This window comes from Micromonospora sp. NPDC048169, assembly GCF_040652815.1.
Classification (GTDB): Bacteria; Actinomycetota; Actinomycetes; order Mycobacteriales; family Micromonosporaceae; genus Micromonospora.
This window is the reverse complement of record NZ_JBEZMS010000004.1, coordinates 227,022-271,757: the sequence shown is the minus strand read 5'-3', so window position 1 is coordinate 271,757 and position 44,736 is coordinate 227,022. Positions and strand designations below refer to the sequence as shown.

Sequence of the window (44,736 nt, the reverse complement as noted above, 5' to 3'; positions counted from 1 at the left end):
CGCGACTTCGACGCGGTACGCGACGGGCTGGCCCGGTTCGGGCCGCCCGCCGCCGACCGGGACGACGTGGCGGCGGCGTGGGCGGCGCTGGCCGGCTGGGCCGGCGAGCAGGCGCGGGCGCGGCGCGCGGAGCGGGACGGGCTGGCCGACTCGGTGGAGGCGGCGCAGCGGGCCGCGGCCGAGGTGGCCGACGGGATCGCCGCGTTGTTCACCGCGGCCGGGCTGGACGCCCCGCGGGACGCGCCGCGCGACGTGGCGGTGGCGGTGGAGCGGGCCGAGGCGGAGTTGCGCCGCCTGGACGAGCGCCGCGAGCAGGCCGCCGGGCTGCGGGAACAGCGGGCCGGGCACGAGCACGAGGCGCGGGTGGCGCGGGCGCTCGCCTCGCACCTGCGGGCCAACAACTTCGAGCGCTGGCTGCTCACCGAGGCGCTGGACCTGCTCGTGGACGGCGCGTCGGGGATCCTGCGGGAGCTGTCCGGCGGGCAGTACGACCTGGTCCACGACAAGGGCGAGTTCTTCGTGGTCGACCACCACGACGCCGGGCTGCGGCGCGGGGTGCGGACGCTGTCCGGCGGGGAGACGTTCCAGGCGTCGCTGGCGCTCGCGCTGGCGCTGTCCGAGCAGCTCGCCGGCATGTCCACCACCGCCGCGAGCCTGGAGTCGATCGTGCTGGACGAGGGCTTCGGCACGCTCGACGCGGCGACGCTGGACACGGTCGCGGCGACGCTGGAGAACCTGGCCGCCCGGGGCGACCGGATGGTCGGCGTGGTCACCCACGTGCCGGCGCTGGCCGAGCGCATCCCGGTCCGGTTCGAGGTCCGCAAGGACGCGCGGACGGCCCGCGTGGAACGGACCGGCCTGTGACCGGCACGTCCCGGCGGAGCGCCGCGTGACCGGGCCGTCGCCGGCGTTCTACGTCGACGCCTGGGATCCGTCGTACGGCGCGTCGTTCGAGGCGGCGGGCGGGTCCGGGCCGGCCGCGCCGAGCAGCGCCCAGGTCGAGGCCGACGTCGAGCTGCCGGCCACCGACTGGCGGGCGATCGGCCCCCGCGCGGACGTGCGGTCGCCGGACGTGGTGCTGCTCGTCGACGGGGTACGCCGGATCGACGCCAGCGTCTGGACGGCTGAGGAGGACGGCGGCTCGTTCCCCGGCATCGCCGCCTCGTACGCGGCCGGTGTGGTGCGCTGCGACCTGGACCGGGGCGCCGCCGAGCTGGCCGGCGCCCGGGTGGGCCGGGGCCTGTTCACGGCGAGCCCGTCGGCGCAGGACGTGGTCGCCGGGACGGTCCGCTACCCGGTGCACCGGGTCAGCGGCACCGGTGAGCTGAGCAAGCTGCCCGCGGCGGTGCAGGCGCCGCTGACCGCGCTGGAGGTGGCCGTCTCCGACGCGGTACGCACCGACGGCGACCTGCTGGTGGTGGACGGCCCGCTGCGCAGCCGGCGAAACCTGCCGCGCACGCTCGGGTACATCAAGACGCAGCACAGCCAGTATCTCGACGCCCGGCTCACCGCCGTGGTGACCGGGCTGGCGCCGGGTGAGCGCTGCCCGGTGTTCCGGCTGGGCACGGCGTGGGGCGGCTGGTCGTGGTATCTGCGCCTGCCGGTGCGCGCCGGAGCGCCGTGGGCGGGCATCGTGCGGGTGGAGTGCTCGGCCGACCTCACAGTGCCGGAGGCGGTGGCGCTGGCCGACCTGTCGCTGGTGACGCTGCCCCGGTTCGCCTCCACCCCGTACAAGGATCCGCGTGCCCCGCAGAACCTGGTGCCGATCGCCGGGCTGGAACGGCGGCTGCGCGGGATGCTCGGCGACGCGCGTCTGCTGCACCGGGTGCTCACCGGCGCGGCGCGCGGGATGCGGCGCTGATGGGCCGGCGACGCGACGCCGACCGGGTGGTCGCCGACGTCGACACCGGGCGGGCCGAGCTGGTGCCGGACCCCGACCGTCCGGGCTCGTGGACGCTGCTGCTGGACGGCGCGCCGCAGTCGCACGTGGACCTGACCGACCCGGCGCACCTGGAGTTCGAGTACGTCCGGCGGCTGGCCGCCGCACTGGACCTGGTGGCGCCGGCCGGTGCGCCGCTGCGGGTGCTGCATCTGGGCGGCGGCGCGCTGACCCTGCCCCGGTACGTGCGCGCCACCCGGCCGGGCTCGTCGCAGCGGGTGTCCGAGGTGGACGGCGCACTGGTGGAGCTGGTCCGCCGCGAGCTGCCCTGGCCGTCGGATCCGCGCCTGAGGGTCCGGGTGGCCGACGCGCGGGCGACGCTGACGTCGAGCCGGGACGGCGCGTACGACGTGATCGTCGCGGACGTGTTCGCCGGCGCCCGTACCCCCGCGCATCTGACCTCGGTGGAGTACGCCGCCGAGGTGGCCCGGGTGCTCGCGCCCGGCGGCAGCTATCTGGCGAACGTGGCCGACGGCCCGCCGCTGCGGCACGCCCGGGCGCAGGTCGCCACCGTGCGGACCGTGTTGCCCCGGGCCTGCCTGGTCGGCGACGCGGCGGTGCTGCGCGGCCGGCGCTACGGCAACCTGGTGCTGGTGGCGTCCCGGGTGGAGCCGCCGGTGCCGGAGCTGACCCGGCGGGCGGCGGGCGACTGGTTCCCCGGCCGGGTGCTGGCCGGCGCCGAGCTGGACCGGTTCGCCGGGGGCGCGCCGGTGGTCCACGACGCGGACGCCGTCGACTCCACTCCCCCGCCGCCGGGAATTTTCTCGGTCAAACGTTGATCCGATCGGCTGGCCGCTGCGTATCACCGGGCGGCCATGCCCGTGGGGGGCCGGCTGATGTCATTGGACAGCGGAGGTCTGCATGCATGCGGTGGCGGCCGGCTGGCACGGCGAGGTGGCGCGGCCCGAGTGGATGTTCGCCCGGGCACAACCACACTCGCGCGCCTCGCGTTCGGGCCGGGGGGTCGACGCCCGGTCCGCCGATCGCCAGAATGACCCGGTGCCGCCGCGACCCGCCCCCGGACGCCACCAGGCGACCTCGGCCGAGGCCAGCCACTCCGACCAGCTGATCCGCCTGCTGTACGCCGAGCACGCCGGCCCGCTGCTGATGTTCGTGATGCGGCTGACCGGCGGGGACCGGCAGCGCGCCGAGGACATCGTGCAGGAGACGCTGCTGCGGGCGTGGCGCAACGCGCACCGCCTCGGCGTGCAGGGCCAGGGCTCGCTGCGTCCGTGGCTGGTCACTGTGGCCCGGCGGATCGCCATCGACGAGCACCGCAGCGAGCAGGCCCGCCCGCCCGAGACGTACGACCGGGATCTGACCATGTTCGCCGAGTCGGACAGCACCGACCGGGTGCTGCGCACGATGACCGTCGCGGACGCGCTGCGTACGCTGAGCCAGTCGCACCGGGAGATCCTGGTGGCGACGTACTTCCGGGGGCGCACCGTGCCGGAGGCGGCCGAGGAGCTGGGGCTTCCGCTCGGCACCGCCAAGTCGCGGGTCTACTACGCGCTGCGCGCGCTGCGCACGGCTCTGCAGGAGAGGGGGGTGACCGAATGAGCCGGGCCGATCACATGGACGTCGCCGCGTACGCGCTCGGCGTGCTGGATCCGCAGGACACAGAGCGCTTCGAGGAGCATCTGGCCACCTGCTGGGCCTGCGCGGCGGAACTGGAGACGATGGTCCCGGTGGTGGGGCTGCTCTCCGGCATCGACGGCGAGGCGATGGCCGCGCTGGAGCAGACGCACACCGATCCGGCGCTGCTGGACCGGACGCTGATGGCGGTGCGGCGGGACCGCCGTCGTACCCGGGTGCGGCAGTTGCTGGCGACCGCGGCGGCAGTGGTGGTGTTCGGCGGCGCGAGCGCGGCGGCGGCCGGGATGCTGGGCGACGATCCGGCGCCGCCGCAGGCGGTGCCGACGCAGGCCGCGCCGACTGTGGCGTCCAGCGGCGAGCCGGGCAACCCGAACGACCCGGGCGTCGGCGGGCCACAGGACATCGAGGGCGACAAGCACAACGCGACCGATCCGGCGACCGGCGTGCAGACCACCATGTGGCTGGCCCGCAAGGAGTACGGCACGCAGATCGCGGTGCAGCTGAGCCGCCTGCCGGGGCCGCGCACGTGCCGGCTGGTGGTGGTCCGCAAGAACGCCACCAGCGAGGTGATCAGCACCTGGTCGGTGCCGGTCGGCGGCTACGGGACGAACCAGAACCAGCTTCCGCTGGAGCTGAACGCGTCCACCTCGGCCCCGGTGCGCGACATCGACAAGCTCCAGGTGCAGTCGGTCGACGCGAACGGGGTGGCCAGTCCGCTGGTGACTGTGGACGACATCTGATCGAACGCTGAGCGGCGCCGGGTGGCTGAGCCACCCGGCGCCGTCGCGTCGTGCCCGGCCGGCGGACCCCCTCGTGCTGACGCACGCGCGGCGACGCCTGTCGGTTCAATCGGTCCACTGTGAAATGTGCCACCCGTACGGGTTCAACCTTGACAGCGCAGCGCCCGTACTACTCGGCGAACTGCCAAGAACGAGGAGGGCACGTGGCACACCACATGCGGACGACCGTCATCGTCGCGAGCGCGATGGTCGCACTTACGGCCTGCGCCCCAGCAGGCTACAACGGGGCGAACTCGGGCGCGGCCGAGCCGGTCGCCGTGGCCGCGGCCGAACCCACAGCGGCGGCCGAACCGGAGGCGTCGGCGGCTCCCGAGGAGGAGCCGGTCGCGGACAAGGCGCCCCCGTCCAACGTGAAGATCACCGACGAGTTGGTCGGCAAGAAGCTGCCCCGGATGGGCCGCGTCGTCACCGACCAGGACGGCTGGGTGCTGTACCGGTTCGACAAGGACTCCGACGACCCGCCGCAGTCCAACTGCGTGGACAAGTGCGCCGAGGTCTGGCCGCCGTCGCTCACCGACGGCAACCCGAAGCTGCGGGGCGTCTCCGACGACAAGGTCGGCACCATCACCCGCCAGGACGGCACCCGGCAGCTCACCATCGGCGGCTGGCCGGTCTACCGCTACATCGGCGACAAGAAGCCGGGCCAGTGGAAGGGCCAGGGCGTCGGCGGCACCTGGTTCGTGGTCGACCCGAACGGCAAGAAGAACCTGACCTGCCTGCCGACCGGCACGCCCAAGCCGGTCGCGCCGCCCGCGGCGGGCAGCTCGAACAGCTCCGGCGGCGGCTCGGACTACTCGTACTGAGCCGCCAGGACACGGTGACCGGTCGCCGCCGGGGAGGGCGCGGCCGGTCACCGTCGCGGACCCGGGAGGCGGGGCGTACCGGCATCGGCCCGCCTCCCGGCACGCGGGGCGTGCCCGGCGTCACGGCCGGGTCGCGTGGCAGAGTGGCCGGGTGACCTCGCCCGACGCCCGCCGTACGCTGCGCCCGCCGGCCGGCTACCGGCTGGCCGCGTCGGTGCGGGCGCTCACGTTCAGCCCGTACGACCCGTGCGCGCGGATCGCCGCCGGCACGTTCTGGTGGGCCACCCGCACCCCGGACGGCCCGGCCACGCTGGCGCTGCGCCCGGAGGCCGGCGAGCTGACCGCCGAGGGGTACGGCCCGGGCGCCGGCTGGGTCGTCGAGCGGGCCGACCGGATCGCCGGGCTGTGCGACGACCTGACCGGGTTCGCCGCGCTCGCCGCCGTGCACCCGCTGGTGGCCCGCCTCGCCCACACGCACCACGGGCTGCGGATGCCGGCCACCGGGCAGATCTTCCCCCGGCTGCTGCGGGCGGTCTTCGAGCAGAAGGTCACCGGCAAGGAGGCGTACCGGGCGTACGCCGCGACGGTGCGGCACTTCCGGGAGCCCGCGCCCGGCCCGCTGCAACCACTGCTGCTGCCGCCGGAGCCGGGCGCGGTGGCGGCCACGCCGTACTGGGTGTTCCACCCGTTCGGGGTGGAACAGCGGCGCGCCGACACGCTACGCCGCGCGGCTGCCGTCGCGGACCGGCTGGAACGCTGCGCCGACTCGGCGGAGGCGACCCGGCGGCTCACCGCGATCCCCGGGATCGGGCCGTGGACCGCCGCCGAGGTGGTGCGGATCGCGTACGGGGACCCGGACGCGGTGAGCGTCGGCGACTACCACGTGCCGAACACAGTGGCGTGGGCGCTGGCCGGTGAGCCGCGCGGCGACGACGCCCGGATGCTGGCGCTGCTGGAGCCGTTCCGGGGGCACCGGGGCCGGGTGTGCGTGCTGCTGGAGGCGGCGGGCGTCCAGGCACCGAAGTACGGCCCGCGCGCCCCGATCCGCTCCTTCGCCCGCTACTGACCGTCTCAGCTCCGCCGGCACAGCCGCCGCAGCGTCCGCCCCAGCCACCAGGCGTACAACCGCTGGAATCCCAGCACGACGGGCCCGCCGGCCCGCACGTACCAGTGGGCGGGGCGGCTGAACGCGGTCACCTCGAACCAGACGCCGTCAGCGCCCCGGGTCACCAGGAACGCCTCCTCGCCGACCTCCGGGTGCCCGGGCAGCGTGCCGTAGCCGAACCCGGCCCGGTCCGGCTCGTCCACCGTCCAGACCACCTCGGTCGGGCCCCACAGCCGCACCGGGCCGACACCGACGCCCGGCGTGACCCGCACCCCGGGGGCGGCGCGCGGCGCGTCCGCGCGCATCACCACGCCGGCCGCGCGGTGCAGCCGCCAGCCCAGCACGGCGTCCGCCGCCAGCGGGAATCCGCCGTCCGGCAGCCGGACCCGGTGGCGCAGGTGGTGGTAGCCGGCCGGCAGGCCGCCGTCGCGGGTCGCGCCCACCTCCGGGTACGTCAGCTCCGGCACGCCGGTCACCCCCTCGCTCGTGGAGAACACCCCGCCAGGGTACGGCCGCCCCGGCGGGCTGTGGTGAGCTGAGCCGGTGACCGACGTGACCATCGCCCCCGCCGGCCTCGCCGACGCCGGGGAGATCCTCACCGTGCAGCGTGCCGCGTACCTGGTGGAGGCGCAGCGCTACCGCGACGTCTTCCTGCCCCCGCTGACCGAGACGCTGGACGAGGTGCGGGCCGCGCTCACCGGCCCGGACGTGGTGCTCGCCGCCCGGTGCGGCACCCGCCTGGTCGGCTCGGTACGCGCCCGCGTCGACGGCGGCACCGCACACGTCGGCCGCCTCTCGGTCGCGCCCGACCAGCAGGGCCGGGGCGTCGGCGGGCGGCTGCTGGACGCCGTCGAGCACGCCTGCGCCGGCCGGGTGACCCGGTTCGCGCTGTTCACCGGCGCGGACAGCGCGGCGAACCTGTCCCTGTACGCGGGCCGTGGCTACCGGGTGGTGGCGCACCGGCCGGACGAGAACGGCAACCGCCTCGCCGTGCTGGAGAAGACGGTCAGTCCTGCTCGCAGCGGCGTCTGAGGCCGTCCGCCTCCTGGCGCAGGTAGCGGCGCATGGTCGAGCCGCCGAGCAGCCCGACGAGCCAGGCCAGCGGACCGGTCTGTACAAGCACCAGCTCGGCCCGGGTCCGCCCGTCCTCCAGCGGTATCAGCCGGTGCTCACCACGGGTGCGCACGCCGGGACTCGCCGACTCCCACGCGAACGAGTACGGCGGATAGATCTCCACGACCCGCCACACCGCCGGGCGCAGTCGTGGCTGCTCCAGCCGGGCTGTCGAGCCGAGGATCAGCGGACCGGGCTCCAGCCGGCGCGCGGCGGTGACCGAGGGCGTCCACTCCGGCCAGCGCTCGACGTCGCTCTGCACGTCCCAGACCCGCTCGACGTCGGCGGCGATCTCGACGGACTCGGCGAACCGCATGGGCTTTCCCTTCCCCGTGGACGGTCCCCTCAGCCTATGCCCGAGCCCCACCCCGCGCCGCCCTGCTCCGGGCGACCCCGGCCGACGGGGAGCGGGTGGGGGTCAGGCGGCCTCGTGGGGGTCAGGCGGCCTCGTGGAGGTCGGCCAGGGTGACCGGGGCGTACCGCGTCAGCAGGCGTTCCAGCTCGGTGACCGAGCCGACCTCGCCCAGGACATTGACGCCGCCGCCGCGTTCGGGCGGGTAGCGGTGCGCCAGCCGGTAGCGGTAGCGGCCACGGATCAACTCGACGCTGACCCGCCAGCGCCCGCAGCATCCGCAACTCCACTCCGGCACGCCGCGACGGTAGCTCTGACCTGCGGTTTCACCATTCGGGCGGCGGTGACGAACACGGCCGGGACGGGACACGCCGCCCGACGACCGGCGGTGATCTGCCTCACCACTGTCGGTGGGGTCTGGTTGACTGGTCGCCGTGGACCTGCCGATCAACCCTCCGGTCGAGCCGATGCTGGCGAAGAGCGTGGCCGAGCTGCCCACCGACCACGGCCTCACCTACGAGCCGAAGTGGGACGGCTTCCGCTGCATCGTGTTCCGCGACGGCGACGAGGTCGAGCTGGCGAGCCGGGGCGGCAAGTCGATGACGCGCTACTTCCCCGAGGTGGTCGAGCAGGCCCGCCGGCAGCTCCCGCCCCGGTGCGCGGTCGACGGCGAGCTGATCGTGATCCGGCGGGACGGGCCGGGCGGGCAGCCGCGGCTCGACTTCGAGCTGCTGGCCCAGCGCATCCATCCGGCCGCCTCCCGGGTGAAGCTGCTGGCCGAGACGACCCCGGCCGACTTCGTCGCGTTCGACCTGCTGGCGATCGACGACGAGCTGCTCACCGAGCAGCCCTACCCCCGCCGCCGGGAGCGGCTGGAGCAGGCGCTGTCCGGGGTGCGCCCACCGGTGCACGTGACCCAGGTGACCACCGACCCGGAGACGGCCCGCCGCTGGTTCGACGTGTTCGAGGGCGCCGGGCTGGACGGGCTGATCGTCAAGCCGGCCGACCTGCCGTACGAGCCGGGCAAGCGGCTCATGTTCAAGGTCAAGCACGCGCGCACCATGGACGCGGTGGTGGCCGGTTTCCGCTGGCACAAGTCCGGGCCGGTGGTCGGCTCGCTGCTTCTCGGTCTCTACGACGACGACGGCGTGCTGCACCACATCGGCGTCAGCTCCTCGTTCACCATGGCCCGCCGCAAGGAGCTGCTCGACGAGCTGGAGCCCTGCCGCGACGTCGGCGACGAGCACCCGTGGGTGCACGGCGACCACGAGCGGGGCCAGCGGATCCCGGGCGGGGTCAGCCGGTGGACCGGCGGCAAGAACCTGGAGTGGGAGCCGCTGCGCCCGGCGCTGGTGGTCGAGGTGGCGTACGACGCGATGGAGGGCGACCGGCTGCGGCACACCGCCCGCTTCCTGCGGTGGCGCCCCGACCGCGATCCCCGCTCCTGCGACTACGGCCAGCTCGACCGCCCGATCCGCTACGACGTCGACGAGGTGCTGCGCGGCGATCCGGCGGCGACGGTCGGTGACGCCCGCGGCCGGGCGTAGCCTGACCGTCGACACGATCATGGAAGGCGCCGACGTGACACGCTTCCCCGACCGGACCCGCCGGTTCCGGCCCGTCCTGGCCGCGTTCGTCGCGGCGGTGGTGCTCACCGCCGGATGCACGCTGCCGGCGTTCGCTCCGCGCGCCGAGAGCGAGGGCGAGGCCGCCCCGCCGGGGGCCGCCGCGAACTGGCGGGCCTGCCCGGAGGTGCCCGACGAGCTGGTCGGCCGGGGCGCGACGGACATGCGCTACGAGTGTGCCCGGATCGCCGTGCCGCGCAACTGGGGCACCGGGGCCACCACCGGCGCGACCGCCGGGCCGGGCGCGGGCGAGACGTTCGAGATCGCGCTGATCCGGGCACGCTCGACCAAGCAACGCGACCGGATCGGGTCGCTTGTGGTCAACCCCGGCGGTCCCGGGGCCTCCGGTGTCGACACCGCCGTCTACCTCTCCTTCGGTCCGGCGTTCGGCGGCCTGCCGACGGCGATCACGGACCGGTTCGACATCGTCGGCTTCGACCCGCGTGGTGTGGCCCGGTCCAGCCCGGTCAAGTGCATCTCCGACGCCGACCTCGATGCGAGCTTCGGCTACGACCCCGACCCGCGGAGCCAGTCGTCGTTCGACGGCTTCGTCGACCTCAACCGGCGCATCGGCCAGCGGTGCGGCGCGAAGTACGGCGACCAGCTCCCGCTCTACGGCACCGAGCAGGCCGCGCGGGACATGGACGCGGTCCGCGCGGCGGTCGGCGACGACAAACTGACCTACCTGGGCTACTCCTACGGCACGCTGCTCGGCGCCACCTACGCGCAGCTCTACCCGCAGCGCGTGCGCGCCCTGGTGCTCGACGGCGCGGTCGACCCGCAGCAGAAGCTGATCGCCGGGTCGGAGAGCCAGGCGAAGGGCTTCGAGCGGGCGTTCGACAACTTCACCAAGTGGTGCGCGACGAACGCCGGCGGCTGCCCGATCGCCCCGGACGCCCGGGGCGCGATCACCGCCGAGATCGACAAGGCGAGGACCTCTCCGGTACGCGGTCAGGGCGGCCGGGAGGCCACCGCCGGCTGGATCTTCTACGCGGTGATCTCCTCCCTCTACACCGAGCAGGGCTGGCAGGAGCTGGCCCGGGCGATCGACGACCTGCAGGGCGGCGACCCGGACGGCGTGTTCAAGCTGGCCGACTCGTACGCGGGCCGCGAGCCCGACGGGCACTACTCCAACCTGTTCGACGCCAACCTGGCGGTCAACTGCGCGGACGAGACCGAGAAGCCGACCCTCGATCAGGTCCGCCAGTTGCAGTCGCAGTGGCGGCAGAAATACCCGCTGTTCGGCGCCGCCCTGGCGATGGGCATGCTGGGCTGCGTGGAGTGGCCCGGCGAACGGGACCCGTACCCGACCGGCCGGGCGAACGGCGCCCCGCCGATCCTCGTGGTCGGCACCACAGGCGACCCGGCGACGCCGTACGAGCAGACGCCCGCGCTCGCGTCGATGCTCGGTGTGGGACGGGTGCTCACCTGGGAGGGCGAGGGGCACACCGCCTACCCGCAGACCTCGTGCGTGACGGCTGCCGTCGACGCGTACCTGATCTCGCTCACCGTCCCCCGGGAGGGGCTGCGCTGCCCCGCCCGGTGACGGCGCGGCCGGCGGCGTGAGCGAGCCGGCGGCCACGGGCGTGATCAGCCGGCGGCCGGGGGCGTCCAGCCCTGCGGGATGTGCCCGACGCGCACGCGCTGGGGGTGGTCGCCGACCGGCACGCTGGCGACCTTCTGCCCGGTTGCGAAGTTGATCGCGGTGACCTGGTCCGCGCCGGATTCGGAGATCACGCAGTCCCGGCCGTCCCCGCTGACGGTGGCCCAGTACGGCTTGCTCGCGGGCACCAGCGGGCCCTCGCGCAGCGTGGCCCGGTCGAGCACCGTGGCGTAGTCGTCCATGGTGCCGGCGACGCAGATCCGGGTGCCGTCGGGGCTCATCGACAGGCCGTGGTGCCGGGAGTCGTTTACCCAGGTGGTGCGGTCCTCGCTGGTGGCCGGGTTCTTCGGCAGCGTGGCGACGCGGGTGACCCGGTCGGTGGCCACGTCGTACTCGACCACGCCGTTGAAGAAGGACACCTGGAAGTAGAGCCGGCTGCCGTCCGGGGTGAACACGGCGGGACGGACCGCGTCGGAGAGGTCCTTGCGGCCGGCGGCGTCCAACCGGTCGCGCATGTCGATCACCTTGACCACCTGGTACGTGCTGGTGTCGGCGACGGTGATCCGGCGGTCGCCCTTTGTCCAGTCGAGCCACGGCGCGTCCAGGTCGGTGTTGACCTCCCCGATGGACATGTTCCACAGCCGGGTGCCGCCGTCGGTGTAGATGTTCTCGTGCGGCTTGTCACCGGCGCCGAACGAGCCCAGTTGCGCGCCGGTGCGGATGTCGAGGACGTGCACCGTGTTGGAGGTGGAGGCGGAGACCGCGACGCGGGTGCCGTCGGGTGAGACGGCCATGTGGTCGGCGCGGTAGCCGGAGACCGGGAACCGCCAGCGCAGCGCGCCGGTGGCCAGGTCGATCGAGACGACGTCGGCGAAGCTGGGCCGGGACACCACGAGCGCGGTGCCGTCCGGTGTGGTGTACATGTCGTCGATGAGCTGGTCGTGGCCCTCTCCGGGGCCCTGCCGGATGCCGAGGAAGAACGCCAGCTTGACCGGGTTGAGGTAGATCTCGCGCAGTCGGGCGGCGCGGTCCGGGATCACGTTGATCCGGCCGAGCCTGGCGTAGTCGCCGCGGGACCTGATGACGTCGGCGGTGCCGTCCCAGTTGTTGCCGACGAACATCACCTCCTGGAGCGTGACCGCGGCGGCGGCCGGCGCGGGCACCGTCACCAGGGGCGCCGGTGCGATCAGGGCGAGCGCGGCCAGCACGGCCAGGCCGGCGCGGCGGCGGGTACGGGACGGGTGCTGTGGCACGGGGGTCATGGACGCCTCCTGGCAGCCGGTACGGCATCGACGTTTCTCAGTGGCGCGAGCGGTGTTACCTTGCGGTAACAACCAGGAGAGCAACCGGCCGCCCGCCGGGGCTAGGGATCCGACGCCAACGTCCGCGCGGCCCGGTTGTGCCGCGTCGACAACGGAGGGCGGCGGGGTGCCGATGACCCGGACCGGACAGGCCCCGACGTTCGGGGCCTTGCTGCGCGACCTGTCCGCCGATCCGGCCGCCGTCGACGAGGTGGCGCGGGCGGCCCGCGCCGACTCCCCCGAGGTGGCCCGGCTTCCCGCCGAGGAGGTACGCCGCCAGGTCGTGCTGCTGCTGACAAGCGGCCTGGGCGCGCTGGAACGCCGCGAGGACCCGGCCGGACGCGACTTCACCGAGGCCCGTCGGCTGGGCGCGGAACGGGCCGCGCAGGGCGTCTCGGTGGCCGGCCTGCTGAGCGGCGTGCAGGCCGGGCGGGACCGGGCGGTGGAGCTGGTGGTCCGGCACGGGCGGGCCGCCGGCATCCCGGACGAGGTGCTGCTGGAAGGGCTGCTCACCATCGGCCGGTACGCCGCGGCCGTGGAGCGGGCCGTGGTCGACGGGCACCGCGGCGCGGAGCGGGAACTGGTACGCACCGGCGCGGCGGCCCGGACACACCTGCTGCGGCGGCTGCTGCGCGACGGACCGGCGGGACTGTCCACGGCCGAGCTGACCCGGTTCGGGCTGCGGCCGGACGGGCGCTACCACTGCCTGGTCGCCGCGCCACCCGACCCGGTCCGGGCGTACACGCTGCACCGGCAGCTCACCACGCGGGGCGGCCTGCTCGGCACGGTCGAGGACCGGCTGGCCGGGTTGCTGCCGCGACCGCCCGACGCCGTACCGGCCGACGTGCTGACACTTGTGGCGCCCGCGCAACCGCTGGCGCGGGCCCCCGACATGTACGCGCTCTGCCTGGCGGCGCTGGCCACGGCGACCGACCGCCGGCTGCGCGGGCTGCGTCAGGTCACCGACCTGGCCGGGGAGACCGCGCTCGCCGCCCAGCCGCTGCTCGCCGAGCTGCTGCGGGCGAGCCTGCTCGGCGCGCTCGACCCGGCCGACGACTTCCACCGGGAGCTGGCAGTCACCGCGCTCGCCTGGCTGCACCACGGCCAGCGGCTCGACCAGACCGCCGCCGAGCTGCACGTCCACCCGAACACGGTGCGCTACCGGCTGCGGCGGCTGCGGGAGCTGACCGGCGGGCCACCGGTCGAGGAGGGGGCCCGGTGCACAGTGCCGGAGACCGTGCACTGGTGGTGGGCGCTGCGGAGCTGGCTGGACGTCGGCTGACGCCGCCCGGGCCGTACCGGGGCGCGGCGCTGTGCCAGGCTGGCCCGGTGACCGAGGTGATCTTCCGGGAGGCGGTCCGCGCCGACCTGCCCGCCGTGCTCGCGCTGCTCGCCGATGACGTGCTGGGCCGCACCCGCGACCTGCCCGAGGTGGACGAGGCGTACGAGCGGGCCTTCGCCGACCTCGACGCCGACCCGCGTAACCACCTGATCGTCGCCGACGACGGCGGGGAGCTGGTGGGCTGCTTCCAGCTCACGTACATCCCGGGGCTGGGCCGGCACGGCGCGCAGCGGTGCCTGATCGAGTCGGTGCGGGTCCGCTCCGACCGGCGCGGCCGTGGGCTGGGCCGGACGATGATGCGCTGGGCGATCGACCGGGCCCGGGAGCACGGCTGCGCGCTGGTGCAGCTCACCACCGACAAGCAGCGCGCCGACGCGCACCGGTTCTATCGTGACCTGGGCTTCGTGGCCAGCCACGAGGGCATGAAGCTGGCGCTCTGATCCGGCACCGGGCCGCCACCCGAAGGCGAGCGGCCCGGCACCCCGGGTCAGTCCTCCGGCACCAGCCGGCCGTCGCGCAGCGTGAGCGTACGGTCGGCCAGCTCGATCAGCGCCGGGTCGTGCGTGGCCACGAGCGCGGTCATGCCCCGGGCGTGCACCACCGCCCGGAGCAGGTCCATGATCGACCGGCCGGTCTCGGAGTCGAGCTGACCGGTCGGCTCGTCGGCGATCAGCAGGTCCGGCTCGTTCGCCAGCGCCCGCGCCACCGCCACCCGCTGCTGCTGCCCGCCGGACAGCTCGTACGGGCGCTGCGCGGCGTGCCCGCCCAGCCCGACCAGTTCCAGCAGGACCGCCACCCGCTGCTCCCGTTCGGCCGCCGGCACCTTCGCCAGCCGCAGCGGCACCCCGACGTTCTCCGCGGCGGACAGGATCGGCACCAGCCCGAACGTCTGGAACACGAACCCGACGGTGCCCCGGCGCAACGCCAGCAGTTCCCGCTCGCCGGCCCCCGTGACGTCGTGCCCGGCCACCCGGATCCGCCCGGCGTCCGGCCGGTCCAGGCCGCCGACGAGGTTCAGCAGCGTGGTCTTGCCGGCGCCGGAGCGGCCCCGGACGGCGACCAGCTCGCCGCGTCCCGCCGTGAACGAGACGTCCCGCACGGCGTGCACGGCGTGTTCCCCCTTGCCGAAGGTGCGGCTCACCCCCTCGACCCGGACCACGTCCTCGACGGCGCTCACCGGCGCCGCCGGCAGCACCTCGGTCTGGTCGGTCATCACTCACTCTCCTCGGCGTGCGCCCGGTCGCCGGGGCGCACCTCGACGTGGTCGGGTTCCAGGTTGAGCCGAACCCGGTCGCGCAGGGACAGCGCCTCCACGAACTGCGCGGGCAGCTGCATCCGGCCGGTGCGGTCCAGCACCGCGTACTCCTCGCTGACCATCTCGGTGCCGCCGTCGGCGGTGACGCGCGCGGTCCGGCGTACCTCGGAGGCGGTCCGGCCGTCGCGGATCGCGACGGTACGGCGGACCTGGCCGGCCACGGCGTGGTCGTGGGTGACCACCACGATGGTGACGCCGAGTTCGGCGTTTATGGTGCGCAGCGCGGCGAAGACCTCCGCGCCGGTGGCCTCGTCCAGCTCGCCGGTCGGCTCGTCGGCGAACAGGATCTCCGGGTCGTTCGCCACCGCCACGGCGACCGCGCAGCGCTGCTGCTCGCCGCCGCTCATCTGGCCCGGCCGCCGGTCCGCGCAGTAGCCGACGCCCACCATCTCCAGCAGCTCACGGGCCCGCTCCCGCCGTTTGCGCCGCCCGCCGGCCCGCCCGGCCAGCTTCATCGGCAGCTCGACGTTCTCCAGCGCGGTCAGGTACGGCAGCAGGTTGCGGCCGGTCTGCTGCCAGATGAACCCGACCACGTCCCGCCGGTACGCCAGCCTCCGCTTGTTCGACAGCGACAGCAGGTCGTAGTCGGCGACCCGGGCGATGCCGGCGGTCGGGGTGTCCAGGCCGGACAGGATGTTCAGCAGCGTCGACTTGCCGGAGCCGGAGGCGCCGACGATCGCGACCAGTTCACCCCTGTCGATCACCAGGTCGAGGCCCTGGAGGGCGAAGACCTCGACGCCCTCGGTCTTGAAGATGCGCACCAAACCGTCGCAGACGATGTGCCCGCGCAGCCGGTCCCGCCCGCCGGCCCGTTCGGCGGCACGCTCGGCGGCACGCTGTTGCAGGGACGCCAGATCCGGTACGGACGCCTCGGCGGTCGCGGTCATCTCAGCTCTCCTCTCCGAGCCGCAGCACCTCACCGAGGCGCAACCGGCGGTTGTTCACGGCTTCCACGGCGATCGCGAAGCCGAGGGCCAGCATGGCCAGCACCGACACCCCGGCCACCAGGCCGGGTTCGAAACCCGGGCGCACGTCCACGCCGCCGGTGAAGGCGGGCAGTCCGAGCACCGGTGTGAGCAGCAGCGGCAGCAACGCGCCGACCACCGCTCCGGTGAGCACCGACACCAGCACCAGCGGGGTCAGCTCCACCATGAGCAGTCCGCGCCACTGCCGGCGGGACAGGCCCATGGTGCGCAGCCGGGACAGCACCTGCCCGCGCGAGCGGGCACCGGCGAGCACCGCGAGCGCGAGCCCGAGCAGCCCCAGCACGGCGCCGCCCCCGGCCCCGAGGGCGAAGCCGAACACCAGCAGGCCGTTCACGCCGGTGCCGCCGAGGTCGGCGCGGACCGTCGACCGGGTGGTCACCTCCGGCGCGCGGGCCTGGTCCCCGGCGTCGACGCCGCCGATGCGCAGGTAGCGTCGCTGTCCCTCGCCCGCGACCCGGTCCACCTCGGCCGGGTCCACGCCGGAGCCGGCGAGCACGAAACCGGTCGGCGCGAGCTGGTGCGGGGCGTCGGCCGGCAACGCCGGCCACGGCAGCACCACGAACCGGCGTACGCCCTCGCCCACGAGCGCGAACCCGTCGACAGTGGCGGCGGTGCGCACCGGCAGCCGGTTGCCCTGCACGTCCAGCCAGGCGGGTCGCTCGCCGCGGGCGTCGGCGAGCCCGGCGTCGGCCAGGTCCCCGGCCACCGCCGGGGACACCAGCGCCGGCAGCGGCGTGCTCCCGTCGGCGCGGGCCCGCACCGGGTCGGGCACGTCCACCGGTACGCCGGCCTGCCGCGCCACCTCGGCGAACCGCTCCCCGTCCACGAGCACCACGCGCAGCTCGGTGACCGGGGCGGGACGCCCGGCCTGGTCGGCGTAGGGGCGTTCGGCCGGGATGGTCAGCACCGGCGCGACAGCGCGTACCCCGGGCAGCGCGGCCAGTTCCCCGGCCGTGTCCGGCGTGAAGCGCTCCCCGCGTACCAGCAGGTCACCGGGCACGGCCTGGGCGGCGGCGGTGTCCCGGCCGGTCTCGATGCCGGTCGCCACCACGCCGCAGAACGCGGCGGTGGCGACGGCCAGCACCACCACGACCAGCGGCCCGGTGGTCGCGGCCCGGCCCGCGCGGGCGGTGCCGAGGAAGGCGACGCTGCCGCGCGCCCGGGCGGCGACGCGGCTGGCCAGCCGTAACGGCCAGGGGTACGCGCGCAGCGCCAGCAGCGCCGCCGCGATCGCCAGCAGCACCGGTACGGACACCAGCAGCGGGTCCACCGACCCGGCGGTGAGCCCACGGCGGCGCAGCAGGAACGCGCCGAGCACGGCGAGCCCGAGCACCGCCACCTCGACGGTGAGCCGGACGGCGGGCGACCGGCCGCCCAGGTCGGCGCGGCCACCGGCCCGGCGGCCCACGGCGAGCGCGGCGAGCGGCGGCAGCAGCGTGGCCAGGAGCCCGGCGATCACCACCCAGTACCACGACGCCCCGGCGCCGGGCAGCAGCCCGCCGAGCAGCCAGCCGATCCCGGCGGCGGCCGGCAGCACCAGCAGCGATTCGGCCAGGCCGCGGCGCAGCACCGCGCCGGTCGAGCCGCCGCGCGCCCGGATCAGGTGGAACTCGGCGCGGCGGCGGCGCGCGGCCAGCCGGGCGGCGAGCAGCGTCAGCCCGGCCAGCGTGGCGAGCAGCCCGGCGGCGATGACAGCGAGCAGGGTACGCGCGGCGGCCAGCGAGTCGGCGAAGCGCCGCAGCGGGATGTCCACGCCCTGGCTGAGCGTCACGGTGACCTCGGTGGGCAGGGCGCGGTTCAGCCCGTCGACCCCGGCGATCAGCTCGTCGAGGCGGCCCGGTTCGAGCCGTTCCGGGGCGATCCGGTAGCGCCAGCCGAAGCTCACCGGCCAGCCGGTCGCGGCGGCCTCGTCGACGCCGCCGTCGGCGGTGTAGGCGACGCCCACGAACGGTTTGCCGTCGCCTTCCGGCGGCGTGAGCTTCAGCATCGACGGCAGCGTGTCCCAGACGCCGTCGGCCGGGTCGTTCGGCCGCCACACGCCGACCAGCTGGACCGGGAGGGACTTCAGCACGTTGCCGTCCGGATCGAGGATCAGGAGCAGGAACCGGTCGCCGGTCGTCACGCCGAGCGTGCCGGCGATCGTCTCGGCGAGCGTCACCTCGACGGTACGGGCCGGGGCGACGGGACGTTCCGGCCACCGCCCGTCGACAAGGGTGGCCGCCTCCTTGATCCCGGTGCCGGCGCGCAGATGCACGTCGATCAGTCCCTTGTCGGCGCTGAGCGTCGGGCCGCGCAGCCGTCCGGGCACGGTCTGCGCCGCGAACCAGCGCTCGCCGATCGTGTCGCGTACCTCGGCGGGCATCTTCTCCTCGATCGCCGCGAGCTGGCTTCCCCGGCTGGCGACGACGGGCTGGGCCGAGGCCGGCACAGCGTCCGGCGCGGTGCTGTACGTGAGGTCCCGGCGGGCCACCGGCTGACCGGCCACGTACTCGGTGAGCCCCTGCCCGGTCAGCCGGTCGGCGACCCGGGGCACCCCGGTGATCAGCAGGGCGGTCACCAGGGTCAGGACGGCGAGCAGCAGGAACTGCCCCCCGTACGCGCGAACCCGGCGCGCGGCACCAGGAAGGCTCATCGTTCTCCTCCGATCCGGAGCTGCGCGGCGGCGACCCGCTGGCGGATGCCGGTGGTGATGAGGGCGGCGAAGGCGAGCGCGGCGAGCAGCAGCCCGGCGGCCGTCGTCCCGATCGGCACCCAGGGCACTGTGAAGGCCGCCTCGGGCACCGGCCGGCCGGCGGCCGGGGTGAGGATCACCAGCGGCACCATGGTGGCCGCGACGAGGGCGCCGACGAGCAGCCCGACGCCGACGCCGATCGCGGCCAGGAACGTCTGTTCGGCGAGGTACGCGCGCGCCAGCAGCCGCGTGTTCGCGCCGAGCGTGTTGAACACGGCGAACTCGGTGAGCCGCCGCCGGGTGGTGGCCCAGACGTCGACAGCCAGGCCGACCAGGGCGAGCAGCACCGAGCCGAGCGCGGCGGCCAGCAGGCCGGTGCGCGCACCCTGCCAGTACGGATCCTCGGCGGCCTCCGCGGCCACCGCCCGCCGGTCCAGCAGCACCGTGCCGCCGGTCGCGGCGAGCGCGTCAGCGGCGGCGGCGTGCCCGCCGGGCGTGGTGCCCAGCCACCACTCGGCCACCGGCCGGACGCCGCCGCTGCGCTCCAGGAGCTGGGTGGTGGCGGCCGGCAGGTCCAGCAGCACGCCCTCGCCGCCGGTGCCCGGGATCGCGGCGACCTGGCCGACCACAGTGACCTCCAGCGTCACCTCGGCGACCGACAGCTTGACGGTGTCGCCGGTCTTGACGCTCATCGCGGCGGCCACGCCCGGCGTGACGAGCACCGGCACCGGACGGTCCGGCGCCTGCGGCACCAGCGCGAACCGGGACGAGGGCACCCGGGCGAACTGCAACAGCCCGGCCGGCACGTCGAAGCCCTGCGTCCCGTCGATCCGGGTCGGGCTCGCCTCGGCGGTGCCGCGCGGCCCGGCGCCCGGGTCGATCACCCGCCACGGCCCCTCCACCGGCAGTGGCAGGGCCGCCCCGGCGGCGTCGGTGAGCCGCAGCTCGTCCAGGAGCAGCCGGTACGAGCTGCCGGTGGCGTCGCCGCCGTCGGCCTCGAAGCCGGCCAGGCGCAGCGGGGCGCCGCCGCTGTCGGGCAGCGGCACGGAGAAACGTACCGGCTTCCCGTCGCCGCCGGCCTCGGCCAGCCGCACCCGCCAGGTGGCCCCGGCGTCGGTGACGAACAGCGCGGTCACCACCACCCGGGGCCTGTCGAACATGCTCTCGACCGGGGTGCGCACGGTGCCGGCGAATGTCTTCGCCCCGGCCGGCAGGACGCCGCCGACCGGCGCGGTCCGGCCGGCGGCGAGCCGGTCCAGCAGCGCGGCTGTGGACGCGTCGCCGCCGGTGTCGTCGAGGCGGATCATCCCCTTCGCGGCGGCGGTGTCGAGCGCCACCACAGTCGCCGGCCGGGCCTCACGGCCCACCCGTACGTCGTCGCGCCAGGCCGGCAGCGCCCGGTCCAGGCCTGGTACGGCGGCCAGCTGCGCGGCCCGGTCAGCGGGCGCGGTGCCGTCCCGCTCGGTCAGCCGCAGGTCCGCGCCGACCGTGTGCTGCGCCTGGTCGCGCTGCGAGCGTTCCCAGGAGGCGACGAGCGACCAGGCGAGCGTGCTGCCGCCGACGGCGAGCGCGAGCAGCAGCACCGGGCCGGCGTGCGGGCGGCGGCCCGCCTGCCACATGCCGAACATGGTGGCGTTCCACGTCCGCCGGTCCACGAAGCGTTCCGCGATCCGGGTGGTCGGCGGCAGCAGCCGCAGCGCGATCACCGCGCCGGCCAGCACGCCGATGGTGGGCGCGGCGGCCAGCAGCGGGTCGATGCCGAGGCTGCCGTTCGCGCCGGCGAGCGGCGACGAGTACTGCCGCAACTGGGTCCAGGCGAGCACGGCGAGGGCCACCAGCGCGATGTCCACGCTCGCCCGCTGCGCCGCCGCTCCCCGGGAGGGGCGGGACCGGGACGCCATGTCCGCGACGTACGTGCCGGCCCGACGCATCGCCGGCAGCACCATGGCGAGCAGGCAGCCGGTCGCCGCGCCGACCGCCACCAGCCACACCCGGGCCAGGTCGCCGTCGGCCAGCCCCAGGTCCGCGCCCAGGTAGTGGATCGCCTGCCCGGTCAGCGCCGGGGCCAGCAGCAGCGCCGGCGCCACCACGAGCGTCGCCTCGCGTACGGCCAGCCCGGCGATCTGCCCCCGGGCGGCGCCCCGGGCCCGCAGCAGCGCGGTCTGTGCCCGCCGGTCCTCGTTCAACAGGGCGGCCACCAGCACCAGCGCGTACCCGCCGAGCACGACGATCAGCAGCAGCGGGGTGAGCAGCGCCGACCGGCCCACCAGATCGGCCCGGCTCAGCCGGTCGACGAGCCGGTCCAGGTGGCTGACCTGCTGCGCCGACGAGCCCAGCCCGGTGGCGTCGGGCAGCTTCCCGGTGATCTCGTCCAGCGCCGCCGTCACGGCGGGCAGCCGGGCCGGCTCGACCGCCACCAGGTCCGGGTCGACCAGCCAGGCCGCCGAGGTGGAACCCGTGAAGGTACGGGCGAAGTCAGCCGGGTCCAGCGCGAACGGCCCGTACGAGGTGACCGCCGCGTCGCCCTGGCTCTCCCCCACCCCCGGGGCGAGACGCCAGTACGCCTCGGTCGCGTCCCGGGGCCGCCACGTGCCCACGACCACCACGGTGCCGGCGCGCTCCGCGCCCCTGTCGTAGAGCGGCACCCGCTCCCCGATCTCGATGCTCAGTTGCGCGGCCACCTTCTCCGGCAACGTCACCTGCAACGGGTCGCTGCCCGGCACCGGCCACGCCCCGGCGGCAAGCTCGGCGTGCGCGGGCAGGTCGTCGAGCGTGGCCAGGTTGGCGAACATCGGGTCGTCGTCGGTGCGGGCGGCGCCCACGTCACCGGTCAGCTCCCGGCCGGTCCCGGAGCGGGTCGCGGCCACGGTGACCGGGGCGCCGCCGAGCCCGTTCGCGAACTGTTCCCGTACCGCCCGGTCCCGCTCGGCGAACGCGGCGGCGTCGGCCCCGCCGGAGCCGCTGACCAGCAGGCTGCGCTCCTCGGCCGGGGCGGCGTCCAGCACCGCCCGGGCACCCGCGGAGACCGCCCGGCGGTTGTAGTCGGAGAGCCCGGTGACGAGCGCGACCGCGACGAGTGCCGCGACAGCGGCGGCGAGCAGCAGCCCTCGGGCCTCTACCGCCCGCCTCCACACCAGCTTCATCCGACGTCCTCTCCTGGCCCCGGCGGGCCGATGCCGAGAGAGAGCAGTGACACCCACCAAAAGGTTCGCGCCCGTTACATGATCGTTATCGGTCCCTCGCCGTCCTCTCGCCGCGCCGCCCGCCACCTCCCCGTCGATCTTGGAGTTGTGGCACCTCGAATGCGTTCTATGTGCCTTTTGGGAACGACCACGACTCCAAGATCGACGGGGCAGGGCGAGGGCTGTCCACAGGGGCGGAATTTCGGGGGCGTGGGGCGGGAGGGTGGGCGGGTGTGGCGGTATGGGGAGTTGCGGGCGGGTGGGATGAGCCGGGGAGCGGTCCGGCATCAGGTGTCGGCGGGACGGCTGGGCCGGCTGTCCCGGGGTGTCTACGGCTGCACGGAGGACGAGGCGAGCCGGTTGCGCGCCCTGTTCCGGCGGCTGCCGCCGGGAACCGTCGCGGGATTCCACACCGGCGCGCGACTGCACCGGTTCGGGGCGGTCACCGACGATCGGGTGCACGTGATCGTGCCGCCCGGTGCGAGTGCACGGCGGATCCGGGGCGTGGCGACGCACCAGACGGTGCTGCCGGTGCGGGACGCGACAGAGATCGCCGGGATCCCCTGCGCGCCCGCCGCCCGCTGCGCGGTGGACCTCGCCCGGGTGATCCGGCGGTCGGACGCGCTGCCGGTGCTGGATCTCTGTCTCCGAGCCGGCGCCTGCCGCCGGGAGGACCTGCTCGCCGAAGTGGCATGGCATGCCGGCCTGCGGGGAGTACGACAGGCGGGGCAACTCGCCGCGCTCGCCGACCCGCGCCCGGAGTGCCGGCAGGAGAGCCAGTTACGCCTGTTGCTGATCGACGGCGGGTTACCGCCACCGGAGCCGCAACTGTGGGTTCCCGACCCCGCCGGGCTGCCGATCTACCGCCTCGACCTGGGCTATCGGAGTCGGCGCATCGGCCTGGAGTACGACGGCCGATCCCACCTCGACCCCGGCCGGATGCACCACGACCGTTCCCGGCTCAACTGGCTGGCCGAGCACGGCTGGCGCGTGCGCGTCTACACCGCCACCGACCTCTACCGCCGCCCTCGGCACATCGTCGCTTCGGTCCGGGCCCTGCTCACCGCCCTCGACTGAGCCGGCGGCACCCGAGCGCGGCGCACGCGGCACCTCGCCGCGCCCACCCGCGGTCGGGTGGAACGTCATGGGTGTCTCAGGGCCCCGGAGACACCCATGGTGTTCCACTCGCCGAAAGGAGGCGCGTCAGGGGCGCGGGCGGTCGCGGTCCTTCGACGGCTGGACCCGCTTCGGCTCGCCGGGCATCTTCGGGTATTCCGGTGGATAAGGCATGTCGCCCAGGCCGTCGGCGGCGTCCCGCTCGGCCCACTCCAGCAGCGGTGTGATGTCCCACGGGGCGTCGTCGATGCCGGCGTGCGGGTCGCCGCGCTCGGCGAACCGGGCCGGCACCGTGCCCAGGTGGAAGTCGTCCGGGTCGACCTGCGGCAGCTCGTCCCAGTCGACGGGGGTCGAGACGGTGGCGCGGGCGTTGGCGCGCAGCGAGTACGCGCAGGCGATGGTGCGGTCCCGCGCCGTCTGGTTGAAGTCGACGAACACGCGCTCGCCGCGCTCCTCCTTCCACCAGGCGGTGGTGACCAGTTCGGGGCGGCGGCGTTCCAGTTCCCGGGCCAGCGCGATGGTGGCGCGGCGCACCTCCACGAACGTCCAGCGCGGCTGGATGCGCAGGTAGACGTGCACGCCCCGGCCGCCGGAGGTCTTCGGCCAGCCGGGCACGCCCAGCTCGTCGAGCAGACCGCGCAGCTCACCGGCGGCGGTCACCGCGTCGGCGAAGTCGGTGCCCGGCTGCGGGTCGAGGTCGACGCGCAGCTCGTCGGGGCGGTCGGTGTCGGCGGCGCGCACCGGCCACGGGTGGAACACCACTGTGCCCATCTGCGCGGCCCAGGCCACGTGCGCCAGGTCGGCCGGGCACAGCTCGTCGGCCTTACGCCCGCTCGGGAACGCGATCTGCGCGGTGCGGACCCACGGCGGCACGCCCCGTGCGGGTATCCGCTTCTGGAAGAACATCTCCCCCTCGATGCCGTCGGGGAAGCGCTGGAGCGTGGTGGGCCGGTCGCGCAGGGCGCGCATGATCCCGTCGCCGACTGCGACGTAGTAGCGGAAGACGTCGGCCTTGGTGAAGCCGCGCTGCGGGAAGATCACCCGATCGGGGCTGCTCAGCCGCACCGTGCGCCCGGCTACCTCGATCTCCTCGACCGCACCCTTGCCCGCCATCACGCGACCATATGCGATGCCACCGACACCCGACGTACCGTGGAACGGTGAGTCTTTCCGACAGCGAACTGCCCCGTACCGAGGACGAGTGGCGCGTGCGGCTGAGCCCCGAGGAGTTCCGGGTGCTCCGCGAGGCCGGCACCGAGGCGCCCTGGACCGGTGAGTACGTCGACACCAAGACCCCCGGCGTCTACCGCTGCCGGGCCTGCGGGCTGGAACTGTTCCGCAGCGACGACAAGTTCGACTCGCACTGCGGCTGGCCGAGCTTCGACGACGCCATCCCGGGCGCGGTCAAGGAGATCCCGGACAACACGCTCGGCATGCGGCGTACCGAGATCCGCTGCGCGCGCTGCGACAGCCACCTCGGGCACGTCTTCGAGGGTGAGGGCTTCACCCCGAAGGACACCCGGCACTGCGTCAACTCGATCTCGGTGCGGCTGGAGCCCAGCGCCGGCTGACGGCGTCACAGCCGCAGCAGGCCGCCGGCCTCGTCCACCTGGTCGGCGGCCTCGTCGTCCAGCCACACCCCGCCGGTGGCGAGGTAGCGGAAGCGGTACTCCCCCGGCTTCAGCCGGACCGTCACGGTACGGGTGCCGTCGCGGCGCGGCACCAGCTCGTGCCGGCCGGGCTCCCACCCGTTGAAGCAGCCGACCACGCTCACCGTGCCGGCCGGGGTGTCCCGGGGCAGCGAGAACGTCACCCGGGTCTGGTTGCCGAAGAGCCTGTTGCGCTTGATCACGAATCCTCCGGGGATGTTCGGCGGTCACCGGGGTCAACGCGCGACACGCCGGGAGCGACTCGCCGTGGGGCCGGATCAGGTTCGCCGGTTCCGGTTGCTCGATGGTGTCTTCTGCGCGACTCTCGGATCACAGGTCCGTTTTCGGGGGGTTTCGCATGGCTGCCTGCGAGGTTTGCGGCAACGACTACTGGATGGCGTTCGAGGTGCGCACCGTCGACGGGTCGCGGCACACGTTCGACTGCTTCGAGTGCGCGGTGCACAAGATGGCGCCGATCTGCGAGCACTGCCAGACCAAGATCGTCGGCCACGGCGTCGAGGTCTCCGGCCGCTTCTTCTGCTGCGCCCACTGCGCCCGCGCCGTCGAGGGCGAGCAGGGCGCCGAGGTACGCGACGCGGTCGGCGCCCGCCCCGCCTGACGCGTACCCTCGCGGGACGCCATCGGCGTCGATCCCCGGCTAGCATCCCTCCGGTGTCCCGACGGTTGATCATCGCGGCGGCTCTGACCACCGCTCTCGCCGGCTGCTCTCCCGCCACCGAGCCCGCCCCCGCCACCGATCCGGCCCTCGTCGCGCCCTCACCCACCGACGGCGGCGCCGCCGCGGCGCTGCGCGATCGGTACGCGGCGACCGGCCGCCTGGCCGGCCTGGCCGAAAAGCCCGAGAACGCCAGCGAGCAACTCGACTCCGACGGCGTCGCCTGTGGTCGCCCGCTGCCCCTGCTCGACCGGCGGCTCGTGGTGTCGACCCGGGTCTTCGGCACGCCGGAGGAGACACCGGCCGGCGAGTTCGTCGAGATCGCCCAGGAGACGGTGGTCTACCCGGACGAGGCGACCGCCGCGGACGCGGTCCGGCAGATCTTCGGCGTGCTGGAGGCGTGCGAGCGCGACGAGGAGGCCGGCCAGGTCACCGCCGGCCACACGGCCGGGAAGCTGCCCGCCGGGTTGGGCGTGCCGGGCCGGATGGTGTCGGCCACCATGACCCTGTCCGACGGCACCCGTTTCCCGCACCGTTACGGCTGCCTCCAGCAGGGCCGGGTGACCCAGTGCGTCTGGGTCTGGACCCGCTCGGCGGCCGACACCGGCACCTGGTTCGAACGCGCCGTGACCGCCACCGCAACCGGGCTGCGCGCGTCGAAGGGCTGAGCCGCGTCGGCCCGGGCGCGCGTGAGCCGGCACGCCGAACCACGTCGGGCCGGGGGTGCGCACGACCGGCCGCAGACGCGCCGCCTAACCTGGGCCGATGCCCGTCGAGTCCCACCTGGCCGGCTTCGCCGACCTGGACGCCAGCACCTTCCACGACCTGCTCCGGCTGCGCATCGACGTGTTCGTGGTCGAGCAGTCCTGCCCGTACCCGGAACTGGACGGCCGGGACGTCGAACCCGGCACCCGGCACCTGTGGCTGAGCCGCGACGGCGTCGTGGCCGCGTACCTGCGGATCCTGGCCGACCCCGGCGGCGTGGCGCGGATCGGGCGGGTGGTGGTGGCGCCGGCGGCCCGCGGCGCGGGCCTGGCCGGCGCGCTGATGACGCAGGCCCTGGCGGTGGTGGGTGACCGGCCGTGCGTGCTGGACGCGCAGACGCACCTGGTCGGCTTCTACGCCGGGTTCGGTTTCGCCGTCGACGGCCCCGGTTACGTCGAGGACGGCATCCCGCACACACCGATGCGCCGCGACCCGACTCATTGACGTTTGTCGCTTTTTGTGGCAGTGTGCGGGCGGAGCCGCCACGCGGGAGAGGGCAACTCCCGACAGTCCGGGCGTCGTGCACCGACACCTATCCCGGAGGCTTCCATGTCCACTCCGTACCGCCGCCCGTTACCGCTCGCGGCGGCGATCCTCGCCGTCTGCGCGGTGGTGGCGGCGCTGCTCACCACCGCGTTCTCCGGCCCGGCCTCGGCGCACGGGTCGGTGGTCGACCCGGCCTCGCGCGCCTACAGCTGCTGGCAGCGCTGGGGCGGTGACTTCCAGAACCCGGCCATGGCCACCCAGGACCCGATGTGCTGGCAGGCGTGGCAGGCCGACCCGAACGCCATGTGGAACTGGAACGGCCTGTTCCGCGAGGGCGTGGCCGGCAACCACCAGGGCGCCATCCCCGACGGGCAGCTGTGCAGCGGCGGCCGCACCCAGAGCGGCCGGTACAACGCGCTCGACACCGTCGGCGCCTGGAAGACGGTGCCGGTGACAAACAACTTCCGGGTCAAGTTCTTCGACCAGGCCAGCCACGGCGCCGACTACATCCGGGTGTACGTGACAAAGCAGGGTTTCAACGCGCTCACCTCGCCACTGCGCTGGAGCGACCTGGAACTGGTCGGCCAGATCGGCAACACCCCGGCCAGCCAGTGGACGCGTGAGGTCGACGGCGTGTCCATCCAGATCCCGGCGAACGCGCCGGGCCGCACCGGCCGGCACATCGTCTACACCATCTGGCAGGCCAGCCACCTGGACCAGTCCTACTACCTGTGCAGCGACGTGGACTTCGGCGGGTCCGGCCCGACCACCCCGCCGACCACCACCCCGCCCACCAGCACGCCGCCCACGAGCACCCCGCCGACCAGCCCGCCGCCGACCACGCCGAACCCGGCCGGTGGCTGCACCGCGACGTACGCGATCACCGGGTCGTGGGGCGGCGGCTTCCAGGCCGACGTGAAGGTCACAAACAGCGGCGGATCACCCATTCGCGGCTGGTCGGTGAGCTGGAACTACCAGAACGGCCAGCAGGTCAACTCGGCGTGGAACGCCAACGTGACCACGAGCGGGACGCTGGTGACGGCACGGAACGTGGCCTACAACGGCTCGCTCGCGCCGGGTGCCAGCACCTCGTTCGGCTTCACCGGGTCGGCCGGTGCGACGAACCCGGTGCCCGGCATCCTGTCCTGCACGACGACCGCCTGACGACTGCCATCCCGGTCGGGGCTCTGCTCGACACCCGCTGGGGTGTTAAGCGGGGCCCCTTCCGCTACCGCAGGCGTTAAGAAGGGGCCCTTCCTTTCACACCAGGCAGTTGACGATGTCGGCCACCGGGCGGCGGCGACCCGTGTAGAACGGGATCTCCTCGCGCACGTGCCGGCGAGCGCCGGAGGCGCGCAGGTCGCGCATCAGGTCCACGATCCGGTGCAGCTCGTCGGCCTCGAACGCCAGCATCCACTCGTAGTCGCCGAGCGCGAACGACGCCACGGTGTTGGCCCGCACGTCCGGGTAGCCCCGGGCCATCTTGCCGTGCTCGGCCAGCAGCTCGCGCCGCTCGGCGTCGGGCAGCAGGTACCACTCGTACGAGCGCACGAACGGGTAGACGCACAGGTAGGCGCGCGGCTGTTCGTCGTTCAGGAACGCCGGGATGTGGCTCTTGTTGAACTCGGCCGGGCGGTGCAGCGCCATCTGCGACCAGACCGGGGTGAGCGCCCGGCCCAGCGTGGTGCGGCGGAACCGCAGGTACGCGTCCTGGAGCGCGTCGCTGGACGACGAGTGCCACCAGATCATCAGGTCGGCGTCGGCGCGCAGCCCGGCCACGTCGTACGTGCCCCGGATCGTGACGTCCTTGCCGGCCAGCTCGGTGAAGAGCGACTCGACCTCGTCGACGACGTTCTCCCGCAGCGACGGCAGCGGGCTGCTGGCCCGGTACACCGACCACATCGTGTAGCGGATGGTCTCGTTGAGCTCCCGCAGCCGCGCCGCGTTGGTCTGCTCGGTCATGCTGCCGATCCTCCCAGTGCCGTGATGATCTCTTCGGCCGCCGTCTCGCCGGAGCGGACGCAGACCGGAATGCCGACGCCGTCGTAACCGGCCCCGGCCACTGCAAGCGTCGGGTGGGCGGCGCGCAGCGCCGTCCGGACCGCCGCCACCCGGGCCGTGTGCCCGGGCGTGTACTGCGGCAGCGCGCCGCCCCACCGCTGCACGTGCCGGGCCACCGGGACCGGCAGCGGCGCGCCGAGCACCGCCGACAGCTCCCGGTGCACCGCGTCGGCCAGGTCGTCGTCGGTGAGCTGCAACGATGTCTCGTCGCCGTACCGGCCCACCGAGGCGCGCACCAGCGCCAGCCCGTCCGGCCGCCGCAGGTGCCCCCACTTGGTGGTGAAGAACGTGGACGCCTTGATCGTCAGCCCCTCGCCGGCCGGCACCAGGAAGCCGGACAGCTCCGGCAGGGCCGGGCCGGGCAGGGCCAGGGTGATCAGGGCGACGCTGGCGTAGTCGAGCGCGCCCACCGTGTCGGCCGCCTCGGGCGCGGCGGTGGCGAGCAGCCGGGCCGCCGGGCGGGCCGGCACCGCGAGCAGCACCGCGTCGGCCTCGACGTGCTCGGCGTCGCGGGTCGGCCCGACGGTGAGCCGCCAGCCGTCCGGGGTGCGGCGCAGCTCGCGTACCGCGGCGCCCCGGCGGATCGTCGCCCCGCTCGCCGTCGCCGCCGCCTCGACCAGCGTGCTCAGCCCACCGGCGAGGGTGCCGAAGACCGGTGCGCCGGGCGCGCGCGGCGCGGCGGCCTGCGCGGCGCGTACCGCCCCGACGAGCGTGTGCTCGACACGGGCCGCGCGAGCCAGCGCCGGCATCGTGGTCACAAGCGACAGGTCGTCGGCCCGCCCGGCGTACACGCCGCCGAGCATCGGGTCGACCAGCCGCTCCACCACCGCGTCACCGAGACGCTTGCGGACCAGCTCACCGACCGAGGTGTCCTCGCCGTCGGCCAGCAGCGGGTGGCCCGCGTCGCGGTCGGCGTCCGCGGCCGGCGGCGCGACCGCCGCCACCTTGTCCAGATCCCCGGGTACGCCGACGAGCGTGCCGCCCGGCACCTGGTGCAACGTGCCGTCGACGAGCAGTGCCGCCTGCCCGACTGTGGGGTGCACGATCGAGGCGTCCAGGCCGAGGCGGCGGGCCAGCGTCACCGCCGCCGACTCGCCACCGGCCGGGTCGCGCATCAGGAACGACTCCGCGCCGAACTCGACCGGGCCACCTGCGAGCTCACCGGTGAACAGCTTGCCGCCGAGGCGGCCGGACTGCTCGTACACGGTGACCTCGGTGCCCTCGGGAGCGCGGTCGCGCAACCGGACGGCGGCGGCCAGCCCGGTGATCCCGCCACCGACTATCGCCACCCGCCACGGTCGCACCACTGTCTCCTCCTAGCGCTCCGGTCGCGCGGTCAGCTCGTGCACCAGCGCGACCACCCGGGTCAGCACCTCGGGGTCGGTCTCCGGCAGCACGCCGTGACCGAGGTTGAACACGTGGCCGGGCGCGGCCCGGCCCTGCTCGACGATGCGCCGCACCTCGGTCTCCACCACCGGCCAGGGCGCGAGCAGCACCGCCGGGTCGAGGTTGCCCTGCACCGCCTTGTCCGGCCCGATCCGGCCGGTGGCGACGTCCAGCGGGGTACGCCAGTCCACGCCCACCACGTCGGCGCCGGCCTCACCCATCGCGCCGAGCAGTTCGCCGGTGCCCACCCCGAAGTGGATCCGCGGCACCCCCGCGCCGGCGAGCCCGCCCAGCACGTACGTCGAGTGCGGCAGCACGAAGCGGCGGTAGTCGGCCTCGGAGAGCGCGCCGGCCCACGAGTCGAACAGCTGCACCGCTGACACCCCGGCGTCGACCTGCACCTGGAGGAACGCCAGCGTCACCTCGGCCAGCCGCGCGCACAGCGCGTGCCACAGGTCCGGGTCGCCGTACATCAGCGCCTTGGTCTTGGCGTGGGTGCGCGACGGCCCGCCCTCGACCAGGTAGCTGGCCAGCGTGAACGGGGCCCCGGCGAAGCCGATCAGCGGGGTGTCGCCCAGCTCGACGACGAGCCGGCGGACCGCCTCGTCCACGTACGACACGTCGTCGCGCCCGATCGGGTTGATGCGCTCGACGTCGGCCGCCGTACGGATCGGCTCGGCCACCACCGGGCCGGTACCGGGCACGATGTCCAGGTCGACGCCGGCCGCCGCGACCGGCACCACGATGTCGCTGAACAGGATCGCCGCGTCCACGCCGTGCCGGCGCACCGGCTGAAGCGTGATCTCGGTGACCAGGTCCGGTCGGCGGCAGGACTCCAGCATCGGCACGTTCGCCCGGATCTCGCGGTACTCCGGCAGCGACCGGCCGGCCTGGCGCATGAACCAGACCGGGGTGTGCTGGCCCGGCTCGCGCCGGCAGGCGCGGACGAAGGGCGAGTCGGCCGGCCCGCCGCGGCGGGGTTCTCCGTCTCGGGCGGCAGTGCCCGTGGTGTCGGTGGTCATCGCGGCAATCGTGCCACGCCCCCGGCGCGCGTCCGCGCTCACCGTCCGCATTTGTGACGTAGAAGGAAGACGCCTCCGGTGGAGCGGTGCCTTAACCGCCGATCACCCGGCGCGCCGTCGCGCGCGGCACGGTGGGTGCGACATAGGCTGCCCGCATGGCCCCCCCGATCGCGCTCCCGGAAACGTTCGCTCGCGCGGTCGCGGGGCTGCGGTCGGTGACACCCCGCCCGGAGATCGTCCTGGAGGAGGTCGGCGCACCGCAGCGGCTGGCCCCGTACGCGTTCGCGCTCTCCGCCGCGGTGCTGCGCGACGACGACGAGGTGGCCACCGGCCGGCTGATCCTGCTGCACGACCCGGCCGGGCACGAGGCGTGGCAGGGCACGCTGCGGCTGGTCACGTACGTCACCGCCGAACTGGAGGTCGAACTGGCCAGCGACCCGCTGCTGCCCGGCGTCGGCTGGACCTGGCTGACCGACGCGCTCGACGCGCAGGGCGCCGGGCACCGGGCGATCGGCGGCACCGTCACCCAGACGCTCTCCACCCGCTTCGGCGAGCTGGCCGGGCCGCCCGCCGCCGGTGACATCGAGATCCGGGCCTCCTGGACGCCGTTGCGCGCCGACCTGGGCCCGCACCTGCTCGGCTGGTGCACGCTGCTCGCGTCCACGGCCGGCCTGCCGCCGCCCGGGGTCACCGCGCTGCCGGCACGCCGCTCCTACGGCGCCGCCTGACCGCACCCGCTCGGATGCGCGAAGGCCGCCCCGGACGAACCGGGGCGGCCTCGAAGCGGACGCCGGTCAGAGGTAGTTCTCGGCCTCGTCGCAGATCTTGTCCAGACCCTTGCTGGCCGTCTCGAAGGCGGCCCGGTCGCCGCGCGACGCCGCCGCGATGGCGGTGGTCAGCTTGTCCAGGCAGTTCGCGATGACCTTCTTCTGCCGGGCCTGCTCGTCCCGGTCGTTCTTGGTGCCGGTCAGGTCCTGCTGGGTGTCCGACAGCCGCTCCTGGACCGTCTTCAGCTCACCCTTGAGCTTCTCGATCTCCTGCTGGTTCGTCGAGATGGTGCTGTCGCGCTGGCTGACCGTCTGCCGCGACTCGTCCAGGTCGCCGTTCGTCGAGACGTACAGGAACGTCATGACGCCGCCGAAGACGAACAGCAACGCGGCGACGAGGCCGAGCACCAGCGGCGCCCACCTCCGGCCGCCGCCCGCGGCCGGCGCGGGGCCCGCCGGGCCGTAGGGGCCGGGCGGCCCGGACATCGGCGGCGGCGCGAAGCCGGGGCCGGAGACCGGCGGGGCCGACGCGGGCGGGACCGACATCGGCTGCGCGTAGCCCGGCCCGGAGACCGGCGGCGCCGACATCGGCTGGGCCGGTGGCGGGGCGTATCCCGGCTGGGCCGGTGGCGGGGCGTATCCCGGCTGTGCCGGCGCTGCGGGCGGGTATCCGCCGTACCCGTGACCGTCCGGCACGCCGGGCTGCTGCACTGTCGGCGCGGGCTGGTTCGGGTCGTACTGCTGGGGCGCGGGCGGGCTGCCGTACGGGCTGCCGTAGACCGTGCCCCCCGGCGCCGGGGGCGGGTTCTCGCCCCCGGCCGGTGGGTAGGACATGTCGTTCCTCCAGATGTTCTGGTCCCCCGCGGGGTGGCCCGGTGGGCCGGGGTCGATGCGGTACGGACGGCCCACACCGGTGTGGGCCTGCGGTCAGCAGAGCCGGAACCGGTCGCAGGCCGTCTTGATCGGCACCGCCAGCCCGATGCCCTCGGCGTTGCGGGCCTTGGCCGTGGCGATGCCCACGACCTCCTTCGAGCCGTTGATCACCGGGCCGCCGGAGTTACCCGGGTTGATCGGCGCGTCGAACTGGATCACCGGCCCGCCGCCGCGCTCGTCGTCGCGGAACGCGCTGACCACGCCGGTGGTGACGCTGTCCTGCAACCCGAGTGGCGCGCCGACCACGATGATCTGCTGGCCGGACCGGACCGGGGCGCGGGCCGCGACCAGCCCGGTGAACTTGGCGGTGGCCTGCAACTGCGCCAGGTCCTTCTCCTTGTCGGTGGCGATGATCGTCGCCTCGAACCGCTGGTCCTTGCGCTCCAGGAACACCTTGCGCTCACCGGCGTTGAAGACCGCCTCGACCACGTGGAAGTTGGTGAGCAGCGTGGTACCGCCACCGGACGGCGCCTTGCCGACGGCGAACGCCGTACCGGTGAACTGCCCGGCCCGCACCCGGAACACGCTCGGCAGCACCGCGCTGGCCACCGCCTCCGGGTTGAACGCCGCGTCGGCCTGCTTCTCCAGGCTGCCGGCGCGCTGCTCCAGGCCGTCGAGCCGGCCGGCGTCGGAGTCCTGCCCCTCGGCCATCCGCTTGTCGGCGGCGGCGAGCCGGTCGTCGAGCCGGTAGATCTGGTACGCCTGCACGCCGGTGACCACGATCAGCACGGCGACCAGGGCCAGCGCCACCACCGCCACCCGGCTGCGCCGGGACGGCCGGCCGGCGGCGGGTGCGCCGACGGGGGCCGGCTGACCGGGGTACGCGGAGCCGGGCTGCCCCGGCTGGGACGGGGCGGACACCTGCTGGCCCGGGTAGGCGGGCGCGGACACCGGCCCGCCCGGGTAGCTGGGCGCGGACACCGGCTGGCCGGGATACGCCGGGCCGCTGCCGGGCGGGCTCGGGTAGGCCGGTGCGGCGGACCGCGAGGTCTGCGCCGGCACGGCGCCGAAGGACGACAGCTGGCCCGGCGTGGCGCCGTGGGAGGGCTGAGCCGGTGTCGTGCCGTAGGACGGCTGGCCCGGCGTGGAGCCGTAGGACGGCTGGCCCGGCGTGGAGCCGTAGGACGGCTGGCCCGGCGTGGAGCCGTAGGACGGCTGAGCCGGCGTGCTGCCGTAGGACGGCTGGGCCGGCTGGGCCGTGGCGGGCGGGGTCGCGACGCCGGACGAGGACGCGTAGGCGCTGGTCCGCGGCGTGCCGGCCGGGTCCGGGTCACCCGGGTAGCCGGCGGGCGACGGGACGGCGGCCCGGGCCGACTGCGCCGGGTAGCCGGAGGCCCCGCCCCACTCGGGCGCTCCGCCGAACGATCCGGGCACCGGCGCCGGAGCGGCGGGCGGGGCGAAGCGCGGCGGCAGCGGTCCCGGCCGGTCGGCTGCCGTGTCGCCGCCGCCCTGCCCCGGCACGTCGTCGCCGGTTCCGTACCCGCCTGTCATGCTCGCCCGTCCTCCCCGTCGGCTTCGCCGACGCCCCCCGACCGCTGTGGTCCGGCCCGTACGCCGTTCGCGGCTCGATGGACCGTACCGGCGGGATCGGGCTTTGTCTTCCCTCTTGTCCGACCCTCTCACGGCTCCGCAACCCGTGCTTTCCGGTCACCTGCCGGCCATCGCGCCGACACGCGCCCGACCGGCTGCGCACACCGGATCGTCCGGCCTACTAGGGTTGTCAGGTGACCGACGAACCACCCCTGCGCCGTCGGGCCGCCGAAAGCCGTACCGGGGAGGCATCCGCCCAGCCGACGCCGGCCCTGCCGGAGCCGGCGGACGCGGGGACCGAGACCGATCCGGACGCGGCCGTCCCCCTGACCGCGCCGCGCGACGGCACGCCCGCCCCGGTGGCCACACCCGCCGAGTTGGACGAGGTCGTGGCCCGCTTCGCGGCCGGCACCGGCCCGGTGGCCCTGGACGCCGAACGCGCCTCCGGCTACCGCTACAGCCAGCGCGCCTACCTGGTGCAGTTGCGCCGGGCCGGCGCCGGCACCGCGCTCATCGACCCGCTGCCGCTGCCCGACCTGTCCGCCCTGGACGCGGCGATCGCCGACACCGAGTGGGTGCTGCACGCCGCCAGCCAGGACCTCGCCTGCCTGGCCGAGGTGGGGCTGCGCCCGCGGCGGTTGTTCGACACCGAACTGGCCGCCCGGCTGGCCGGGTTCGAGCGGGTCGGCCTGGCCGCGCTGACCGAACAGCTACTCGGGTACAGCCTGGAGAAGCACCACTCCGCCGCCGACTGGTCCAGCCGGCCGCTGCCGGAGTCCTGGCTGACGTACGCGGCGCTCGACGTCGAACTGCTCGTGGACCTGCGCGACGCGCTGGACGACGAGTTGCGGCGGCAGGGCAAGTCCGGCTGGGCGGCAGAGGAGTTCGACGCGCTGGTGCGGGGCGGCGCCCGCCCGCCGAAGGTGCGCGCCGAGCCGTGGCGGCGCACGTCCGGCATCCACCGGGTACGCGGCGCCCGCGCCCAGGCCCGGGTGCGCTCCCTCTGGTACGCGCGGGACCAGATCGCCTCCCGCCGGGACGCCGCGCCGGGCCGGGTGCTGCCCGACTCGGCCATCGTGGCCGCCGCCGAACTCGACCCGAAAGACGAGAAGACGCTGCTCACGCTCCCCGGTTTCGGTGGGCGTTCGGTGCGCCGGCTGGCGCGTACCTGGCTGGCGGCGCTCGACGACGCACGCCAGTTGCCGGACGACGCGCTGCCGGTGAGCCCGGCCGTGGAGGGGCCGCCCCCGCCGCACCGGTGGGCCGAACGCGACCCGGTGGCCGCCGGTCGGCTCGCCCGCGCCCGGGAGGTGGTGGTCGGCACCGCCGGGGCGCACCGGCTGCCGGCGGAGAACCTGATCGCGCCGGACTCGATCCGCCGGCTGGCCTGGCAGCCACCGGCTGAGGTCAGCGACGGGACGGTTGCGGACGCGCTACGCGGGTACGGAGCCCGCGAGTGGCAGATCGGGCTGCTCCTGCCCGCCCTGACGGAGGCGTTGCGCACCCCGCAGCAGTGACATCGGCGGCGGCGGTGTGAGGTGGGCCACGCGGGGGGTGGTGCCACGTCTGGTTACTGACGAGTAGCATCCGGGGAAATGCCCGTGCCGAGGGAGGCTCCAAGTGCCCCGTGAAGTTCGGGATGTCGTCTTCGTCGACGGCGTCCGTACCCCGTTCGGCAAGGCGGGTGGGATGTACGCCAACACCCGCGCCGACGATCTGGTGATCCGCTGCATCCGCGAGCTGATGCGCCGCAACCCGCAACTGCCGCCGGAGAAGGTGGAGGAGGTGGCCATCGCCGCCACCACCCAGATCGGTGACCAGGGCCTGACCATCGGCCGTACCGCCGCCCTGCTGGCCGGCCTGCCCAAGACCGTGCCCGGCTTCGCCATCGACCGGATGTGCGCCGGCGCGATGACCGCCGTCACCACAGTGGCCAGCGGCATCGCCATGGGCGCGTACGACGTGGCCATCGCCGGCGGCGTCGAGCACATGGGCCGCCACCCGATGGGCGAGGGCGTCGACCCCAACCCGCGCATCGTCGCGGAGAAGCTGGTCGACCCGTCCGCCCTGGTGATGGGCTCCACCGCGGAGAACCTGCACGACCGCGTCCCGCACATCACCAAGGAGCGCACCGACGCGTTCGCGCTGGCGTCGCAGCAGAAGACCGCCAAGGCGTACGCCAACGGCAAGCTCCAGGGCGACCTGGTGCCGGTGGCGACCCGCGACCCGGAGACGGGCTGGGGCCTGGCCGCCGTGGACGAGGCGCCCCGCGACACCTCGATGGAGAAGCTGGCCGGGCTGAAGACCCCGTTCCGGCCGCACGGCAAGGTCACCGCCGGTAACGCGGCCGGCCTGAACGACGGCGCCACCGCCGCGCTGCTGGTCGCCGAGGAGACCGCCCGCGAGCTGGGCCTGCCGGTCGGCATGCGCCTGGTGTCGTTCGGCTTCGTCGGCGTCGAGCCCGAGGTGATGGGCGTCGGCCCGATCCCGTCGACCGAGAAGGCGCTGCGCATCGCCGGCCTGAGCATCGACGACATCGGCCTGTTCGAGCTGAACGAGGCGTTCGCGGTGCAGGTGCTCGCCTTCCTCGACCACTTCGGCATCGCCGACGACGACCCGCGGGTCAACGCGTGGGGCGGCGCGATCGCCATCGGTCACCCGCTCGCGTCCTCCGGCGTCCGGCTGATGACCCAGCTCGCCCGCCAGTTCGCCGAGCACCCCGAGGTCCGCTACGGCCTCACCGCCATGTGCATCGGCATCGGCATGGGCGGCACCGTGATCTGGGAGAACCCGCACTGGGAGGGTGGAGATCAGTGAGCGCGAGGAGTGAGCTTGCGAGCCCCGCAGTCGCGAACGAAGGAGTCGCAGTGAGCCTCGCCGCACCGAACGAGGTCGTCACCAAGGCGCTGCTGCGCCAGGTGGCCGTACCCGGGCTGGACCGGCCCGCCGCCCTCATCACGCTGGACAACGGCTTCGACCACACCAAGCCGAACACCTTCGGCCCGGCCGGCCTGACCAGCCTGGACGAGGCGATCACCGCCGCGCTGGCGGCGGAGCCGGCGTTCATCGCGGTCACCGGCAAGCCGTACATCTTCTGCGTGGGCGCGGACATCACCAGCCTGCCCGCGCTGGAGAACCGCGACCAGGCGCTGGAGATCGGCCGGCTGGGCCACCGGGTCTTCGCCCGGCTCAAGGACAGCACCGTCCCCACCTTCGCGTTCGTCAACGGCGCGGCGATGGGCGGCGGCCTGGAGCTGGCGCTGCACTGCCACTACCGGACGCTGTCGGCGGGCGCGGCGGCCCTGGCGCTGCCCGAGGTCTCGCTCGGCCTGATCCCCGGCTGGGGCGGTACGCAGCTGCTGCCGAACCTGATCGGCATCCCGGCCGCGACGCAGGTCATCATCCAGAACCCGCTGATGCAGAACAAGATGCTCAAGCCGAAGCAGGCGGCCGAGATGGGCGTCGCGGACGTGCTGCTGGAGCCGGCCGACTTCCTGGAGCGGTCGCTGGAGTGGGCCGCCGGCGTCGTCCGGGGCGAGGTCACCGTCACCCGGCCCGAGGTCGACAAGGACATGTGGGCGGGCGTGCTCTACTTCGCCCGGCAGACCCTCGACCAGCGGCTGCACGGCGCGGTCCCGTCCGCGTACAAGGCGCTCGACCTGCTGGAGACGGCGAAGGACGCCGATTTCGCCACCGGCACCGCGGCGGAGGACGAGGCCCTCGCGGACCTGGTCTTCTCCGAGGAACTGCGTAGCGGCCTGTACGCCTTCGACCTGGTGCAGCGGCGGGCCAAGCGCCCGGCCGGGGCGCCGGACAAGGGCCTGGCCCGGCCGGTCACCAAGGTGGGCATCGTCGGTGCCGGCCTGATGGCCAGCCAGCTCGCGCTGCTGTTCGCCCGGCGGCTCCAGGTGCCGGTCGTGATGACCGACCTGGATCAGTCCCGCGTGGACAAGGGTGTGGGCTACGTGCACACCCAGATCGAGAAGGCCGTCAGCAAGGGCCGGATGGACAAGGGCACCGCGGCCAAGCTGTACGGCCTGGTCAGCGGCTCGGTCGACAAGTCCGTCTTCGCCGACGCCGACTTCGTCATCGAGGCCGTGTTCGAGGACCTGGGCGTCAAGAAGCAGGTCTGGGCGGAGCTGGAGAAGATCGTCAAGCCGGAGGCGGTGCTCGCCACCAACACCAGCTCGCTGTCCATCACCGAGATGGCCGCCGAGCTGGAGCACCCGGAGCGGGTGGTCGGCTTCCACTTCTTCAACCCGGTCGCGGTGCTGCCGCTGCTGGAGATCGTCCGCGGCGAGCGGACCGACGACGCCACGCTGGCCACCGCGTTCGCTGTCGGCAAGCAGCTCAAGAAGTCGTCGGTGCTGGTCTCCGACGCCCCGGCGTTCGTGGTGAACCGGCTGCTGACCCGCTTCCTCGGCACCGTGTTCGCGGCCGTCGACCAGGGCACCCCGCTGGACGTGGCGAACAGCGCGCTGGACCCGCTGGGCCTGCCGATGCGCCCGCTGGCGCTGCTGCAGCTCGTCGGGCCGGCCGTGGCGTACCACGTCGGCGGCACCCTGCACGAGGCGTTCCCGGACCGCTTCGGCGTCAGCGAGAACCTCAAGCGGATCGCCGACTCGGGCCAGCCGATCGTGGTCGACGACCAGATCAACGACGAGGTGGCGAAGCTGCTCGTGGTCGGCGACCAGCCGCTCACCGCCGAGCAGGTCCGGCAGAACGCGCTGGACGCGCTGGCGCAGGAGATCCGGCTCATGCTCGACGAGGGCGTCGTCGCCGAGGCACAGGACATCGACCTGTGCATGATCCTCGGCGCCGGCTGGCCGTTCCACCTGGGCGGCGTCACGCCGTACCTGGACCGGACCGGCACCTCCGAGCGGGTCACCGGCAAGCGCTTCCTGCCGCGCGGCGTGGCCAGCCTGCGCTGACACAAACACATCGATCGCGGTGGTCGGGCTGTCCGTTCCGGACGGCCCGGCCACCGCGATCGGCGTCTGCGGCCCAGGTCACGGGTAGGTCGCGGTTTGGCGACGCCGCCCTTGGGCGGACAGCGGGCTGTCGGTGGGGCTGGCTACGATCACGCGTCCAGTTTTCTCACAGGAGCTGCCTACATGTCCCAGCCGCCGTCCAGTCCCTACTCCGGCAACTACCCCTCCCCCCAGCAACAACCCGGTGGCTACCAGCCGCCGCAGCAGCCGCAGTACGGCGGCGACTACCCGCAGAACCCGCAGCAGCCGCAGTACGGCAGCCAGCTCGGTGCGCCGGTCCCGCCGAAGAAGAAGTCCGGCGTCGGCAAGATCCTGCTGATCGTCCTCGCGGTGGTCCTGGTGCTCTGCGTCGGCGGCGGTGTCGCCGCCTACTTCGCCACGAAGGACACGGTCGACGAGGTGGTCACCGCCACCAAGACGCGGGTGGTCGAGCCGCAGACGCTCGGCGGCCGGCCGAAGGTCACCGACCCGCAGCTGCAGAGCGCCGCGACGCAGATGAAGGCCTCGCTCAGCAAGGACGTGCCGGACGCGACGAGCACGGCCGGCGCCTTCTACGGCGACCCGGCGAAGAAGGACCTGGTCATGATCGTCGCCGTGTCCGGCGTCATGGCCGACCCGAAGAAGGAGCTGAACGACGCCGTCACGGCGGTCACGCCGGACCTGGGCACCACTGACTTCAAGACGGTCGACGCGGGTCCGCTCGGCGGCGACGCCAAGTGCTCCGACGGCAAGGCCTCGGGTGAGCAGGTGGCCGTCTGCATCTGGGCCGACCGGGGCAGCCTCGGCATGGTCGTCGTCTACTTCAAGTCCGCCGCGGAGCTCCAGAAGGAGTTCGTCACCATGCGGGGCGAGATCGAGAAGCAGGACTGACACCCGTCACGCACCGGGCCCCCGCCGTCACGGCGGGGGCCCGGTGTCGTTTCCGGATCAGGCGGACGCGGCCCGTTCGACCCAGCTCCGGCAGACGCAGAACTCGTTGCCCTCGGGGTCTGCCAGCACCACCCAGCCGCTTCCGTCCGGCCGGCGCCGGTCGGCCACAAGCGTGGCGCCGAGGTCGCGCAGCCGCGCCACCTCCTCGTCCCGGGTGCCCTCGGTCGGGTGCAGGTCGATGTGGAACGCGCCCTTGCCGTGCCGCTCGCCCACCCGGACGAACAGCAGGTCGGGCCCCTGTCCGGCGGGGGCGGCGAGGACCGCCTCCGGGTCGTCCGGGTGGTCGTCGTCGGCGAGCTGCCGGTCGAGCACGCGGGCCCACCAGCCGGCCAGGGTGTACGGATCGTCGGACTCGACGGTCACGCAGTGGATCTGTGCACTCATGGTGCTTCCTCCTGTGGGGAACGCGCCCCGGCGGAGTGGGACGTCAGCGGGGAACGCGGGGCGCGGGACGGTTCACGACGGACATCGACCACACCCCCTTTCCACCTCTCGGGCTGACCGGTTGATCATTCCACCGCCCGCGCCGAGCACACAACCCCGCTCGCGCAAGGAAGGGCCCCTTGTTAACAGCGAGGTGTTAACAAGGGGCCCTTCCTCTACCGCAGGCGTTAATGAGGGGCCCTTCCTTACGGGCCGACGAACACCGCCTTCGCGCGCCAGTCGACGCTGTCGACCGCCGGGCCGCTGCGCACCGTGAACGTCCCCGACGGAGCGCCGTTGGTCCAGTCGGCGGCGGACAGGTCGCCGGTGCTCCGGTTCACCTTGTAGAGCGTGCCGCCGGCCACGAAGACCGCGCCCGTGTCGGCGAACCCGCTCGCCCCGGCCACCGTGAACCGGTCGGCGCCGACCACGCCGCTGTCCGGCGTGAACCAGCGCCAGAACAGGCCGTTCTGCCCGGTCAGCGTGTAGTAGAGCCGCCCGCCGGAGTAGAACATGCCGGTCACGTTCGGGATCTCGGCGTAGAAGCCGGTGGTCGCGCCGACGTACGTCTGCCCGGTCGGCCCGGAGTTGGTGATCACGGTGTCCCAGTACGGGTCGTGGTACGGGTCCACCAGCTCGGGCGTGCCGAACGTGGTGCCGTCGAACGTGCGCCGCCACAGCGCGCCGTCGTTGCCGTAGAACAGCGTCCCGCCGACCCAGAACGCGCTACGCGTGGCCGACCACACGGTCTCGTCCGGGTTCGCCACCGGGCTGGGCGTGCCGACGCCGGTCAGCCCGTCGTACGAGCGGACCTGCACCTCCTCGCCGGTGCCGGAAGGCGGAGGCCCGGTCTTGACGATCTCGACGGCGTCGACGAGCGGGTTCTCCTTGACATGGCGGAACTCGATGTCGACGGTGCCGTCGCTGGTGACGGTGAACTCCCGCATGGTGCCCACGTTGTGCCCGACGCTGGCGGACAGGTCCAGGTCGTCGAGGACGACGGTGCCGTCCAGCGCCACGTCGAAGACGCGGGTGTTCGGGGCGGAGGTGCCGTCGTACCGGTTGGCCAGGTAGAGCCGTACGTGCACCTCGGTGCCGGTGGGCACCGGGAACTGCCAGAGCATCTCCGCGCCGCCGGCCGGGTCGTAGCGCTCGTCGCTGTAGAGCGCGGCCGGGGTGCCGGCCGGCACGGTCGAGTCCAGGCTGCCGACCGTGTTGAAGCTGGAGGTCGAACTGCCGGTGTTGTGGTACGGGCTGGGGCTTGAGCTGGTGTCGGCCGCCCAGTCCGGTCCGCCGTCGGTGGCCGCCACCACCGGGCCACCGGCGTTCACCCGGTACAGCACGTTCGTCGGCTTCGGCAGGCCGGCCTGGTACACGTTGCCGGGCAACGTGGCCGTGGTGGTCGGGTGCGGCGCCTTGCCGCCGGCCAGCGGGAAGAACGCGATCCGCTCCCGGCGGTACTGGAAGTTGCCGATCCAGAGCGTGTCGCCGCCGACCCAGAGCCCGGACTCGGTGACGAGCATCTCGGACGCGCCGATGCCACGCGGGTGCCGGCCCGGGTTCCAGGACAGCGGCAGGCCGTTTACCGGGTCGAGCGCGGCGATGCTGGCCCGGCCGACCGCGCCGGCCCGGGCGTTGTCGGTGCCGGCGGTGTTGTTGAGCCAGCGGAGGTGCCCGCCGACGTAGACGGCCTGCTCGCTGATGCCGACGGACAGGAACGTGTCGCCGCCGCTGTAGTCGACCCAGGTCGGCTGCAGGTTGGCGCCGGTCGCGCCGGCCTCCCAGCGGGCCGCGGTGTCGCAGAGCGTCCCGCCGTACGGGGCGCCGGTGGTGACCACCACGAAGTAGCTGTTGTCCGGGGAGAACGCGACGTCGCGGACGTACGAGTCGAACGACTGCCACTTGCAGCGCGGCGTGTAACGGGCCGTGTTCCAGTCCGCGACGGTGGCGGCGGTGGCACCCAGGTCGATCTTGACGATCTGGTCGTGCAGCACCCCGTCGGCCTTCTTGAAGTTGCCGATGACGACGAGCTGTGTGCCGTCCGGGGAGACGGCGAGCTTCTCCGCGCCCACGCCGGCCTTGGCGCCGCTGACGCCGTCCCAGTTGTGGTTCTCGGTCAACGTCGTGGTGAGGTAGCCGTCGACCGCCCCGGTGGTGGCGTTGAGCGAGGCGAGCCCGCCGCGCGGGTTGGGGTTGCCGGCCGTGGTGAAGATGCCGCCGACCAGAAGCCGGTTGCCGACCAGCGCGATGTCCTTGACCAGCCCGTTGAACGCCGGCGGCGCGAAGCTGGTGACGACCGCCCCGGTGGCGACGTCGAGCAGGGCCACCTTGCGCCGGGTCACGCCGTTGACGGTGTTGAACTTGCCGGCCACGAAGACCGTGCCCGCCGTGGGACCGGCGACGACCGCCGTCACCTCGTTGTCGAGCGTGGGCGCGAACGCGGTGTCCACCTGACCGGTGGCCTTGTCGAAGGCGAGCAGGTAGTCGCGGGGGATGTCGACGTCGGAGTTGCGGTTCTGCACCCGGGTGAAGGAGCCACCCGCGATGATCTTCGTACCGGCGTCGTGGATCGCGTCGACCGAGCCGTCCTGGACGTCGGGCGAGGCGGCGGAGGGGACGGTGTGGACCACTGTGTCGTGGCCGGGCGCGGCGGCGGCCGCGGGCGTGGCCGGAGAGAGACCGGCTACGGTGAGGGCGCCGGCGGTGAGGACCGCGAGGAGACGGCGGCGGCGCGAGGCCGAGTGGTGGGTCACGGGCAGCTCCGGTGGGTGAGCAGGGTGAGGCGTCGCTGCGCTTACTCTCCGTTGATCAGCGGCTCCGCGTCCAGCGCGGGCGGCGCATTCTGCCCGACCACCGCGCCGCCGGAGCCGACCACCGTCCGGTCCGGCCAGGACAGCCGAGGCCGTCCGCACGAAAAGGTGAGGTGGCCTCACCGGCCGGGCGGGCCGGATCGGCGGTCAGGTGGCCGCCGCCGGGTCGGCCGACGGAAGCGTGACTGTCACCTCCAGGCCGCCGCCGGGCTGGGCGACCGCCTTGACCGTGCCGCCGTGCGCGTCGCTGACCGCCCGGACGATCGACAGGCCGAGACCGGAGCCGCGCGCGCCGGTGCGTTCCTGGCCGCCGCGCCGGAACGGCTCGAACAGCCCGGGTACGTCGGCCGGGGCGACCTCGAAGCCGGTGTTGCCCACCACCAGCCAGGACCGTTCCCCGTCGGTGCCGGTGCGGATCCAGATCCGGCCGTGCAGGTGGTTGTAGCGGACCGCGTTCTCCACCAGGTTGCCGGCGAGCCGGTCGAGCAGGCCGGGATCGCCGACCACCGGTGCCGGGCGCAGCGAGGTGTGCACCTTCAGGCCGATGCGCTCGACCTCCCGGGAGACGGCGGACAGCGCGTTGGCGGTGCCGATGGCGAGGTCCGACTCGGTACGCCGGGCCAGCCGCCGCCCGGTCTGCGCCTCGCTGCGCGCCAGCACGAGCAGCGCGTCGACCAGGCCGTTCGCGCGTTCGGAGGCGTCGCGCACCACGCCCGCCATGCGGCGGTACTCGGCGAGGTCGGCGTCGTCGTCGCTGAGCGTCACGTCGATTTCGGTACGCATCACCGCCAGCGGCGTACGCAGCTCGTGCGAGGCGTTCGCGACGAACCGCTTCTGTGTCTCGAACGCGCCGCTGATCCGGTCGAGCATGGCGTCGAACGTCTCGGCCAGCTCGGCCACCTCGTCGTCGGCGCCGGACCAGCCGATCCGCTCGTCGAGCGTGGCCTCGCCGAGCCGGCGGGCGGTCGCGGTGACCTGGTGCAGCGGGCGCAGCGCCCGGCCGGCCACCAGGTACGCCCCGGCCACCCCGACCATGCTGATCGCGACCAGCGCGAGCAGCCCCTTGACCAGCAGTTCCTGCGACGCTGCGTCGACCAGTTGCCGCTGCCACTGCCCGGCGTCGAGGCTGCGCCCGTCGCTGAGCACCACCGTGGTGCCGGGTAGCAGCTCGTCGGTGGGGCGCAGCGCGTCGCGGACCAGCAGCCAGGCCAGCAACACCAGGATCGCCCCGGCGCCGACCAGCAGCACGCCGTTGAGCAGGGTCAGCCGCAGCCGCAGCGTGGGCCGCACCCGGCGCGCAGTCCGCGTGGTCACTGCTGAACCCCGCCGATGCGGTATCCCGCGCCCACGACTGTGTCGATCAGCGGCGGGTCGCCGAGCTTCTTGCGCAGGGTCATCACCGTCACCCGGACGATCGTGGTGAACGGGTCGGTGTTGGCGTCCCAGACCCGCTCCAGC

At 74.3% G+C, this 44,736-nt stretch carries 42 protein-coding genes (1 of these 42 cut by a window edge); 23 read left to right on the top strand and 19 right to left on the bottom strand.

The window, feature by feature from the left end; genetic code table 11:
• From AB0D28_RS06215 to AB0D28_RS06185, 7 genes are all read left to right on the top strand, one after another.
• Nucleotides 1-864: SMC family ATPase (locus AB0D28_RS06215; protein ID WP_357382758.1), on the top strand; the 864-nt coding region annotated here is incomplete at its 5' end.
• Nucleotides 865-889: 25 nt separating this feature from the next.
• Entirely contained in the window at nucleotides 890-1,861 is a 972-nt protein-coding gene (locus AB0D28_RS06210) for a hypothetical protein (RefSeq protein WP_357382756.1), read from the top strand.
• Nucleotides 1,861-2,718, top strand: coding sequence for a fused MFS/spermidine synthase (locus AB0D28_RS06205; protein ID WP_357382754.1), 858 nt, complete (start codon nucleotides 1,861-1,863; stop codon nucleotides 2,716-2,718). The genes AB0D28_RS06210 and AB0D28_RS06205 overlap by 1 nt, the downstream gene beginning before the upstream one ends.
• An 82-nt stretch (nucleotides 2,719-2,800) precedes the next feature.
• Nucleotides 2,801-3,499: a sigma-70 family RNA polymerase sigma factor gene (locus AB0D28_RS06200; protein WP_047893132.1), complete on the top strand. Its 699-nt coding sequence runs from the start codon at nucleotides 2,801-2,803 to the stop codon at nucleotides 3,497-3,499.
• Complete coding sequence (locus AB0D28_RS06195) at nucleotides 3,496-4,275, top strand: zf-HC2 domain-containing protein (protein ID WP_357382752.1); 780 nt, start codon at nucleotides 3,496-3,498, stop codon at nucleotides 4,273-4,275. Before AB0D28_RS06200 ends, AB0D28_RS06195 begins: the two co-directional genes overlap by 4 nt.
• 203 nt (nucleotides 4,276-4,478) lie before the next feature.
• Nucleotides 4,479-5,138, top strand: coding sequence for a hypothetical protein (locus AB0D28_RS06190; protein ID WP_357382750.1), 660 nt, complete (start codon nucleotides 4,479-4,481; stop codon nucleotides 5,136-5,138).
• Nucleotides 5,139-5,289: 151 nt separating this feature from the next.
• The gene (locus tag AB0D28_RS06185) at nucleotides 5,290-6,204 is read left to right on the top strand and encodes a DNA-3-methyladenine glycosylase 2 family protein (RefSeq protein ID WP_357382748.1); all 915 of its coding nucleotides are present in this window, start codon (nucleotides 5,290-5,292) and stop codon (nucleotides 6,202-6,204) included.
• A 5-nt stretch (nucleotides 6,205-6,209) separates the two neighbouring features.
• On the opposite strand, the gene AB0D28_RS06180 is transcribed toward AB0D28_RS06185, so the two are convergent.
• Entirely contained in the window at nucleotides 6,210-6,740 is a 531-nt protein-coding gene (locus tag AB0D28_RS06180) for a DUF1990 domain-containing protein (RefSeq protein WP_357382746.1), read from the bottom strand.
• A gap of 46 nt (nucleotides 6,741-6,786) precedes the next feature.
• Between AB0D28_RS06180 and AB0D28_RS06175 the strand changes: the two genes are divergently transcribed.
• The gene (locus AB0D28_RS06175) at nucleotides 6,787-7,275 is read left to right on the top strand and encodes a GNAT family N-acetyltransferase (RefSeq protein WP_357382743.1); all 489 of its coding nucleotides are present in this window, start codon (nucleotides 6,787-6,789) and stop codon (nucleotides 7,273-7,275) included.
• Here the strand turns inward: AB0D28_RS06175 and AB0D28_RS06170 are convergent.
• Both AB0D28_RS06170 and AB0D28_RS06165 read right to left on the bottom strand, forming a co-directional pair.
• The gene (locus tag AB0D28_RS06170; RefSeq protein ID WP_357382741.1) at nucleotides 7,250-7,672 is read right to left on the bottom strand and encodes an SRPBCC family protein; all 423 of its coding nucleotides are present in this window, start codon (nucleotides 7,670-7,672) and stop codon (nucleotides 7,250-7,252) included. The two genes, AB0D28_RS06175 and AB0D28_RS06170, sit on opposite strands and share 26 nt — an antisense overlap.
• Before the next feature lie 121 nt (nucleotides 7,673-7,793).
• Nucleotides 7,794-8,006: a hypothetical protein gene (locus tag AB0D28_RS06165; protein WP_357382739.1), complete on the bottom strand. Its 213-nt coding sequence runs from the start codon at nucleotides 8,004-8,006 to the stop codon at nucleotides 7,794-7,796.
• Nucleotides 8,007-8,142: 136 nt separating this feature from the next.
• Here AB0D28_RS06165 and AB0D28_RS06160 point away from each other — a divergent pair, with 136 nt between their 5' ends.
• A complete protein-coding gene (locus tag AB0D28_RS06160; RefSeq protein ID WP_357382737.1) occupies nucleotides 8,143-9,255 on the top strand; it encodes an ATP-dependent DNA ligase in 1,113 nt (370 codons plus the stop codon).
• Nucleotides 9,256-9,289: 34 nt separating this feature from the next.
• Nucleotides 9,290-10,879: an alpha/beta hydrolase gene (locus tag AB0D28_RS06155; protein ID WP_357382735.1), complete on the top strand. Its 1,590-nt coding sequence runs from the start codon at nucleotides 9,290-9,292 to the stop codon at nucleotides 10,877-10,879.
• Between the two features lie 44 nt (nucleotides 10,880-10,923).
• Here the strand turns inward: AB0D28_RS06155 and AB0D28_RS06150 are convergent, their stop codons facing one another.
• The gene (locus tag AB0D28_RS06150) at nucleotides 10,924-12,198 is read right to left on the bottom strand and encodes a YncE family protein (RefSeq protein ID WP_357382733.1); all 1,275 of its coding nucleotides are present in this window, start codon (nucleotides 12,196-12,198) and stop codon (nucleotides 10,924-10,926) included.
• Between the two features lie 172 nt (nucleotides 12,199-12,370).
• On the opposite strand from AB0D28_RS06150, the gene AB0D28_RS06145 reads away from it, so the two are divergent.
• On the top strand, nucleotides 12,371-13,519 hold the full coding sequence (locus AB0D28_RS06145; RefSeq protein WP_357382731.1) for a helix-turn-helix domain-containing protein: 1,149 nt from the start codon (nucleotides 12,371-12,373) through the stop codon (nucleotides 13,517-13,519).
• Between the two features lie 47 nt (nucleotides 13,520-13,566).
• On the top strand, nucleotides 13,567-14,019 hold the full coding sequence (locus AB0D28_RS06140; protein ID WP_357382729.1) for a GNAT family N-acetyltransferase: 453 nt from the start codon (nucleotides 13,567-13,569) through the stop codon (nucleotides 14,017-14,019).
• Between the two features lie 47 nt (nucleotides 14,020-14,066).
• Here AB0D28_RS06140 and AB0D28_RS06135 read toward each other — a convergent pair whose 3' ends face one another.
• From AB0D28_RS06135 to AB0D28_RS06120, 4 genes are read right to left on the bottom strand one after another with little or no spacing between them, the layout of a single operon-like run.
• Nucleotides 14,067-14,792, bottom strand: a complete 726-nt coding sequence (locus AB0D28_RS06135) for an ABC transporter ATP-binding protein (RefSeq protein ID WP_357382727.1) — start codon at nucleotides 14,790-14,792, stop codon at nucleotides 14,067-14,069.
• Nucleotides 14,792-15,781, bottom strand: a complete 990-nt coding sequence (locus tag AB0D28_RS06130) for an ABC transporter ATP-binding protein (RefSeq protein ID WP_357382725.1) — start codon at nucleotides 15,779-15,781, stop codon at nucleotides 14,792-14,794. Before AB0D28_RS06130 ends, AB0D28_RS06135 begins: the two co-directional genes overlap by 1 nt.
• Before the next feature lies 1 nt (nucleotide 15,782).
• Nucleotides 15,783-18,512 carry an FtsX-like permease family protein gene (locus AB0D28_RS06125; protein ID WP_357382723.1) on the bottom strand — a complete coding sequence of 910 codons (2,730 nt, stop codon included), beginning with the start codon at nucleotides 18,510-18,512 and terminating at the stop codon, nucleotides 15,783-15,785.
• The gene (locus tag AB0D28_RS06120; RefSeq protein ID WP_357382721.1) at nucleotides 18,509-21,694 is read right to left on the bottom strand and encodes an FtsX-like permease family protein; all 3,186 of its coding nucleotides are present in this window, start codon (nucleotides 21,692-21,694) and stop codon (nucleotides 18,509-18,511) included. Before AB0D28_RS06120 ends, AB0D28_RS06125 begins: the two co-directional genes overlap by 4 nt.
• 270 nt (nucleotides 21,695-21,964) lie before the next feature.
• Between AB0D28_RS06120 and AB0D28_RS06115 the strand changes: the two genes are divergently transcribed.
• Nucleotides 21,965-22,810 (top strand): hypothetical protein, encoded by an 846-nt coding sequence (locus tag AB0D28_RS06115; RefSeq protein WP_357382719.1) that lies wholly within the window; start codon nucleotides 21,965-21,967, stop codon nucleotides 22,808-22,810.
• A gap of 126 nt (nucleotides 22,811-22,936) precedes the next feature.
• Here AB0D28_RS06115 and ligD read toward each other — a convergent pair whose 3' ends face one another.
• Nucleotides 22,937-23,962, bottom strand: coding sequence for a non-homologous end-joining DNA ligase (gene ligD, locus AB0D28_RS06110; RefSeq protein ID WP_357382717.1), 1,026 nt, complete (start codon nucleotides 23,960-23,962; stop codon nucleotides 22,937-22,939).
• Between the two features lie 47 nt (nucleotides 23,963-24,009).
• Here ligD and msrB point away from each other — a divergent pair, with 47 nt between their 5' ends.
• Nucleotides 24,010-24,420 carry a peptide-methionine (R)-S-oxide reductase MsrB gene (gene msrB / locus AB0D28_RS06105; protein ID WP_357382715.1) on the top strand — a complete coding sequence of 137 codons (411 nt, stop codon included), beginning with the start codon at nucleotides 24,010-24,012 and terminating at the stop codon, nucleotides 24,418-24,420.
• A gap of 5 nt (nucleotides 24,421-24,425) precedes the next feature.
• Here the strand turns inward: msrB and AB0D28_RS06100 are convergent, their stop codons facing one another.
• Nucleotides 24,426-24,701 (bottom strand): isoamylase early set domain-containing protein, encoded by a 276-nt coding sequence (locus AB0D28_RS06100; RefSeq protein WP_278090439.1) that lies wholly within the window; start codon nucleotides 24,699-24,701, stop codon nucleotides 24,426-24,428.
• Nucleotides 24,702-24,856: 155 nt separating this feature from the next.
• Here AB0D28_RS06100 and AB0D28_RS06095 point away from each other — a divergent pair, with 155 nt between their 5' ends.
• The 4 genes from AB0D28_RS06095 (at nucleotide 24,857) to AB0D28_RS06080 (ending at nucleotide 27,589) form a co-directional block, all read left to right on the top strand.
• Nucleotides 24,857-25,117, top strand: a complete 261-nt coding sequence (locus AB0D28_RS06095) for a Prokaryotic metallothionein (RefSeq protein WP_121686440.1) — start codon at nucleotides 24,857-24,859, stop codon at nucleotides 25,115-25,117.
• 53 nt (nucleotides 25,118-25,170) lie between these two features.
• Nucleotides 25,171-25,842 (top strand): hypothetical protein, encoded by a 672-nt coding sequence (locus tag AB0D28_RS06090; RefSeq protein WP_357382712.1) that lies wholly within the window; start codon nucleotides 25,171-25,173, stop codon nucleotides 25,840-25,842.
• Between the two features lie 97 nt (nucleotides 25,843-25,939).
• Entirely contained in the window at nucleotides 25,940-26,383 is a 444-nt protein-coding gene (locus AB0D28_RS06085) for a GNAT family N-acetyltransferase (protein WP_357382710.1), read from the top strand.
• 105 nt (nucleotides 26,384-26,488) lie between these two features.
• The gene (locus tag AB0D28_RS06080) at nucleotides 26,489-27,589 is read left to right on the top strand and encodes a lytic polysaccharide monooxygenase (protein WP_357382708.1); all 1,101 of its coding nucleotides are present in this window, start codon (nucleotides 26,489-26,491) and stop codon (nucleotides 27,587-27,589) included.
• A 96-nt stretch (nucleotides 27,590-27,685) separates the two neighbouring features.
• Here AB0D28_RS06080 and hemQ read toward each other — a convergent pair whose 3' ends face one another.
• Genes hemQ through hemE form a run of 3 tightly spaced genes read right to left on the bottom strand, consistent with a single transcriptional unit; the run spans nucleotide 27,686 to nucleotide 30,894 of the window.
• Nucleotides 27,686-28,387: a hydrogen peroxide-dependent heme synthase gene (hemQ, locus tag AB0D28_RS06075; RefSeq protein WP_357382706.1), complete on the bottom strand. Its 702-nt coding sequence runs from the start codon at nucleotides 28,385-28,387 to the stop codon at nucleotides 27,686-27,688.
• Nucleotides 28,384-29,793, bottom strand: coding sequence for a protoporphyrinogen oxidase (gene hemG, locus AB0D28_RS06070; protein WP_357382704.1), 1,410 nt, complete (start codon nucleotides 29,791-29,793; stop codon nucleotides 28,384-28,386). Before hemG ends, hemQ begins: the two co-directional genes overlap by 4 nt.
• A 9-nt stretch (nucleotides 29,794-29,802) precedes the next feature.
• On the bottom strand, nucleotides 29,803-30,894 hold the full coding sequence (gene hemE / locus AB0D28_RS06065; protein WP_357382702.1) for a uroporphyrinogen decarboxylase: 1,092 nt from the start codon (nucleotides 30,892-30,894) through the stop codon (nucleotides 29,803-29,805).
• Nucleotides 30,895-31,049: 155 nt separating this feature from the next.
• Here hemE and AB0D28_RS06060 point away from each other — a divergent pair, with 155 nt between their 5' ends.
• Nucleotides 31,050-31,622 (top strand): DUF3000 domain-containing protein, encoded by a 573-nt coding sequence (locus AB0D28_RS06060; protein WP_357382700.1) that lies wholly within the window; start codon nucleotides 31,050-31,052, stop codon nucleotides 31,620-31,622.
• Between the two features lie 66 nt (nucleotides 31,623-31,688).
• Here the strand turns inward: AB0D28_RS06060 and AB0D28_RS06055 are convergent, their stop codons facing one another.
• Entirely contained in the window at nucleotides 31,689-32,495 is an 807-nt protein-coding gene (locus tag AB0D28_RS06055; RefSeq protein ID WP_357382698.1) for a hypothetical protein, read from the bottom strand.
• Between the two features lie 93 nt (nucleotides 32,496-32,588).
• Nucleotides 32,589-33,614: a trypsin-like peptidase domain-containing protein gene (locus AB0D28_RS06050; RefSeq protein ID WP_357382793.1), complete on the bottom strand. Its 1,026-nt coding sequence runs from the start codon at nucleotides 33,612-33,614 to the stop codon at nucleotides 32,589-32,591.
• 704 nt (nucleotides 33,615-34,318) lie between these two features.
• Here AB0D28_RS06050 and AB0D28_RS06045 point away from each other — a divergent pair.
• The 4 genes from AB0D28_RS06045 to AB0D28_RS06030 all read left to right on the top strand — a co-directional run bounded on the left by AB0D28_RS06045 (nucleotide 34,319) and on the right by AB0D28_RS06030 (nucleotide 39,985).
• Nucleotides 34,319-35,641: a ribonuclease D gene (locus tag AB0D28_RS06045; protein ID WP_357382696.1), complete on the top strand. Its 1,323-nt coding sequence runs from the start codon at nucleotides 34,319-34,321 to the stop codon at nucleotides 35,639-35,641.
• 103 nt (nucleotides 35,642-35,744) lie between these two features.
• Nucleotides 35,745-36,941 carry a thiolase family protein gene (locus tag AB0D28_RS06040; protein WP_357382694.1) on the top strand — a complete coding sequence of 399 codons (1,197 nt, stop codon included), beginning with the start codon at nucleotides 35,745-35,747 and terminating at the stop codon, nucleotides 36,939-36,941.
• A 50-nt stretch (nucleotides 36,942-36,991) separates the two neighbouring features.
• Nucleotides 36,992-39,055 carry a 3-hydroxyacyl-CoA dehydrogenase NAD-binding domain-containing protein gene (locus AB0D28_RS06035; protein ID WP_357382692.1) on the top strand — a complete coding sequence of 688 codons (2,064 nt, stop codon included), beginning with the start codon at nucleotides 36,992-36,994 and terminating at the stop codon, nucleotides 39,053-39,055.
• 183 nt (nucleotides 39,056-39,238) lie between these two features.
• Nucleotides 39,239-39,985: a hypothetical protein gene (locus AB0D28_RS06030; RefSeq protein WP_357382690.1), complete on the top strand. Its 747-nt coding sequence runs from the start codon at nucleotides 39,239-39,241 to the stop codon at nucleotides 39,983-39,985.
• Between the two features lie 57 nt (nucleotides 39,986-40,042).
• Here AB0D28_RS06030 and AB0D28_RS06025 read toward each other — a convergent pair whose 3' ends face one another.
• The 4 genes from AB0D28_RS06025 to AB0D28_RS06010 form a co-directional block, all read right to left on the bottom strand.
• The gene (locus AB0D28_RS06025) at nucleotides 40,043-40,429 is read right to left on the bottom strand and encodes a VOC family protein (RefSeq protein ID WP_357382688.1); all 387 of its coding nucleotides are present in this window, start codon (nucleotides 40,427-40,429) and stop codon (nucleotides 40,043-40,045) included.
• A gap of 245 nt (nucleotides 40,430-40,674) precedes the next feature.
• Complete coding sequence (locus tag AB0D28_RS06020; protein ID WP_357382686.1) at nucleotides 40,675-43,221, bottom strand: malectin domain-containing carbohydrate-binding protein; 2,547 nt, start codon at nucleotides 43,219-43,221, stop codon at nucleotides 40,675-40,677.
• 204 nt (nucleotides 43,222-43,425) lie between these two features.
• Nucleotides 43,426-44,568, bottom strand: coding sequence for a HAMP domain-containing sensor histidine kinase (locus tag AB0D28_RS06015; protein WP_357382791.1), 1,143 nt, complete (start codon nucleotides 44,566-44,568; stop codon nucleotides 43,426-43,428).
• Between the two features lie 20 nt (nucleotides 44,569-44,588).
• Nucleotides 44,589-44,736, bottom strand: the 3' end of a protein-coding gene (locus tag AB0D28_RS06010) for a response regulator transcription factor (RefSeq protein WP_357382684.1). It continues 521 nt past the right edge of the window; the window shows 148 of its 669 coding nt (coding positions 522-669); the start codon falls outside the window, past its right edge; it ends in the stop codon at nucleotides 44,589-44,591.

What these genes read in the sequence shown, in the direction of transcription:
- AB0D28_RS06205 (WP_357382754.1), top strand. Translation starts at nt 1,861, where the DNA reads ATGGGCCGGCGACGCGACGCCGACCGGGTGGTCGCCGACGTCGACACC.
- AB0D28_RS06200 (WP_047893132.1), top strand. Translation starts at nt 2,801, where the DNA reads ATGCATGCGGTGGCGGCCGGCTGGCACGGCGAGGTGGCGCGGCCCGAG.
- AB0D28_RS06195 (WP_357382752.1), top strand. Translation starts at nt 3,496, where the DNA reads ATGAGCCGGGCCGATCACATGGACGTCGCCGCGTACGCGCTCGGCGTG.
- AB0D28_RS06170 (WP_357382741.1), bottom strand. Translation starts at nt 7,672, where the DNA reads ATGCGGTTCGCCGAGTCCGTCGAGATCGCCGCCGACGTCGAGCGGGTC.
- AB0D28_RS06150 (WP_357382733.1), bottom strand. Translation starts at nt 12,198, where the DNA reads ATGACCCCCGTGCCACAGCACCCGTCCCGTACCCGCCGCCGCGCCGGC.
- AB0D28_RS06145 (WP_357382731.1), top strand. Translation starts at nt 12,371, where the DNA reads ATGACCCGGACCGGACAGGCCCCGACGTTCGGGGCCTTGCTGCGCGAC.
- AB0D28_RS06135 (WP_357382727.1), bottom strand. Translation starts at nt 14,792, where the DNA reads ATGACCGACCAGACCGAGGTGCTGCCGGCGGCGCCGGTGAGCGCCGTC.
- AB0D28_RS06130 (WP_357382725.1), bottom strand. Translation starts at nt 15,781, where the DNA reads ATGACCGCGACCGCCGAGGCGTCCGTACCGGATCTGGCGTCCCTGCAA.
- AB0D28_RS06125 (WP_357382723.1), bottom strand. Translation starts at nt 18,512, where the DNA reads ATGAGCCTTCCTGGTGCCGCGCGCCGGGTTCGCGCGTACGGGGGGCAG.
- AB0D28_RS06120 (WP_357382721.1), bottom strand. Translation starts at nt 21,694, where the DNA reads ATGAAGCTGGTGTGGAGGCGGGCGGTAGAGGCCCGAGGGCTGCTGCTC.
- ligD (WP_357382717.1), bottom strand. Translation starts at nt 23,962, where the DNA reads ATGGCGGGCAAGGGTGCGGTCGAGGAGATCGAGGTAGCCGGGCGCACG.
- AB0D28_RS06095 (WP_121686440.1), top strand. Translation starts at nt 24,857, where the DNA reads ATGGCTGCCTGCGAGGTTTGCGGCAACGACTACTGGATGGCGTTCGAG.
- AB0D28_RS06085 (WP_357382710.1), top strand. Translation starts at nt 25,940, where the DNA reads ATGCCCGTCGAGTCCCACCTGGCCGGCTTCGCCGACCTGGACGCCAGC.
- AB0D28_RS06080 (WP_357382708.1), top strand. Translation starts at nt 26,489, where the DNA reads ATGTCCACTCCGTACCGCCGCCCGTTACCGCTCGCGGCGGCGATCCTC.
- hemQ (WP_357382706.1), bottom strand. Translation starts at nt 28,387, where the DNA reads ATGACCGAGCAGACCAACGCGGCGCGGCTGCGGGAGCTCAACGAGACC.
- hemE (WP_357382702.1), bottom strand. Translation starts at nt 30,894, where the DNA reads ATGACCACCGACACCACGGGCACTGCCGCCCGAGACGGAGAACCCCGC.
- AB0D28_RS06060 (WP_357382700.1), top strand. Translation starts at nt 31,050, where the DNA reads ATGGCCCCCCCGATCGCGCTCCCGGAAACGTTCGCTCGCGCGGTCGCG.
- AB0D28_RS06055 (WP_357382698.1), bottom strand. Translation starts at nt 32,495, where the DNA reads ATGTCCTACCCACCGGCCGGGGGCGAGAACCCGCCCCCGGCGCCGGGG.
- AB0D28_RS06030 (WP_357382690.1), top strand. Translation starts at nt 39,239, where the DNA reads ATGTCCCAGCCGCCGTCCAGTCCCTACTCCGGCAACTACCCCTCCCCC.
- AB0D28_RS06025 (WP_357382688.1), bottom strand. Translation starts at nt 40,429, where the DNA reads ATGAGTGCACAGATCCACTGCGTGACCGTCGAGTCCGACGATCCGTAC.